Origin of the sequence: Alistipes megaguti, from assembly GCF_944320325.1 — a bacterium.
Lineage (GTDB): Bacteria > Bacteroidota > Bacteroidia > Bacteroidales > Rikenellaceae > Alistipes > Alistipes megaguti.
Genome location: NZ_CALUHA010000004.1, coordinates 57,672 through 103,591, shown reverse-complemented (window position 1 = coordinate 103,591; position 45,920 = coordinate 57,672). Strand labels below are relative to the sequence as shown.

Here is a 45,920-nt window from a genome sequence, read left to right as displayed (position 1 = left end):
TGGATCGAGTTCGCCACGGACATCAACAACGTGATGTACGCCTACATCGACCGCAAGAAGAAGCTGCCCGTCACGACGCTGCTGCGCGCCATCGGCTATGAGGCCGACCAGCAGATCCTCGAGATCTTCGACCTGGCCGACGAAGTGAAGGTCACGAAGGCCAACCTGAAGAAGGCCGTAGGCCGCAAGCTGGCTGCACGCGTGCTCTCGACCTGGGTCGAGGACTTCGTCGACGAGGATACCGGCGAGGTGGTCTCGATCGAGCGTAACAACGTGATCGTCGACCGCGAGACGGTGCTCCAGGAGGAGGACATCGACAAGATCATCGAAAGCGGCGCCAAGACCATTCTGCTGCACAAGGAGAACCAGTCGGGCATCGACTTCTCGATCATCTACAACACCCTTCAGAAAGACCCCTGCAACTCCGAAAAGGAGGCTGTGGTTTACATATACAGGCAGTTGCGCGCCTCGGAGCCGCCCGATGAGGCCACGGCCCGCGACGTGATCGAGAAGCTCTTCTTCTCGGACAAGCGCTACGACCTGGGCGACGTGGGCCGCTACCGCATCAACAAGAAGCTGGGTCTGGACATCGACCCGGCGATCCGTACGTTGACGCGCGAGGACATCATCGCCATCATCAAATACCTGATCCAGCTGATCAACTCGAAGGCCGACGTCGACGATATCGACCACCTGTCGAACCGTCGCGTGCGTACGGTCGGCGAGCAGCTCTCGAACCAGTTCTCGGTGGGCTTCGTGCGCATGGCACGGACGATCCGCGAACGGATGAACGTGCGCGACAACGAGGTCTTCACGCCGGTGGACCTGATCAACGCCAAGACCCTCTCGTCGGTGATCAACTCCTTCTTCGGCACCTCGCAGCTCTCGCAGTTCATGGACCAGATCAACCCGCTGGCCGAAATCACCCACAAGCGCCGTCTTTCGGCCCTCGGCCCCGGCGGTCTGTCGCGTGACCGCGCCGGTTTCGAGGTTCGCGACGTGCACTACACCCACTACGGACGTCTCTGCCCGATCGAGTCGCCGGAAGGCCCGAACATCGGTCTGATCTCGTCGCTGTGCGTCTATGCGCGCATCTCGCCCATGGGCTTCATCGAGACGCCCTACCGCACGGTCGAGAACGGAAAGGTCGATCTGGACAACTCCCACATCCGCTACTATTCGGCCGAGGAGGAGGAGGGCAAGATCGTGGCCCAGTCGAACGTGCCGCTCGGTGACGACGGTTCGTTCCTGCAGCCCGACCGCGTGAAGGCACGTGAGGGTGCCGACTTCCCGGTAGTGACGGCCAACGAGATCAACCTCATGGACGTGGCCCCGAACCAGATCGCCTCGATCGCCGCCAGCCTGATCCCTTTCCTGGAGCACGACGACGCCAACCGTGCCCTGATGGGATCGAACATGATGCGCCAGGCCGTGCCCCTGGTGACGTGCGAAGCCCCGATCGTCGGCACGGGTATCGAGAAGGACATGATCTCCGACAGCCGCATCCAGATCGTGGCCGAGGGCGACGGCGAGGTGACCTTCGCCGATGCGACGAAGATCCAGATCCGCTACGAGCGCACCGAGGACGAGATCCTCAGCTCGTTCGCTCCCGAGATCACGACCTACGAGCTGCCGCGCTACCGCCGCACGAACCAGAACACGTCGGTGACGCTCAAGCCGACCGTGCTGACGGGCGACCGGGTGACCAAGGGGCAGATCCTCACCGAGGGCTACTCGACGCAGAACGGCGAGCTGGCGCTGGGCCGCAACTTGAAGGTGGCCTACATGCCCTGGAAGGGGTACAACTTCGAGGACGCCATCGTCATCTCGGAGCGCATCCAGCGTGAGGACATCTTCACGTCGGTGCACGTCGACGAATACATCATGGAGGTCCGTGACACGAAGCGCGGCGTCGAGGAGCTCACGTCGGACATTCCGAACGTCTCGGAGGACGCCACGAAGGACCTCGATGCCAACGGTATCATCCGCGTGGGCGCCAACGTCCACCCGGGCGACATCCTCATCGGCAAGATCACCCCGAAGGGCGAGAGCGATCCGTCGCCCGAGGAGAAGCTCCTGCGTGCGATCTTCGGTGACAAGGCCGGCGACGTGAAGGACGCTTCGCTCAAGGCGCAGCCGTCGCTGCACGGCGTGGTCATCGGCACGAAGCTCTACAGCCGCGCCAACAAGGAGGGCAAGAAGGGCAAGAACGCCGAGAAGGCGCAGCTCGACAAGCTCGACGAGAAGTTCGCGGCCGAGATCGCCGATCTGACCAAGCTGCTCGTCAGCAAGCTGTGGACGCTGCTCCAGGGCAAGACGACGACGGGCATCACGGACTACTTCGGCGTGGAGCTCTATCCCGCCGGCACGAAGTTCTCGCAGAAGATGCTCGAGGAGATCGCCCGCAAGTCGGCGGACGAGAAGACCGGCGTGGCGATGGGTTACCTGAACCTCGGGTCGTGCAACTGGACGGGCGACGCCCACACGGACGGCCTGATCGAGACCACGATCAACAACTACACCATCGAGTGGAAGAAGGCCGACGCGGCCATCAAGCGCGAGAAGTACAACATCACCAACGGCGACGAGCTCCCGCAGACGGGCGTCATCCAGATGGCCAAGGTCTACATCGCCAAGAAGCGCAAGCTGAAGGTGGGTGACAAGATGGCCGGACGCCACGGAAACAAGGGTATCGTGGCGCGCGTGGTGCGCGACGAGGACATGCCGTTCCTCGAGGACGGTACGATCGTCGACATCTGCCTGAACCCGCTGGGCGTGCCTTCGCGAATGAACCTCGGCCAGATCTACGAGGCCGTGCTCGGCTGGGCCGGCCGCGAGCTGGGCGTGAAGTTCGCCACGCCGATCTTCGACGGCGCCTCGCTCGAACAGATCAACGACTACACGGCGCAGGCGGGGCTTCCGCACAGCGGCCGCACCTACCTCTACGACGGCGGTACGGGCGAGCGCTTCGACCAGCCGGCCACCGTGGGCGTGACCTACATGCTCAAGCTGGGCCACATGATCGACGACAAGATGCACGCGCGTTCGATCGGTCCCTACTCGCTCATCACGCAGCAGCCGCTCGGCGGTAAGGCGCAGTTCGGCGGTCAGCGTTTCGGTGAGATGGAGGTCTGGGCGCTCGAGGGCTTCGGCGCCGCCAACATCCTGCAGGAGATTCTGACGATCAAGTCCGACGACGTGATGGGACGCGCCAAGGCCTACGAGGCGATCGTCAAGGGCGAGAACCTTCCCAAGCCGGGCATCCCCGAGGCCATGAACGTGCTGCTGCACGAGTTGCGCGGTCTGGCACTGTCGGTAAAACTCGAGTAAGGTGTTTTTAGGATAAGATAAACCAAGAGAAATATGTCAATTTCCAAAGACAATAAGACGAACAACAGCTACAGCCGCATCTCGATCGGCCTGGCCTCCCCCGAGGAGATTCTGGCCCAGTCGAGCGGCGAGGTGCTGAAGCCCGAGACCATCAACTACCGGACCTACAAGCCCGAGCGCGACGGTCTGTTCTGCGAGCGGATCTTCGGCCCGGTGAAGGATTACGAGTGCCACTGCGGCAAATACAAGCGGATCCGTTACAAGGGCATCGTCTGCGACCGCTGCGGTGTGGAGGTGACCGAGAAGAAGGTGCGCCGCGAGCGCATGGGACACATCTCGCTGGTGGTTCCCGTGGTGCACATCTGGTATTTCCGTTCGCTCCCCTCGAAGATCGGCTACCTGCTGGGTATTCCGTCGAAGAAGCTCGAGGCAATCATCTACTACGAGCGCTACGTGGTCATCAACCCGGGTGCCGCCTCGGAGCAGGGCATCGAGCGGCTGGCCACGCTCTCCGAGAAGGAGTATCTCGACGTGCTGGACGCCCTGCCCAAGGGCAACCAGTCGCTCGACGACAGCGATCCGAACAAGTTCGTCGCACAGATGGGCGCCGAGGCGATCCTCACGCTGCTCAAGCAGGTGGACCTCGACTCGATGTCCTACGCACTGCGCCACAAGGCCTCGACCGAGACGTCGCAACAGCGCAAGTCCGAGGCGCTCAAGTGCCTGAACGTCATCGAGTCGTTCCGCGCCTCGAAGGGCAAGAACAAGCCCGAGTGGATGGTCCTGAGCGTCATTCCGGTGATCCCGCCCGAGCTGCGTCCCCTCGTGCCGCTGGACGGCGGCCGTTTCGCCACGTCGGACCTGAACGACCTCTACCGCCGCGTCATCATCCGCAACAACCGCCTCAAGCGCCTGATCGAGATCAAGGCTCCTGAGGTGATCCTGCGCAACGAGAAGCGCATGCTGCAGGAGGCCGTCGATTCGCTCTTCGACAACTCGCGCAAGTCGAATGCCGTGAAGAACGAGTCGAACCGTCCGCTCAAGTCGCTCTCCGACTCGCTCAAGGGCAAGCAGGGCCGCTTCCGTCAGAACCTGCTCGGTAAGCGTGTCGACTACTCGGCCCGTTCGGTCATCGTCGTCGGCCCCGAGCTGAAGATGCACGAGATGGGTATTCCGAAGGACATGGCCGCCGAGCTCTACAAGCCGTTCGTGATCCGCAAGCTCATCGAGCGCGGCATCGTCAAGACGGTGAAGTCGGCCAAGAAGATCATCGACCGCAAGGACCCCGTGATCTGGGGCATTCTGGAGAACGTCATCAAGGGACACCCCGTGCTGATGAACCGCGCCCCGACACTGCACCGTCTGGGTATCCAGGCCTTCCAGCCGAAGCTCATCGAAGGCAAGGCCATGCAGCTGCACCCGCTGGCATGTACGGCCTTCAACGCCGACTTCGACGGTGACCAGATGGCCGTGCACCTGCCGCTGGGCAATGCCGCCATCCTGGAGGCACAGCTGCTGATGCTCGGTTCGCACAACGTGCTCAACCCCGCGAACGGCGCCCCGATCACCGTGCCGTCGCAGGACATGGTCCTCGGTCTGTACTACATCACCAAGCCCCGCAAGGGTGTCAAGGGTGAGGGACAGGTCTTCTACGGTCCCGAGGAGGCGATCATCGCCTACAACGAGAAGCGTGCCGACCTGCACGCCGTGGTGAAGTGTCTGGTCGACGACCTGGACGAGCAGGGCAACCCCGTGCGCGTGCTCAAGGAGACGACCATCGGCCGCATCCTCTTCAACCAGGTGGTTCCCAAGGAGGTGGGCTACATCAACGAGGTGCTGACGAAGCGCTCGCTGCGTGACATCATCGCCGTGGTGATGAAGAAGGCCGGTGCCGACAAGGTGGCCAACTTCCTCGACGACATCAAGAACATGGGTTACAAGATGGCCTTCCAGGGTGGTCTGTCGTTCAACCTCGATGCCGTGATCATCCCCGAGGAGAAGGAGAAGCTCGTCCAGGAGGGTTACGAGCGCGCCGACGCCATCATGGAGGACTACAACATGGGTCTGATCACCAACAACGAGCGTTACAACCAGATCATCGACGTCTGGACGAACATCAACACCAAGCTGACGAAGGCGGTGATCGATACGCTGATCAAGGATGACGACGGTTTCAACCCGGTCTACATGATGCTCGACTCGGGAGCCCGTGGTTCGAAGGAGCAGATCCGTCAGCTGAGCGGTATGCGAGGCCTGATGGCCAAGCCGCAGAAGTCGGGTGTCGAGGGTGGTCAGCAGGTCATCGAGAACCCGATTCTCTCGAACTTCAAGGAGGGTCTTTCGGTGCTGGAGTACTTCATCTCGACGCATGGTGCCCGTAAGGGTCTGGCCGATACGGCCCTGAAGACGGCCGACGCCGGTTATCTGACGCGTCGTCTGGTCGATGTGGCCCAGGACGTGATCATCAACGAGGAGGATTGCGGCACGTTGCGCGGTCTGACGGCTACGGCCATCAAGCGCAACGACGACGTCGTGCAGACGCTCTACGACCGCATTCTGGGACGTGTGGCTCTGAACGACGTGATCCACCCGCTGACGGGCGAGGTGCTGTGCAAGGCCGGTGAGGAGATCACCGAACCGATTGCCGAGGCCATCGAGAAGTCGCCGCTGGAGTCGGTGGAGATCCGTTCGGTGCTGACCTGCGAGTCGCGCCACGGCGTCTGCGCCAAGTGCTACGGCCGCAATCTGGCTACGGCCCGTATGGTCCAGAAGGGCGAGGTGGTCGGCGTGATTGCCGCCCAGTCGATCGGCGAGCCGGGTACCCAGCTGACGCTGCGTACGTTCCACGTCGGTGGTGTGGCCGGCGGTACGGCCGTCGAGACCAACGTCATCTCGAAATACGAGGGTCGTCTGGAGATCGACGAGCTGCGTACGGTTAAGGGCAAGAACGCCGCCGGAGAGACGATCAACATCGTCATCTCGCGTCAGTCGGAGTTCCGCATCGTCGACCCGAAGACCGAAATCGTCCTCTATACGCACAACCTGCCCTACGGTGCCACGCTCTACATGGAGGATGGTGCCGAGGTCAAGAAGGGCGATCTGATCTGCGAGTGGGATCCCTACAACGCCGTGATCATCTCGGAGTACGAGGGTCGCGCCGTCTACGAGAACATCATCGAGGGTGTCACCTACCGCGACGAGCGTGACGAGCAGACGGGCCTTTCGGAGAAGGTGGTCATCGAGTCCAAGGACAAGACCAAGAACCCGGTTATCAAGATCCAGAACAAGGAGGGCGAGGAGGTCAAGCAGTACAACCTGCCCGTATCGGCCCACATCGTCATCAAGGACAACGCCAAGATCAAGGCGGGCGATATTCTGATCAAGATCCCGCGTGCCGTGGGCAAGTCGGGAGGCGATATCACCGGAGGTCTGCCGCGTGTTACGGAGCTCTTCGAGGCCCGCAACCCGTCGAATCCGGCCATCGTTTCGGAGATCGACGGTGAGGTTACGTTCGGCAAGATCAAGCGCGGTAACCGTGAGATCATCATCACCTCGAAACAGGGTGATGTGAAACGTTATCTGGTACCGCTGTCGCGTCAGATCATCGTTCAGGAGAACGACTACGTCAAGGCGGGCAGCCCGCTGTCGGACGGCGCCATCACGCCGAGCGACATCCTCAACATCCTCGGCCCGACGAAGGTACAGGAGTACATCGTCAACGAGGTGCAGGAGGTCTACCGCATGCAGGGTGTGAAGATCAATGACAAGCACTTCGAGGTGATCGTCCGCCAGATGATGTCGAAGGTCAAGATCGAGGATCCGGGCGATACGCGCTTCTTCGAGGACCAGGTGGTCGACAAGTGGGAGTTCATGGACGTGAACGACGAGCTCTACGACAAGGTGGTTGTGACGGATGCCGGCGACTCCACGACGCTGCAGCCGGGTCAGATCGTCTCGCTGCGCAAGCTGCGTGACGAGAACTCGAGCCTCAAGCGCCGCGATCTGCGTCCGGTTCAGGTGCGCGACATCGTACCGGCCACGTCGACTCAGGTGCTGCAGGGTATCACCCGCGCGGCCCTGCAGACCTCGAGCTTCATCTCCGCGGCATCGTTCCAGGAGACCACGAAGGTCCTCAACGAGGCTGCCATCCAGGCCAAGGTCGATCCCCTGGAGAATCTGAAGGAGAACGTCATCTGCGGTCACCTGATCCCCGGCGGTACGGGTCTCCGCGAGTACGACGACCTGGTTGTCGGCGCCAAGGCCGACCTGGAGACGCTCAAGCAGCAGTCGCAGGCTCAGTAGCAAACCGGTTCCGAGCCGGGATCTCTCGGGCGGGGGGGGGAAAAAAAAAAGAACCTGCCGCTTGGGGAGTTCGGTTTGGACGAATCGAGAAAAAAGCCTCTTCCCGATATCGGGAGGAGGCTTTTTTTATGTGGTGTTGTGTGGAAGACGGGTGGAGTGGGAGGACGTTGAACGGAGGATGGATGTGCGGATGGGTGGAGATGCGATCTGCCGGGTGAGGCATTGATATCGGAGCCGCTGGAGGTTACCGCGTGTCGGAAGGCTGTCGCGGATCCGCCGCGGGCTGTTGGCGCTGCGGGACGATCCGGCGGCCCAATTGGAGTTCCGCCGGGTAAAAGCGGTTGCCGCACGGCAGGTTTTGCCGGGGCAGGGAGTGACTCATGCGGGCGGCGGGGCTGTCGGTGGAGGGCAGTGGCGGGTCGGGTCCGGAGGGCAGGGTCGGCAGACGGCTATTTCCGGTCGTAGTTGCGGGCCAGACCGCCCTCGGAGGTCTCGCGGTAGAGGCTTGGCAGGTCGTGGCCCGTTTCGGCCATTACCTTCACGACCTTGTCGTAGGAGACCAGATGGGCCCCGTCCGAGAGTGTGGCGTAGATATTGGCATCCAATGCCCGGGCTGCGGCGATGGCGTTGCGCTCGATACAGGGGACCTGCACCAGTCCGCAGACCGGATCGCACGTCAGTCCCAGATGGTGTTCGAGTCCCATCTCGGCGGCATACTCGATCTGCGAGGGGGTTCCGCCGAAGAGCTGGCAGGCCGCGGCGGCAGCCATGGCGCAGGCCACACCGACTTCACCCTGACAACCGACCTCGGCCCCGGAGATCGACGAATTGGTCTTGGCGACGTTGCCGAACAGACCGGCGGTGGCCAGGGCCCGCAGGATGCGGATGCGCAGGAAGTCGCGCGAAGTGGCCAGGTGGTAGAGTACGGCCGGCACCACGCCGCTCGAACCGCACGTCGGAGCCGTCACCACCACACCGCCCGAGGCGTTCTCCTCGGAGGTGGCCAGTGCATAGGCGTAGATCTTGGCCCGCGAGGAGAGTGAATCGGCATAGCTCTTCGACTTGACGAAGTAGGTGGCGGCCTTGCGGGCCACCTTCAGTCCGCCGGGCAGCACGCCGTCGTTGTTCAGACCGCGGCGGATCGTTTCGCACATCGAGGTCCAGATCGTGTCGAGGTAGTCCCAGATTTCGGGGCCCTCGCAGTCGTCGACATACTCCCAGTAGGTTTTTCCCTCGCGGTAGCACCACTCCTTGATCTCCGAGATGGTGGTCAGCGGGTAGACGCTCTTCGGGACCTCGAGCCGGGAGGTTTCGTTGGCCAGCGCTCCGCCGCCGATGCTGTAGATGGTCCACGAATCGACGACCTTCCCCTGACGGAGCCCTTCGAAGAGCATTCCGTTGGGGTGGAACGGCAGGACGATGTCGGGCCGCCAGACGATTTCGGTCGGGGCCACGGGATTCAGCACCGAGCAGATGGCGACATCCGTAAGGTGGCCCTTGCCCGTGGCGGCCAGCGATCCGTAGAGGGTGACACGATAGGCGTCGACCTCGCGGCAGCGGTCCACGAAACGTTCGGCAGCCCGTTTAGGGCCCATCGTGTGGCTGCTCGAGGGGCCGTTCCCGATCTTATAGAGTTCTTTGAGCGATTCCATTTTTTTGGCTTCTGGATGGGGCAAAGATACGCAAAAATCCAAAAAAAGAGCGAATCTTTTCGATCCGCTCCCGACGTGTAGCTCCACCGCGACTCGAACGCGAATTTAGGGTTTAGGAAACCCTCGTTCTATCCCTTGAACTATGGAGCCTTCAGCCATGTGGCGCATACCCGGTGAGAGCATGCGCCACAAAGGTAGCAATTTTTTCCGTTTTCAGAAACTGAATCTCACTCCCACGGAGAATACATGGGCGTGAAGCTTGTAATTGCCCGAGAAGACCTCTTCGAGCGAACCGCTCGTGTAGTCGTAGACGGGGTAGGAGCCCGTCCGTTCGGGGTCGGCCGAGGAGACGTAGCAGTAGGCCAGATCGACCGACATGAAGCGCGTCGGCCGCAGGCTCAGACCCGCCGTATAGGCCACCTTGGTCATCGAGGGGGTTTCGGGATTGAGGTAGTCGCTGCTCACGGGACTCTCGTCGACGTACATACCCATGCGGGCCGTGAGGAAATCCGTCGCCCGATACTGACCGCCGAAGCGGAACGCCAGCGTATTTGAGTAGTTCTTTACGGAGTAGATGTCCTTGATCCCGAGCTCCTTCTCGTTGAACGAGACGTTCAGATCCTTGTAGGCCGACCAGCCGACCCACTGCAGATCGACGGCCAGTTCCCAGCGCTTGGTCGGGCGGAACGATACGCCCCACGTCACGGTCGTCGGCAGCGGCAGTTCGGTGCGGAACGTCCCCTTGTCGAGGGCCGGAATCAGCTCCGTGCCGGGGTTCAGCTGACCGAGCTGCTGGATCAGGGCGGCGGCCGTCGGATCGATGTTCATGGTGGCGTGTCCGCTGTTGACCTTCATGTTCATGCGCGAGCGGTAGCTCATGGCCACGGACCACTGGTCGGTGATGTCCCACAGAATACCGGCGTTCACGCCCACGGCCACGTTGGCCGAGCCTTCGAGGCGGGCCGCCACGATCGACTGATCCATCGTGCTCTCGAGGTATCCCTTGCCGCTCTGCAACTTCTGGAGAACCTCCTGAGCCTGTTGAATCTGTTCGGCGGGTGTCAACGGGTTGTTGATGATCTGATTCATGTAGTTGATCTGTGGGTCGAGCATCCCGGAGATGATTCCCTGCCGGGTGTTTTTCGAAAGGAGCGAGCGCGAGAGATCGAAGTTACCCCACGTAATCATCAGACCCACGCCGATCGACAGCCGGTCGCAGATCTTGTAGGAGACGGTGGGTTGTACGGTGTAGGCCGCGAGGTTGATCTCCTGGATGAGGTGCGAACCGGACCAGTTTCCGTTCCACTTCATCGACGAACCGTCCGGAGTGTAGAATCCCAGTCCGACAGCCAGCCGGTCGGTGGGTTTGTAGTTGAAGTAGACGTGCAGCGGAGTCGAGAGTTTGTTGTCCGACGTTTCGGCCGGACCGATCTGATAGTTATTGTCCTTTGTCGGGAGCGAACGGTAGGTGACGTCGGAGAGGATGCCCGTGAATCCGGCCGAGATGTTGAAACGGCTCTTCTGGAAGGCCGTGGCGGCGGGGTTGAAGTAGATGGATTCCGAGTTCAGTTTCATGGCCGTACCCACGTGTCCCATACCGGTCTGTCGGGCCGACATGTTGTTGACCTGGTAACCTTCGGCGCGGGCGCCCGCAACGATGGCCATGCAGGCCAGAGCAAGGAGAATTTTCTTCATGACGTTTTGGTTTGGTTCATACTCGGCGTGTCGTCGCGACACGCAAAATCGGGGGCAAATGTAGGAAATCTATCCGCGCGGGCCAAACTTTGTGGTCGGAAATTCGGATAAATTGGACTATATGGTAGAAGTTTGGACGAATTGGCCGGTCGGATTGGTTGCTGGGGAGGCGGGGCGGGTGTACGGGTGTCGGAGCGGTCGTGGGGGAGACGGTTGCTATTTTCCCCCCCCCCAAAAAAAAAGGAATCGACCTCCCGAAAGAGGTCGATTCCTTTCATTCCATTCGGACTCCGTTTGCCGTTTAAGGCCGGATCCTTCACTCCGTTCAGTCGGGGAGTCCTCTGCCGGACGCTCTATTGCTGCTCCTGCTGCCGGCTGTTGTAGGCATCGAGGGCTTTGCTCAGGATGAAGAGCGCGCGCTCGAGATCCTCCTTTTTCAATACGTAGGCGATGCGGACCTCGTTGCGGCCGCATCCGGGATCGGAATAGAATCCCGAGGCCGGGGCCATCATCACCGTCTCGCCCTCGTAATCGAAGTGCTCGAGACACCAGGCGCAGAACTTGTCGCTGTCGTCCACCGGAAGGCGGGCTACCGTATAGAAGGCCCCCATCGGGATGGGCGAATAGACGCCCGGAATACGGTTCAGACCGTCGATCAGACACTTCCGCCGTTCGATATACTCCTCGTAGACCTCGGTGCTGTACGACCGCGGGGCGTCGATCGAGGCCTCGGCAATGATCTGTCCGATGAGCGGTGGCGAGAGGCGCGCCTGGCAGAACTTCATCACCGCATTACGCAGTTCGCGGTTTTTGGTGATCAGCGCGCCGATGCGGATGCCGCACTCCGAGTAGCGTTTCGACACCGAGTCAATCAGCACGACGTTCTGTTCGATCCCCTCGAGGTGGCAGGCCGAGATGTAAGGCGACCCCGTATAGATGAATTCGCGGTAGACCTCGTCCGAGAAGAGGAACAGGTCATACTTTTTGACGATGTCACGGATGCGGTTCATCTCACGGCGTGTATAGAGGTACCCCGTGGGGTTGTTCGGGTTGCAGATCAGGATGCCACGCGTGCGTGAGTTGATCAGCTTCTCGAACTCCTCGATCGGCGGCAGCGCAAATCCGGTCTCGATCGACGAGACGACGGGGCGGATCACCGCACCGGCCGAAATGGCGAAGGCCATGTAGTTGGCGTAGGCCGGTTCGGGGACGATGATCTCGTCGCCCGGATTGAGGCACGACATGAAGGCGAACAGAACGGCTTCGGAGCCTCCCGTTGTGACGATGATTTCGTCGGGCGAGAGTTTGATCTGGTACTGGTCGTAATAGGTGACCAGTTTTTCGCGCAGCGAACGGTAGCCGTCGCTGGGGCTGTATTCGAGGACTCGGCGGTCGATGTGCTTCAGGGCATCGAGACCGATCTGCGGGGTGGGCAGGTCGGGTTGTCCGATGTTCAGGTGATAGATCTTGATACCCCGGGCGCGGGCGGCGTCGGCCAGCGGCACGAGTTTGCGTATCGGGGAGGCCGGCATCTCGACGGCCCGATGTGAAATTTGCGGCATGTCTCTTAAAAGGTGTCACTTGAGGGGGCGGGTCATTCGATCTCCACGGCCGGCCGGAAGCGGATAACCTTGCGTGCCGGGATTTTGACGGCGGCACCCGTGCGGGGGTTGCGGCCCACACGTTCGGCCTTCTGCTGGATGCTGAAACTTCCCAGACCGGTCAGCGTCAGCCGTTCTCCCTCGCGGAGCGCTTGCACCGTGACACGGATCATGGCGTCGATTGCCTTTCGGGCCTCGACCTTCGTGAGGTTTGCGTCGAGGGCAACAGCCTCGACAAGCTGGGCTTTGTTCATGGCCTGAGACGTGAAGAGATTAATCTAACCTGTTGACAAAGATAGGTATTTTTTGCAGAAAGTGAAAAACTTCGTTGGAATTTTGAGCAATGACCGGATTGTGGCGGAGAAATTCGCCGCTTAGATTTGGCAGAATGGAAAATCGGTGCTACTTTTGTCGCTGGAAAGTTGGCGGAGTGGTCGATCGCGGCGGTCTTGAAAACCGTTGAACCGCAAGGTTCCGGGGGTTCGAATCCCTCACTTTCCGCTGAGATAATACCGAAAATAAAAGCAAGTCCCTGTAAATAATGAATTTACGGGGATTTTTATTTTGGTTGAAAATGCAGAAAAGGCAACGAGAAGCGGGTTACCTGTGGCCTGTTCGGTGTACTTATGGAAAGGACAACATTCAGCCTGTTGTTTTACATTCGGCGGGACAAGACCAACAAAAAAGGTGAAGCTCCCGTATTTATGCGTCTGATAATCAACGGAGAACGCGCTGACGCCTCGATCAAACGCTTCATCGAGCCGCACGCCTGGAACTCGGCAAAAGGAAAAGCCAATGAAAAAAGCCGCGGCGGAAAGGATTTGAACCTGTCATTCTGAACCGCTATCTGGGCAAGGAGCAGTCGGACCGTCACACGCTGATGGAGGTCTTCCGCGCCCACAACGAAAAGTGCAGGGCGCTGTCAGGCATCAGCCTCGCCCCGGGAACGGTGATTCGCTACGAAACTTCGCTGCGGCTGACCGAGGAGTTCCTGCAAAAGAACTATCAGAAAGAGGATTGCTATCTGGATGAGGTCACGAATCAGTTTATCGAAGACTTCGAGTTTTTTCTCAAGACCGTCCGGCGGCGCTGTCCGCTACAACGAAGAGAAGGTCAACCGCGGGCAGGCCGAGGTGCTCTTCTGGAATCGGATGCTCGATCCGTTCGATACCGCAGGCCGCATGAGCCACGAGCGGTGCATGGCCAGCTTTGACCCTTTTTGCTGGCCAATTCCCATGAACAACAGTTCCATGCCGAAACGATGAGTATGAACGTCTCGCCGAATACCTTTAAACAAGCATAATTTTCCTCAAGAGAGTCACATTGGCCGAGACAGTTCATCCATCCGTTGGACGCGGTTCTGGAATGGGCAGATGCGCAGGCCTATGAGGAACAACAGCGACAGATTCGTTGGTGCAGACGTCGTACGCGCAATTAGACACCTATTTCACAGAATGAATTTCGACTGTTTTATGGTTGACTGAGCAGCGGATCGGTGCAATATTCTCCAATTCGTCGAGCAGCTCCCGCAGCGGAAGATTGGGGGTCTGAAGGCTGAAGGTAAAGTCGTAGACCTCCGGATCGGTCACATCGAACTGCACGTCGTACCACCGTTCCAGCTCCCGAACGACCTCCCGCATCGGCGTGTCGCGGAAGCAGATCGTATTCCGGCTCCAGAGGATCGTCTGGTCGGCATTGCTCAGCGACTCGATCGAGCTGGTTCCCATCTGCTTGTTGTAGACCAGCCGCTGGGAGGGCTCCAGCCGGTAGGACGAGGCTCCCCGGGCGAACTCCACGCTGCCCCGGATCAGCACTACCGAGATGGTCGGGTCCGACCGATAGGCCTTGACGTCGAACTCCGTTCCCAGCACCCGGACGGAGGCATTGTCCGAGGTCTCGACGACAAACGGACGCTGGGGGTTGTGTGCCACCTCAAAGTAGGCTTCGCCGTCCAGTTGCACGCGGCGTTCCGAGAGCCCGAACCGTTCGGGATAGGAGATCGTCGAGCCGGCATTGAGGAAAATCCGTGTTCCGTCCTGGAAGATCACCTCCTTGCGCTCGCCGACGGCTGCGGCGACCGTCTGCTGTTCGTCGGCCGAGAAGAGCGCCCCGCCCAGTCGGCTGTTCAGATTGGCCCACAGCCCCAGAATCAGGGCGCACGGAATCAGAATGGCCGCCACGCGAAGGAGCAGTCGGCGCCGCCGGGCACGGGTGAGGATGTGTTCGATGCGTTGCAGCAGCTCCTCGCCGGGGATATCGGACAGCGGAGCCATGGCGCCGGACTCCAGCTGTCGGGCGTCGTTGTCGAACTCCGCCGCGAGCCAACTCTGCCCCTCGTCGGTGGCAAACCAGGCGGCCACTTCGGCCGCCTCGTCGGGCGTCGCCTTTTCGTTCAGGACGCGGCGCAGCGTTATCTCATCGGGTCGTTTCATCGGAACAGAATTAACAGGGTAATCATCAGTTTGGCGGCTCCGGCCAGGAGCTCCTTCAATCGTTTCAGACATTCGCGGTAGTGGGTGTTCACCGTGTGGATCGAGAGGTTCAGACGGGCGGCAATCTCCTGATTGGAGTATCCCTCGCGTCGCAGCGTGGCCACGGCCCGCTGTTGGGGTGGCAGTGTTGCGATGGCCCGTTCGAGCAGTTCGTTGTGGTAGTTGCGTTCGGCCCAGGTGTAGAGCTCATCGTCGTACGGGAGCTGTTTCTGCACGATGCGGTAGTTGTGCTGCAGGGCGCTGACGTTGTTGCGGATCTGGTTCAATACCTGGTGCTTCAGCATACCGTACAGATACCCCTGCAGATTGCGGGTGATGAAGAGTGCCTCGCGTGCGGTCCACAACTTGACGAAGAGCTGCTGCAGGGCATCGTCGGCGTCGGCGCGGTTTTTCAGATAGCGCAATGCCAGCGTATAGAGCCGTGCGTGATAACGCCGGTAGATGGCTTCGAATGCCGCGCGATCCCCCGTCCGGAGACGGCCGAGCAGCTCCAGATCCTCCTGCGTATCTTCCATCCATGAAGCCATGTTCATCCTTGAATGCCATACAAAGATAGGGATTCGTTTCATAACGAAGACACCTGACGAGTGGCAAAATAGGTAGTCCGGCGATTTTTTTTGCAAAAAAAATTCCCGGCACTCACACTTTTCGGTCGGGTTGTGTGTCCTACGAATGAACCGACCAAACTACGACCACTATGATTTGACCATTCCCTCCTTTTTGAAGAGGCGGCACATCGGATCTTCAAGCCGATGTCACCCGTCCGTCATTGCCGCCGTGCATCTTTGCGGCGAAGAATGATATGATGTAAACAATTCTTCCTATTTTTAATCACCAATCAATCAGAGATGAAACCTTTTAGACTCCTATTGGCGGCAGTTCTTCTGGTGGCGTCCGTGACCGCGGTCTCGGCGCAGCAGGTGACTGTCAGGCTCCGGCAGGTAAAGCTGGTGCAGGTGCTGGACGAGATTTCGCGGCAGACCGGCTATGCGTTCTACCACTCGCGTCCGACGGTTGATCCCGACCGGATCGTGTCGCTTGACGTGACGGACACGAAGCTCGAAACGGCGCTGGACCGCCTCTTTGCCGGCACCCGGATCGGCTATGAGATCCGCAATCAGAAAATCTATCTGGTCGCCAAAAACGACCCGCAAAACGAAGCCACCCGGCAGCAGCCCCGGCCGGTCAAGGGCCAGGTGAAGGATGCAGCCGGCGAGCCGGTTATCGGTGCTACAGTTGTGGTGAAGGGTACGACCAAAGGTGCCAGTACGGGTATCGACGGCGGCTTTACGCTGGACGTGACGCCGGACGACGTGCTGGTCGTATCGTACATCGGCTACGACACGCAGGAGATTCCCGTCGGCAGCCGTACGTCGTTCGATATCCAGCTCCGGGAGGAGGCCACGACGCTGGACGACGTAGTGGTGATCGGTTACGGTGCCGTGAAGAAGCGCGACGTCTCGACGGCCATCTCGTCGATCAAGGCCGAGGATATCGCCAACCGTCCGATCACCGACTTCCGGCAGTCGATGGCCGGCAAGATGCCCGGTGTGCAGGTGATGCAGACGGGCGGCGATCCCGAAGGCAACGTGATGGTGCGCGTGCGCGGTATCAGCTCGGCCACGGCCGGCAACGACCCGTTGTATATCGTCGACGGCGTGCCGATGGAGAACGGCCTCTCGAACCTCAATACGAACGACATCGAGTCGATGGAGGTGCTGAAGGACGCCTCGTCGGCCGCGATTTACGGTTCGCGCGGTTCGAACGGCGTGATCCTCATCACGACCAAGAAGGGGAAATCGGAGACCATCCAGGTGACCTACGACGGCTACTACGGCATCGAGCAGGTTTCGAAAAAGATCGACCTGATGAATGCCTACCAGTATGCCCAGGTCTCGAAGGAGGCGCACGATGCGGCCTATCTCGATCAGTATCCTGGCGGTACGGCTCCGAACGGAGATCGCCCCGAATCGTATATGAATTACCCCGTGGAACTGGTTCCCTATCTGAACGGAGAACCGGGCCTGACCGATACCGACTGGCAGGATGCCATCTTCCGCACGGCCTCGACCACGAGCCACAACATTGCCATTTCGGGCAAAGGCAAGCACGTCAATTATTTCATTTCGGGGAACTATTACTACAAGGAGGGCGTCATCATCAACTCCGACTTCGAGCGCTACTCCTTCCGCATGAACCTCGACGGCAAGTACAAGAATTTCAAGTACGGCGTGAATTTCTCGCCCTCCTATTCGAAGTCGAACAAGGTAAATGCCTCGGGGGATTACAACAGCGGAGGCATCGTGCAGTCGGCTCTGACATCGTGCCCGATCTGGCCCATCTATAATGAGGATGGTACGTTTAACTTCCAGGGTAACGGTTATTGGCGTATTGGTACAGACTACCAGCACAACGAGATCCTGAACCCCGTGGCGCTGGCTACGCTGCAGTCGGAGGTGATCGACCGCATGTCGATGACCGGCCGTGCCTTCCTCGGGTATGACATCTGCAAGGGGCTTTCGTTCCAGACCTCGTTCGGCGGTTCGTTCTACGGAGCGATCGACAACAAGTACCGCTCGTCGGAACTTCCCCTGCGCGGAAAGGCCTATTACGATGCTCCGTCCAATCCGGAGGGCTACTCCTCGGCGGGCTTCTACTTCAACTGGCTCATCGAGAACCAGTTGACCTACGACCGCACGTTCGGAGACCACTCGTTGAACGTTATCCTCGTGCAGTCGGCCCAGAAGGAGACCTACAAGACGCTGAATGTCACGGCGACAGACTATCCCAACGATCAGAACCAGACGATCGGCGGCGGAACGGTGAGCGATGGCGATTCGAAGACCGAACAGTGGTCGCTGGCTTCGTATCTGGCCCGCGTGCAGTATAACTACAAGGGCAAGTACATGCTTTCGGCGGCCATCCGTGCCGACGGTTCGTCGCGTTTTGGCAAGAACAATCGCTGGGGTTACTTTCCCTCGGCGTCGGCCGCCTGGCGTATCTCGGGAGAGCCCTTCTTTCAGAATGCCGAGGCACTGTCGTGGATCAGCGATCTGAAGATCCGCGCCAGCTACGGCCAGACCGGTAACTTCCAGATCGGCAACTACCGCCATCTGGCTACCATGAGCGGCGACGACTATATCCTCGGTACGGGCAGCGGCTCGCTCGTAAGCGGTTACAAACCCTCGGACGTGGAGAATCCCGATCTGACGTGGGAGAAGACCTCGATGTTCAACGTCGGTGCCGATCTGAGCCTCCTGGGCGGCTATTTCAACCTGACGGCCGAATACTACTATGCCAATACGACCGACATGCTGCTCGAGGTGCCGATTCCGCACCTGACGGGTTACAGCACGACGCTGATGAACATCGGCAAGGTGAACAACCGCGGATGGGAACTCTCGGCCACCTCGCAGCACTCCTATGCCAACGGAATCAGTTATTCGCTCAATGTCAACTGGGCGAAGAATACCAACGAGGTGAAGGCGCTCGGAGCCAACGACACGCCGATCATCCAGTCGGGCAGCGTCGACCACGCCTACTACATCACGAAAGTGGGCGAGCCGATCGGTTCGTACTACCTGCTCGTTCAGGACGGCATCTTCCGCAACGAGGAGGATTTGAAGGCTTATCCGCACGTTTCGACCGCGCAGCCGGGGGACTTCCGCTTCGTGGATGTCGACGGTGACGGGGAGATCGACCTCGAGAAGGACCGCACGATCGTCGGCAACTACATGCCGGACTTCACCTACGGATTCGGCGGGTCGTTCGGTTACCGGGGGCTCGACTTTTCGGTGGCGTTCCAGGGCGTTCACGGCAACGAGATCCTGAACCTGAACCGTCGCTACCTGGACAATATGGAGGGTAACACGAACGGCACGACCGTCGCCTTCAACCGCTGGAAGAGCCCCACGGAGATCGGTGACGGCAATACGAACCGTGCCAACCGCAAGCAGACGGGCAACAATACCCGCACGTCGACCTGGCACGTCGAGGACGGCAGCTACCTGCGTCTGCAGAACATCGCCCTGGGCTACACGCTTCCGGCGAAGTGGACCAGGAAGTTCTATGTCGAGAAGCTGCGCATCTACGTCTCGGCGCAGAACCTCGTGACGTGGACCGATTATTCGGGCTACAACCCCGAGGTAAGCAACCGCACCAGTGCTCTGACACCCGGCGAGGACTATGGTACCTATCCTTTGGCCAAGACCTACATGGTCGGACTGAATGTCACATTCTAAAACGAACGAACGATGAAAAAGATACAGATTCTGTTTTCTGCGGCGGCTCTGCTTGGTCTGGGGGCGTGCGGAGAGGCCTTTTTCGACCTCACGCCCAACTATGAGGTGGCCGTCGACAATGTCTTCAAGACGGCGAATGATTTCGATATTGCGGTCAAGGGCTGTTATGCCAAGCTGCAGGGGCAGGTAAGCTACTATACCGAACTCTGTGAGTACCGCAGCGACAACCTCTATCTGGACGCTCCGACGGCCGGCACACAGGACCGTTACGATTTGGATCAGTTCAGCGAGACTCCCTCGAACGGTATTCTGGAGGATGCCTGGGCCAACTTCAACAACGGCGTTTACCGTTGCAACATGGTGCTGGACCGCATCGACGGAGCCGATTTTGACGAGACACTCAAGGCGCAGTACAAGGCCGAGGCGCTCTTCATCCGTGCCTACACCTACTTCAACATGTACCGTCTTTGGGGCGGCGTTCCCACTACCCGTACGGTTGTTTCGGTCAGTGAGGCACTGAAGATCGGCCGCAGCTCGGAGGAGCAGATGTATGAGTTCATTGCCGGTGATCTGAAACAGATTGTCGACAACGAGATGCTCCCGGCATCGTACGGAGCCGACGACACGGGACGCGCCACGATCGGTGCCGCCCGGACGCTGCTGGCCAAGGTCTATCTGACGTTCGGACACCCACAGGAAGCAGCCGACGTGCTGGAGGATGTCATCGGACGCTACACGCTGCTCGATGACGTGGCCGATGTCTTCTCCGTTGCGAACAAGATGAACGACGAGGTGATCTTCGCCGTACGGTTCAACAAGGAGGTGGTCGGCGAGGGGCACGGAGCCTGGTTCTCGATCTCGAACCTGACGGACAACTCGGGTCAGAGTCCCGTGCTGAAGGCGCTCTACGACGAGCAGGATGCCCGCAAGCCGCTGCTCGAATATGTGCAGGTCGAGGGGGTGAAACTCTGTCTGATGCGCAAGTTCTACGATACGCCCGACGCCACGACCACGCAGTATGGCAACGACCAGATTCTGCTGCGCTATGCCGACGCCCTGCTGATGTACGCCGAAGCGCTCAACGAGGTGGGATATGACGGCAGCCCCGATTCGCCGGCGCTCAAGGCGCTCAACGACGTCCACACCCGGGCCGGGCTCGATCCGCTGAATATCACCGATCTGCCCGATCAGGATGCGTTCCGTCGCGCCGTCTGTCTCGAGCGGCAAAAAGAGTTCCCCTACGAAGGGCAGCGGTGGTTCGATCTGGTGCGCATGGGGTATGCCGCCGAGGCCGTGGCCAAGGAGGGACATGCCATTCAGAGTTATCAGCTGCTTTATCCGATTCCGAATACCGAGCTGGAGCGGATCAACAACACGCAGCTGCTGTGGCAGAATCCCGGTTATTAATCTCAAATCCGCAAAACAACCATGAAAAAATATCTTTTCGGATTGCTGGCAGCCGTTGCCGTGCTGGGTACGGGCTGCAGCGATGACAATTTGCCGGAGGCCTCCTTCTCGCTTTTCCAGGTCGAGACGGTAAAGGCAACGGCCGGCGACGGTGAGGCGACGATTGAATGGACCCCGCAGGAGGGGAAGCCCGCCCCCGTGGAGTATTACGTCAGTTGGACGGCCGACGACTCGGAGGTGGCGGGTGGTGCCGAGAGCGTTTCGCCCGACACCCGTCGGTTGACCGTCAAGGGGCTGGTAAACGATTGCGCCTATACTTTTTCGGTGCAGTCGCGTTACGCCGGCGGGCTGGCCATGAAGGTGTCGGCCGTCTGCACCCCCAAGTCGACCCGCATGCCGGCCTCGAATTTCAAGGCCATGGCCGGAGACAAGCGGGCCTTTCTTTCGTGGACGGCTCCCGATACGCAGCTGGAATATTCGTATCGGATCGATGTGTCGGCCGGTGGCGAGCCGGTGAAAAGCGTGGAGGCTGCTTCGTCGGAGACCTCGAAACTGATCGAAGGGCTGACCAACGGCACGGCCTATACCTTCACGCTGACGTGCGTCTACGCCCACGGCGATTCGGAATCGGTCGAGGCCTCGGCTACGCCGGGTGAAATCGACCCGATTACGGTTACTTCGACGACGCTGCGGCGCTTCGAGCTCTGCACCTTTGAATACAATCCGGCCTACTTTGTGCAGGGTGAGATTGTTTCGGTGCATTGGGAGTTCGGCGACGGAAACACCTCGGATGAGACCATTGCTTCGTATTGCTATCCCGAGCCGGGCAACTATACGGTTCGTCTGACCGTCACCTACAAAGGCGGAGCGACCGAGCAGGCCGAGATTCGCATCACGGTTGAGGGCTATGCCTGGAGTTCGGTCAGCGGAACGGGTTATCAGAAGTCCTCGAACATTGTCTTCGCTCCTGACGGACAAACCCTCTACACGCTTTCGCAGACCGACAAGAAGCTCTTTGCCGTCAATGCCATCACGGGGCAGATTCGTTGGGAATATGCGACGTCGGCCGCAACTTACGGCTCGGGACCTGCTGTTGGTGCGGATGGTACGGTCTATTTCGGAACGGAGGACAGCGACGGTTCGTTCTATGCCGTTTCGGCGTCTGGGGCATTGAAGTGGAAGAAGACGCTCGGCGCCGCTGTCAAAGCCAGTCCGGCCGTTACCTCGGACGGTGTGGTCTATGCCTTGGCCAACGGAGGCTTGCTCTTTGCGCTGGATGCCGCATCAGGGGCTGAGAAATGGTCGGCCGTGCAGAGTGGTGATGCCGGCGGTGTGGCTGTTGACCGGGACGGTACGGTCTATTTCGGCACATCGAAGGGCATTTGGGCCTATTCGGAGAGTGGTTCGCTCAAATGGACCTGTGATACGGCTCATGCCGTGACTGAACGAGGCGGTTCGCTGGCCATCGGAGGTCAGATTCTTTACGCAACGCTCAAGTCCAAGGGAGGTTGTGCCGCCATTGACACGGCAACGGGCCGGACGCTGTGGAAATTCGCTTCGCAGGCTGGTGACAGCTACCACCCGGTGGTTGATGGTGACGGTACGGTCTACTTCTGCGAGAAGAGCGGATATCTGTATGCCGTTGACAGGAACGGCTCCGAGAAATGGATCGACCAGACCGACAAGAATTACATCTATTCGGGATTTGCCCTTGGAGCCGATGGCAGGGCCTATATTTCACAGTATGCGTCGCCGTTCAACCTGCTCTCCTTCGATGCTTCGGGTGCCCGAAACGTGGTGATGACGATCGGTGCCCAGACGATGAGCCCCGTCAGCATTGGCCCCGATAACAGACTCTACTATGGCCTTAATGGCTCGGTGGCTGCATATGAGATCGGTTGCAGCCTTGCTACGGAGGGCTGGCCGATGCGTGGATGCAATACCCAGGGTACCAATTCGTTGAAGTGATGAGACGCTTGATCCTTTTCATCTCCCTTCAGCTTTCGGCGGCAGTTCCGGCCTCGGCTCAACGTTCCGAGGTCGGGACCTCCACCGCCTTGTGGGGCTCCATCCCCACGGTTGAGGAGTTGCGCCAGGCCCTGACCGACGGTATCCAGTGGGTTGAAGTTGCCGTTAACCAATGTTACCGGGGTGTCCCCAATGAGGAAAAGTTCCCGCGGATGCGGCAGATGAAGGAACGCCTCGACAGTGCCGGCATGCGGGTCTGGTCGGTGCATTTGCCCTTTTCGCGGACGCTCGACATCTCGGTTCCCGACGATTCGCTGCGTGCGAAAAATGTGGCGGTTCAGGCGAAGATGATCCGTTGGAGTTGCGAACTCTATGCGCCGCAGCGACTGGTGCTGCACCCCAGCTCGGAGCCGATTGCCGACAGCCTGCGTGAACAGCGGCTCGAAAATGCCATTGCGTCGATTCGCACGTTGAAGAGGGTTGCCGACGAGTGCGGCGTGGAACTCTGCATCGAGAACCTGCCCCGCACCTGTCTGGGCAATACGCCCGAGGAGCTGGTGCGTATCGTTGACGCGGTGCCGGATGTCGGGATCTGCTTCGACACGAACCACTACACGCAGGGGACGATTCCGCACTTCATCGAGGTGGCCGGCCGTCGGATCCGGACCGTGCATATCTCCGACTACGACTTTGTGAACGAGTGCCACTGGCTCCCTTACGAGGGCCAAATCGACTGGGCTGCTTTCCGTCGGGATCTCCACGAAAAGGCGGGCTACGACGGTGTGCTGATGTACGAGGTGAAGAAGTTTCGTCGTGACGGCAGCCGCACGACGCCCCAAGCCGTTGCGGAGAGTTTCCACCGCATGAATAATGATTTCCAACAAATGAATATAAACCGATAAATCCATGAAACATACTTTCAAGATGCTTTGTGCTGCAGCTCTGTTGACCGGATTTGCAGCCTGCTCGAACGATGATCCCGACTGGACGGTTCCGCAGCAGGAGCCCAGCCGGGCCCCTGAAACGATGGAGACGCTGTGGCGGACTTCGCCGCTCGATGCTGATCTCACGACCCGCCGCGAACTCTTCGCGACGATCCAGGGCTACGCCGATGCCTGTTCGGGAGCCACCTTCTCGAGCTTTCTCAATGGCGCGGATTGGCTCGCTTCGTCGCTCGTCAAGTACGAAGATATTCTGGCGTGCTACAATGCAGCTTTCGACCGGGTGCTGAACGGTCTGCGCGAAGAGAAGCCGGCTGCAGGAGAGGTCCATATCTGGATGCTCTATAACATGGGCTATGTCATCCAGACGCCGTCGGGTTGCTTCGGTGTAGATATTTATCACCGCCGGGCTGCCGAGCTGGCTCCGTACCTCGATTTTTATGCCTCGACACACGTTCATCAGGACCACAAGAGCCTGCCGCTGATCGAGGCGATGCTTGAAGCCGGGAAACCTGTCGTGACAAACTACCTCGAAGAACCGGGATACGCATATACCTCGACAACGGCGGCCGACTATACGATTGGCAGCTTTGTGCTCCACACCTTCATTACGAATCACAACAACGGCTCGACGAATGTCCCCGTGACGGTCTTTCAGATCGACTGCGGCGAGGATACCGGCCATTTCGTGCTGCTGCACTCCGGCGACTCGAATTTCACGGCCGATCAGTTTGATGTGACTCTGCCCGTTGACGTTTACATCCCGCGCTATGCCCCCAACGAGTTGACCGAGAACAACGTCATCGGCAAACTTTTCACGCCGAAGTACGTTCTGCTGTCGCATATCCTGGAGCTTTCGCATACGGATCCCGACTCCTCGCGCTGGACCCTTGAACAGGGACTTGCACGAGCCGCGCAGCTTGACTGCGAAGAGACTCATATGCCGTTCTGGGGTGAGAAAATGGTTTGGAAAAACGGTAAACTCAACTGATATGAAGCGGGTGTTTGCCTGCCTGCTGGCACTTGTCGTGCTGGCAGGCTGCTCCGGAGAGGCCCCTCAGAGCGCCGCTCCGGAGAACCGGGCCGAAGGGCTCCGGGTACGTCTTCTTGCGGGCGATACGACCGCGGTTTTCGTCGTGGCGCACCGTGGCGACTGGCGCTATGCTCCGGAAAACTCCATCGCAGCCATCGAACACTCGATAGCCGTGGGTGTCGATGTGGTGGAGCTGGATCTTCAACTGACGCGCGACAGCGTGCTGATTGTCATGCACGACGCCACGCTGAACCGCACGACGACCGGAAAGGGGCGCGTTGCCGACTGGACGCTGGATTCGATCCGCACACTGAAACTCAAGAACGGCTGCGGCATCCGGACCAAACACACGGTTCCGACACTCGAAGAGGCGTTGCTGGCCGCCAAGGGACGTGTGCTGGTGAATCTCGACAAGGCCGACCGCTATTTCGACCTGGTGGTGCCGGTGCTGGAGCGGACCGGAACGACGCGGCAGATCGTCATGAAGGGCTCGAAACCGGCCGATGAGGTGCTTGCCCTGTATGGACAATACCTCGACGAGGTGATCTACATGCCGATTGTGAACCTTGACAGCGAGAATGCCGCGGAACTGATGCAGGATTATATCTCCGATCTGAAGCCCGCAGCCTATGAACTGCTCTATGCGCAGGCCGAGGATACGGCCATGCCGCTGCGGATGCGCGACACGCTGCGCGGACAAGCTCTGATTTGGTACAACACGTTGTGGGACACTGTTTGCGGCGGTCATGACGACGATCTGTCGCTCGAGGATCCCGATGCCGCGTTCGGCTATCTGATCGACACGCTCGGGGCCCGGATCATCCAGACCGACCGCGCCGAACACCTGCTCAGCTACCTCCGCCAGCGCGGGTTGCACGAATAATCCCGAGAAGGCCATGAATCTGCTGCGATTTTTTGCACCCTCGCCGACGTCGGAACCCTTGACCGACCCCGAGGCGATCCGCAGCCGCTATACGCGGTTGCGGTGGTCGGTCTTCCTCTCCGCCACGCTCGGGTACGGACTCTACTACGTCTGCCGTCTGAGTCTGAATGTCATCAAGAAGCCGATCGTCGATGCCGGGGTCCTCTCCGAGACGGAACTGGGCATCATCGGCTCGGGGTTGTTCATCACCTATGCCGTCGGCAAACTGACGAACGGCTTTCTGGCCGACCGCAGCAACATCCGCCGCTTCCTGGCGGCCGGACTGCTCATCACGGCGCTGATCAACCTCGTGCTGGGTTTCACGACCACCTTCGCGGTCTTTCTCGTACTGTGGGCCGTGAACGGCTGGGCGCAGTCGATGGGTGCGGCGCCGTGTGTCGTGGCCTTGTCCCGTTGGTTCGGAAACAAGGAACGAGGAACCTTCTACGGGCTGTGGTCCTCGAGCCACAACATCGGCGAGGCGATCACCTTCATCGTGACGGCCGTGATCGTCGCCTCGCTGGGCTGGCAGTGGGGATTCCGCGGCGCCGGTGTATTGGGACTTCTGGGATTCCTGATCGTCGTCCTCTTCATGCGCGACACGCCCCAAAGCAACGGTCTGCCGCCCGTGGCGGTCTACAAGGGGGACCAACCCCGGGAGGAGGCCGCAGCGGACGACGACAAATCGGTCGGCGAGTATCAGAAGGAGGTACTGCGCAACCCGGCGATCTGGATGCTGGCGCTGGCCAGTGCCTTCATGTATATCTCGCGCTATGCGGTGAACAGTTGGGGTATCTTCTTCCTTGAGGCCGACAAGGGCTACACGAATCTCGAAGCCAGTTCGGTGATCTCGATCAGCTCGGTCTGCGGAATCGTCGGAACCGTCGCTTCGGGGTGGGTTTCGGACCGTTTCTTCGGCGGGCGGCGCAATCTCCCGGCGTTGATCTTCGGGTTGATGAATATCCTCGGGCTGTCGCTCTTCCTGTTGGGGCCGCGCGACTGCTTCTGGCTCGACGCCGCGAGCATGGTGATCTTCGGCCTGGCCATCGGAGCGTTGATCTGCTTCCTGGGCGGACTGATGGCCGTCGACATCGCCTCGAAGAAGGCCTCCGGTGCGGCGCTCGGAGTCGTCGGAATCGCCAGTTACGTGGGTGCCGCCGTGCAGGACTTGTTGAGCGGCATCCTGATTCAACAGGGCAAGAGCGGGGGAGTGGCCGATGTAGCGGCATACGACTTCTCGGTCGTGACGTGGTTCTGGATCGGGGCCGCCATCCTCTCGGTGGTCTGCACGCTGGCCGTCTGGAAGGCCCGAGCCAAATAAGTCCGTCCGATTGGATTGCGAAATTACAAACGGGCGGGAAGCGGTTTCCCGCCCGTTCGCATAAAACGGAAAGCGTATGAAAATTCTTTGCTCACTTGCTGCTCTTTTTCGTGTGGCTGTCATGCGGCCTGCTTTGGCTCAGAAAAATTCCGGCCGGGGCCTCTGCCCGCCATCGCCGCTCGCGATGGGGGTTCTCACAAATCGGTGGTTGCGGGGTCGTCGGATTATTTTCCGCTGCCGGGCCAGATGCAAAGAATCCGTGACCGTTACAGGAAGCATCCTTACGCGCGGATGCACGACGTGTCACTCTATGACTCCTTGTAGACAGTCGGCGAACAGCCGACGGCCTTTTTGAAGTAGACTCCGAAGAAGGACTGGTTGGCGAAATTCAGCATATCGGATACTTGCTGGATCGTATATTGTCCGCTTTTCAATAGGGCTTTGGCCTCGAGAATCACATAATCGCGGATCCAATCTCCGGCATGGCGCCCGCTGACGGCATGAACCACCTGCGAGAGATATTTCGGGGTCAGACACAGCCGGTCGGCATAGAACTGCACGCTGCGCTGCGTGGCGTAGTGCTGCCGCAGCTCCTCGAGGAAACGGTCGAAGATCAGCTTTTTGCGCGAACTCTGTCGGGCTTCCTGTGCTTCGACCAGAGGTGCCATCAGCTGGCAGATCTCGCCGGAGAGCACCTGCAGATACCCTTTCAGAATCTCGTGCTTGAAACGGAAGTCGGGCTGCCGGAGTTTGTCGCGCAGAACACGGCAGATGGCCAGGATCTCGGCCGTTTGGGCGTCGGTGAGTTCGAGCGGTATCTGCCGTGCCAGAAACTTGCGCACGATAAGCGCTCCTTCGGCGTTTCCCTCCGGGATGACGTAATCGTTCGAGAGGGCCAGGAAGGCAATCCGGCAGTCGTCCGAAACCTCGAGGCATTGGCCGATGGCCCCCGGCGTGATGATCAGCAACGAGTTGCGGTGCAGTTCGTATTCGTTGAGGTTCAGCCTCACACGCATATTTCCACCCAGGCAGAGGAGCATCATGGCGAACTGAATCTTGAAAGGGTATGGTGACGTGAGAAAGGGGCGCATCGTCGGATCGTTGTTCAGATCGCGCTTCGGAGCCGAGTCGTCGAGGTCGCCGGCCAGAAAGACCTGGTCTTCGAAGATACAGTCGTGTTCGTCGAAGGGGATTATCGTCAGATTGAGCGCATTGAAGTTCCGGAATTCAGCCATGGTCATTTGCTTTTACGTCGGTAAATATACGGATTCAAACAATAAATTGCGGTCATTTCTCCTTTAAAAGTACGTTTTGCTATCCTTTCGAACAACAGGTCCACAATATGAGACAAAGCCCATCGCGGAAAAATCGGGAACTTTGTCGTCATGAAACTTCAAAAAAGGCAAGAACGATGAAGAAAGCAGACAGATGGTGGATCGCTCTGGCAGCGATTCTGTTGAGCGGCTGTTCGGGCGGACGACAGGAGACTCCCTTCGTGCGGAGTGTGTATGTGACGCATCCCGTGGCATTGGGCGGCGAAATGACGCGTACCTATTCGGGCATCGTACGTGCGGCCCACGAGGTGAGTCTGGGATTCAAGACCGCCGGGCAGATTGCGCGGATTCACGTTGTCGAGGGCGACTACGTGCACCGTGGGCAGCTGCTGGCCGAACTGGATGATGCCGACTACCGGCTGGCGGTTGAGGCGCTGCAGATCCAGTATGACCAGATGCGCGATGAGGTGGAGCGTACGCGTCAGCTCTTCGAGCAGCGGAGCGTCTCGGTCAACGATTTCGAGAAGGCCAGCGCCGGACTGCGGCAGTTGGGCATCCAGCTGCAGGCCAACCGCAACAAACTTGACTATACGAAACTCTACGCCCCGACCGACGGCTACGTTCAGACGGTGAACTTCTCGCCGGCAGAGATGGTCGATGCCGGAACAGCCCTTTTTACACTGCTCGACGTCTCACGCATGGAGGTTGAGGTCGACATTCCGGCCGTCGAATACCTCCGGCGTGACCGCTTCACCGGTTTTGCCTGCCGGGCGGCGGGGGTTGCCGACGAGATTCCGCTGCGACTTTCGGGGCTTCCGCCCAAGGCCGACGGCAATCAGCTCTACCATCTGATCCTCGCCTTTGCCGCGCAGCCCGACCGGCAGCTGACGGCCGGCATGAACGTCGAGGTGCGGATCACCGAGAGCGATACGACCCGCCGGCAGGGCTTTGCGCTTCCGTTCGGAACCGTCTTTCTGGAGGGCGGGACCCCCAGTGTGTGGGTTCTCGGGGCCGATTCGACCGTACGGCGCCGGGCCGTTGTGCTCGACAATACGGATGCTGAAGGGCGTGCCGTCGTCCGTGAGGGGCTTGATGGCCGTGAGACGATCGTGCGGGCCGGAGTTTCGGCCCTGAAGGAGGGCGAGAAGGTCCGTGTCGTGGCCGCGCCGAGTCGAACCAACGTAGGAGGGCTGTTGTGATGAAGATGAAGTTGACGGAGTTTTTCATGCGGCGGCCGGTGTTGTTCTGGTCGCTCATGGGGGCGATCCTCATTGCGGGGGTACTGTCGTTCCTCTACATGCCCAAACTGGAGGATCCGGCCGTGGCGGTCAAGCAGGCGATGGTCGTCATTCCCTATCCCGGAGCCAGTGCCCACGAGGTGGAGCTGAAGGCGGCCCAGCTGATGGAGGATGAGCTGCGGGCGCTGCCCAATGTCAAGAAGGTGACGAGCGAGTGCCGCAACGGTTCGGCCACGCTGACCGTCGAGTTCCAGATGACGGTGCTGAACCGCGATCTGGAGCAGCACTTCGATCTCCTGCGCCGCAAGGTGAGCGATGCGGCCCGGCGTCTGCCGCAGGGGTGCTACGATCCGGTGGTGATCGACGACATGATGGATGTCTACGGCATCTTCTACGCCCTGACGGCCGACGGGTACGACTATCCGGAGATGTACCGCTACGCCAAATTTCTGCGGCGCGAGCTGCTCGACGTGAAGGGGGTCAAGCGGATCAACATCGCGGGCAACCGCGACGAGGTAATCAACATCATCCTCTCGAAGGAGCAGATCGCCCGCAACGGTGTGATCCCGACACAGATCATGTCGGCGCTGCAGCAGGCCGGCAAGACGGTCAATGCCGGGCAGTACCGGAGCGGTGACGAACGCATCGCGCTCTATGTCGATTCGGCGGTCGACAACGTGGAGGAGATCCGCAACCTGGAGATCCGCACGATGGACGGCCGCCAGCTGCGTATCGGCGACGTGGCCCGCGTCGAACGGGGGTATGCCGAACCGCAGCGCAACGGATTTTTTGTGGACGGGCGTCCGGCGCTGGCTCTGTGCATCGCCATGGAGTCGTCGGCTATCGTGCCGGATGTGGGCCGGGCGGTCGATGCGCGGCTCGCGGAGGCGATGCAGCAGCTTCCGGCCGGATTTCATACCGAGAAGATCTTCTTCCAGCCGGACAAGGTCTCGCAGGCCATCTCGTCGTTCATGTGGAACCTGCTCGAATCGGTTGTGATCGTCATCCTGGTGCTGATCTTCACCATGGGCTTCCGCAGCGGACTGATCATCGGCTTCGGACTGGTGCTGACGGTGGCCGTCTCATTCCCGATCCTGCTGACGTGCGGCACGACGCTGCAGCGCATCTCGCTCGGGGCCTTCATTGTGGCCATGGGCATGCTGGTCGACAACGCCGTGGTGATCATGGACGGCATCCTGATCGACAGGAAACGGGGCCTCAGCCCGAAGATATACCTCTATCGCATCGGTCGCAATACGGCCCTGCCGCTGCTCGGCGCGACCGTCATCGCCGCCTCGACCTTCCTGGGCATCTACCTCTCGCCCGATTCGGCGGGTGAGTATGCCGGCGACCTCTTTCTGGTGCTGTGCGTGAGCCTGCTGGCCAGTTGGGTGCTGGCACTGGTACAGGTGCCCATCTGTGCCAAGTCGTGGCTCCCGGCCCGGGAGAAACTGCAGCCCGGAGCGCAGAAGCCGGTCGTGATGAACTCGCCGGTCCACCGCTTCGTGCGCCGCTCGATCGCCTTCCTGATCGGCTACAAGCGGGCGACGATCGTCGTGGCCTTCGCCGTGCTGGCCCTCTCCCTCTTCGGCATGACGCGTGTCAGGAACCTCTTCTTCTCCGACTTCGACTACAAGCAGTTCGTCGTCGAGTGCTTCTTCCCCTCGGCCACGGATGCCGGCCGGGTGCGCGACCGTCTGCTCGAAATGAGCGACAGCGTGCTGCTCCATGCGGGTGTCGAGCGGGTAGCCGTCAGCCAGGGCAGCGCCCCGGCTCACTACTGCCTGGTGCGCCCGATGACCTCGGGCGGCGACTGCTACGGCGAGCTGATCGTCGACTGCCCCGATTACAAAACCGTTCTTGAGGTGATTCCCTCGATCCGTCGACAGTTGCGCGAGGAGTTTCCCGAGGCCTACGTCCGCATCCGCAAGTACAACTTCTCGATCTCGACGTCGCACACCGTCGAAGTGGAGTTTGCCGGTCCCGATCCGGTCGTGCTGCGCGATCTGAGCGCACAGGCCGAGGCCGTCATGCGCCGCTGTCCCTACGTCGATGCCTATTCGGTGGAGAACAACTGGAAGCCGAAAGGCAAGGCGCTGGTGGCCGAGTTCAACCAGCAGGATGCCCTGCGGGCCGGGATCGGCCGCGGGGATGTGGCCAACGCCCTGCTGGCCGCCACGGACGGCATGCCGGTCGGCGTGCTGAACGACCAGGAGCGGATGGTGACGTTGAACCTCCAGGTGCGCAACAACGACGGCAGCCGCATCCGCAATCTCAACGAGATCCCCGTCTGGAGCATGATGAACCTGCGGCTGACGGGCGAGGACCTGCAGGGAGCGCTGGCCGGCGGTCAGGGGATGAGCGTGCTGCAGGACCGTATGTTCCGCGCCATGCCGCTCGGAAATGCCGTGCATGACATCCGCCTCGACTGGGACGAGGATGTGGTGTTGCGGATGAACGGCCGGCGGGTGATCGAGGCCGAGTGCGATCCCAATCCCGACAGCCGGGATGCGACGCCGGCCAAGGTCGTCGCCTCGATCCGTCCCGAAATCGAGGCCATCGCGCTGCCCGACGGCTATACGATGCGCTGGGTCGGCGAGGGCGAACTGCAGGGCGAAGCGATCGGCAACCTGATGAAGTACCTGCCGTTGACGATCTTTCTGATTCTGGCTATCCTGTTGCTGCTGTTCAACAGCTGGCGCAAGGTGCTGCTCATTCTGCTGTGCTTCCCGTTCGTTTTCTGCGGCATCACTCCGTCGCTGCTCCTGACGGGCCAGCCGCTGACCTTCATGGCCATCATCGGCATGATGGGGCTGATCGGCATGATGGTCAAGAATGCCATCGTGCTCGTCGACGAGATCAACCGCCTGCAGACCGAAGAGCACAGGCCGCCCTATACGGCCGTTATCGAGGCGACCGTCTCGCGCGTGCGTCCCGTGCTGATGGCCTCGCTCACTACGATCGTCGGGATGATCCCGCTGGTCGGCGATCCGATGTACGGGTCGATGGCCCTGACGATCATGGGCGGTCTGACCGTTGGTACGATCATCACGCTCATTCTGCTGCCGCTCTTCTACGCGGCCCTGTTCCGGATTCGCAAACCTCAAAACGCATAAATCATGAAGATCAAAAAGCTATATATGGCCATCGGCGTTCTCCTGCTGTCGGCGGCGGCCGTTCGGGCCCAGCAGGTGCTTCCGCTCACGCTGGACGAGTGCCGCGCGCGGGCCCTTGCCCACAGCGAGGAACTGCAGCAGGCCGGCAACCGCCTCGAGCAGGCGCGTCTCGACCGGCAGATTGCCTCGGCGGCTTCGCTTCCGAAGATCGAGGGGTCGGCCACGGGGGCCTATGTTGCCCCCGATATCGACATGATGGGGATGGAGTTGCGCATGCGCGGCACCTACATGGCCGGCCTGACCCTCACACAGCCGATCTACGCCGGCGGCAAGATTGCGGCGGCGCGCCGCATGGCCCGCATCGGCGAGGAGGCGGCCGGCGAGCAGCTGCGCATGACCCGCATGGAGGTGCTGGTCGAGGCCGACAACGCCTATTGGACGCTGGTGGCCGTCGAGGGGAAGGTGCACATGCTTGAGAGTTATGCAGCACAGATGGATACGCTCTACTCGCAGACGGCGGCGGCCGTCAAGGCGGGTATGGCCATCGAGAACGACCGGCTGCGCGTAGAGTCCAAACGCAGTGAGATCCGTTATCAGTTGCAGAAGGCCTGCAACGGGGCCGATCTGTGTCGCATGTCGTTGTGCCGGGTGATCGGTGTGGGGAGCGACGTGCGGCCCGTACCGACCGACACCCTCTTCCGGGCGTCGGCGCCGGGCGAACTGTCGGCAACCCTCGAAACGCGCCCCGAGTTGCGGATGCTTGAGCAGCAGGTGGCCATCGGCGAGCAGCAGATCCGCGACGCCCGTTCGGCGATGCTCCCCACGGCGGGACTTTCGCTGGGGTATACCTATTATGGCAACATCAAACTCAACAGCATGGTCGATGCCGGAGGCGGAAACTACGTTCCCTATACGCAGGAGTTCCGCGATGGCCTGGGTCTGGCGATGCTGGCCGTGAAGGTTCCGATCTTCCACTGGGGCGAGGGGCGCAAAAAGGTGCGCAAGGCCCGTTTCGAACTGCAGAATGCGCAGCTCGAACTGCAGAAAAACACGCGTTTGATGACCCTCGAGGCCGAGCAGGCGATCCGCAACGTCGAGGACGGTTATCGGATGATTCAGACTGCTGAACTGGCGCTGCGCCAGGCCGAGGAGAATCTGCGCGTGATGCGCAACCGCTATGCGGCGCAGATGGCTCCGCTGACCGACCTGCTCGACGCCCAGTCGCAGTGGCAGCAGGCCGCCAGCAACCGGATCGAGGCCGAGACGCAGTACCAGATCTACCGGACGGAGTATCTGCGTGCAACCGGACGGCTGGAGTGATCTCCGCCGTGTTCGGGTAATCCCGTGCGGCAGATGTTTTCCGAATGGCCACTTCGTTCATGAATACATGTCGATGTGACCCTTGTTTTGTGCGAGATCGAAAAACGGGCCCGGCACGCCGCGAAATTCCCCGTTTCGTGGCGAATGAAAAAAAATTGTTATATTTGCCCGAATTTTTAATCCAAAATACAATGGCATACAACTTATTGAAAGGAAAGAAGGGTCTTATCTTCGGAGCCCTGAACGAGCAATCCATTGCCTGGAAAGTGGCGGAACGTGCCGTGGAAGAGGGTGCCGAGATTGTCCTCACCAATACTGCCGTTTCGATCCGCATGGGAACCATCAGCCAGTTGGCTGAAAAATGCAATACGATTGTCGTGCCGGCCGATGCCACGAGCGTCCCCGATCTCGAAAACCTCATCGACAAGACCATGGAGCATTTCGGCGGCAAGTTCGACTTCATGCTCCACTCGATCGGCATGTCGCCCAACGTCCGCAAGGGGCGTACGTACGACGATCTGGACTACGACTATCTCTCCAAGACGCTCGATATCTCGGCCATCTCGTTCCACAAGGTCATTCAGGTCGCCCGCAAGAAGGACGCCATCAACGAGTGGGGTTCGATTGTGGCGCTGACCTACATCGCCGCCCAGCGTACGTTGTACGGCTACAACGATATGGCCGATGCCAAGGCGCTGCTCGAGTCCATTGCCCGCAGCTTCGGATACATCTACGGCCGTGAGAAGCACGTGCGCATCAACACCGTCTCGCAATCGCCGACGCAGACCACCGCAGGCAGCGGCGTGCTGGGGCTGAACGATCTGATGTCATTTGCCGAGAGCATGTCGCCGCTGGGCAACGCCACGGCCGAGGATTGTGCCGACTACGTGCTGACGCTCTTCTCCGATCTGACGCGCAAGGTGACGATGCAGAACCTCTACCACGACGGCGGTTTCTCGTCGATGGGCATGTCACGCCGCGCCATGAAGACCTACGAGAAGGGTATGCGTTTCGACGACGTGCACGAGCACCAGTATCCCTTCGGCGGCGGTCCTGCCGAGGAGACGAAGTAATCGGAGCCGGGGCCGGAGAAAGGGGCCGGAAGACGGAGACTGGAAGCCGGGACCGGAGAAAGGGGCCGGAGGAAGGGGCCGCAGACGACGGAATTTCCTTGTCGGGCCTTTGCCGACCAGCCGGCCGACCCGTATGGCCAGCCGGACCGAATAACCGATCCGAATGGAAAAAGAGCGGAAGCTGCAGCTTCCGCTCTTTTTCCATGCCCGGGTGTCGGGTTTGCCAGTGCCGGGATCAATACTGATGCCCGCCCTCGTGCAGTTCGTCGCGGGTCAGCGGGCGCCGGTTCAGGGCGCGCCATACGTACCAGATGTAGGCCACGACGAAGGGGATGAAGAGCGATACCCACGCCATGACGCGCAGCGTGAAGAGGCTCGACGAGGAGTTGGCGATGGTGAGCGACGACTGCAGATCGCTCAGCGACGGATAGTAGGCCGTCTGATTCCAGCCGGCCGTCAGCAGCAGGGTCAGCACCGTGAGCACCGTTCCCACACCGCCGAACCAGATGGCGCTGCGGCGGCCGCTCCACCCCAGGCGGATGCTCCACAGCACGGCCACCACGCCGACGAGCAGTACGGCGGCCACGCAGGGCATTTCGAGCAGGTTGTGGAGATACTTGTGGGGCTCCATCGAGATGCGGCCCGCGGCATCGGCCGTGGCACCGTCCGAGACGAGCAGCGCGACGAGCCAGACGACGAACAGCACAACGAAGACCGGCCCCGTGCGGCGCATGAGGCTGCGGGCCCGCTGACGGAGCGTCTCGTCGTCAACGTCGTTGATCAGGTACTGACACGCCAGAGTCAGCGTCAGCAGCGTGACGCTCACACCGAGCAGCACGTTGCGCCAGTCGGCGACGGCCTCCAGTCCGTGCCAGGGCGAACTCCACTGCGAGATGACCGCAGCGCCGCCCTGTTCGGTCAGATTGAGCCGGTCGACCGTAAACTCCGCACCGGTGAAGAGCGTCCCGACGGCCGTTCCGATCAGCAGCGGGCCGAGGATGCCGTTGATCATCAGGAAGACGTCGAAGGTGCGCTCGCCGAAGACGTTCGAGGGTTTGCGGCGGTATTCGTAGGCAACGGCCTGCAGCACGAAGCAGAGCAGGATGGCCATCCAGACGTAGACCGCGCCGCCGAACGACGTCGAGTAGAAGAGCGGGAACGAGGCGAAGAAGGCGCCGCCGAACGTAACCAGCGTGGTGAAGGTCAGTTCCCACTTGCGGCCCAGCGAGTTGACGATCAGGTTGCGCTCCTCCTCCGAGCGCCCGAGGCGGTAGAGGAGGGCCTGGCCGCCCTGGACGAACATCAGGAAGACGAGCAGGGCGCCCAGGAGCGCGATCAGAAACCACCAGTAGTGTTGAAGCAGAGACAGCGTATCCATGGTTTAGTTGTTTTTCGGTCCGATCTTGATTTGGCGGAAGAGGATGCTCAGCTCGGCGATGAGCAGGGCGGTGAAGAGTACCAGGAAGAGGAGGAAGGTCGTGGTGACCGAACCGCTGGGGATCTTCGAGGCGGCGATGCTTACGGGCATCAGCTCCTGAATGGCCCAGGGCTGGCGGCCCACCTCGGCAACGATCCATCCGGCCTGCGAGGCGAGGTAGGCGAGCGGAATTGTCCAGACGGCCACCCACAGCAGCCAGCGCTTCGAGGCGAGACGGTCGCGGCGGTTCAGCCACCAGACGACGGCCAGCAGCAGGATGAAGAAGCATCCGGCGCCGACCATCACGCGGAACGAGTAGAAGAGCAGCGGCACGTTGGGGACGAGCTGTTCGGGGCGGTCGATGTATCCGTAGCCGAAGTAGGCGAACTTTTCGCGCAGGAAGGTCTCGCCCTCGGGGGTCGAACGGTCGAATAGGCGGCTCACGGCGGCCATCGTGGCCGTATCGCCGGCGTTGCGGGCCTCGCGGTAGCGGGCCAGCGTGTCGATGACCTCCCGTCCGCGCGCCATCTTCTCAGCGGCCGGCAGGATGCCCCGTTCGGCATCACCCTCGAGCAGGTCGTTGATGCCCGGGACGTAGGCCTCCGTATCGCGGAAGCTCATGACGGAGAGCAGTTTCGGAATGTCGATCTTGAAGTGGAAGGCGTCGTCGTTCGAGTGGCGTTCGGCTTCGGGGCGCAGCACGCCGATGACCGTGAGCGGTGCCCCCTCCTCGCCGTCGTAGAGGGCCTCCATGGCAGCCAGTTTCATGGGCTGGGTCCGGGCGGCGATGGCACCCGATCGGTCGCCCGTGTAGGCGGTCAGCAGGGCGAAGACCAGTCCGAAGACCGAGGCCAGGGCGATGCTCTTCGAGGCCATGCGCTTCTCGCGGCCGCGCAGCAGGTACCAGGCGCTCACGCCGACGACAAACAGCGCCGCCAGGGTGAACGACGAGGTGACCGTGTGGAAGAATTTGTTGACGGCCACGGGCGAGAGGGCCACCTCGGCGAACGAGGTCATCTCGTTGCGCACGGTGTCGAGGTTGAAGTCGCAGCCCACGGGGTGCTGCATCCAGGCGTTGGCCACCAGGATCCACCAGGCCGAGAGGTTGGCGCCGATGGCCGTGAGCCAGGTGGCCGTCAGGTGGAAGCGTTTGGAGACCTTCTCCCAGCCGAAGAACATCACGGCCACGAACGTCGCCTCGAGGAAGAAAGCGAAGATTCCCTCGATGGCCAGCGGTGCGCCGAAGATGTCGCCCACGAAGTGGGAGTAGTTGGACCAGTTGGTTCCGAATTCGAACTCGAGGATGAGTCCCGTGGCCACGCCGATGGCGAAGTTCACGCCGAACAGACGCATCCAGAATTTGGTGGTGCGGCGCCAGAATTCGTCTCCAGTGCGCACGTAGAGGGTCTCCATCAGGGCGACGAGGACCCCCAGACCGAGAGTCAGCGGGACGAACAGCCAGTGGTAGATGGCCGTCATGGCGAATTGGGCCCGTGACCAGTCGACGGTCGATAGGTAATCGCTAAACATAGGTTATCAATGGTTGTTGAGGTTTGTTGCGTGTGCAGCGGGGGAGGATTGTGCCGCCGGGGTTGACCGGGCGGCTTTTGGACCCGGATCCGTTGCGGCTGCGGCGGGGGCGTATGGCGCCGGGTCTGAAACAGCGGCGGCCGGGGCCGGATCGACAGTTGCCGGGGCCGGATCTGTTGTGATCGCCGGGGCCGTGGTGACAGTAGTCGGGGCTGTCGGGGTGAGCTCCTCGAGCAGGTGCGAAGACCGCTCCTCCGAACTCCGGCCCGCCAGCGGATCGGGCATGAAGAAGAGCTTCAGCACGGCGAAGAGCACGAACAGTTTGATGAGAATGATGGCCCAGAGTGTGCGTCCGAGCGTCATCTCCCGGAATCCCTCCACATAGAATCGAATCACGTTTCGCAGCATATCGGGTGTTGTCGTACGGTGTCGCCGGATTTGGTCCCGACGGTGCCGTTCGTTGGATAAAGGTAATGAAAAAATGAATTCCCAAACACCTCTCCGTTCAAAACTTTTCCTCCGGTTTCGTCGCGGAGGCCACAAAGTGGCTGTTTTTCGATGAAAATTCGTACTTTTGCCCGCGAAAAAATTTGTTGAATCCCATGAAGGAAAATATCGACAAACTCCCCTCGCCGTGGGTGTCGGCCATTCCGCTGGTGGTGCTTACCCTGTTGCTCTACGCGGTGATCCGCGCCTTCGGGGGCGGGGCCATCGACGGCGGCAGCCAGATTGCGCTGCTCTCGGCCACGTCGGTCTGCGTGATGCTCTCGATCGGGCTGTACCGCTGCCGCTGGTCGGTGCTCGAGGAGGCGATCATCGAAAACATCCGCGCCTCGGCTTCGGCCATCCTGATCCTGCTGCTGATCGGCGCCATCGCCGGCACGTGGATGATCTCGGGGGTGGTCCCCACGCTGATCTACTATGGTCTGAAGATCCTCCATCCGACGTTTTTCCTCGTTGCCTCGTGCGCCATCTGCGCCATCGTGTCGCTGATGACCGGCAGTTCGTGGACGACGATCGCCACCATCGGTGTGGCGCTGATGGGCATCGGCCGGGCGATGGGCTTCCCCGAAGGGTGGGTGGCCGGCACCATCATCTCGGGCGCCTATTTCGGCGACAAGCTCTCGCTGTTGTCCGATACCACGGTGCTGGCCTCGTCGACCGTCGGCGTCAACATCTTCACCCACATCCGCTACATGCTCTACACGACCGTGCCGTCGATGCTCATCGCGCTGGCGACCTTCACCGTCGCCGGACTGACGCTCGCCCACGGCACCTCGACCCATGCCGAATTCTATGCCGAAACGCTGGCCGCGACGTTCCGCATCTCGCCGTGGCTGCTGCTCGTACCCCTGGCCACGGGTATTCTGATTGTGCGCAAGCTGCCGGCCATCGTGACGCTCTTCTGTGCGGTGGTCTTCGCCTGTGTGGCGATGCTGGCGGCGCAGCCCCATCTGGTGATGCAGGTCGGCGGCGGGGCGGAGCTCGACGCTATGACGGCCTTCCGCGGCGTGCTCACGACCTGCTACGGACACACGGCCATCCCGACCGGCGTGGCGCAGCTCGACGAACTGGTCGCCACGCGCGGCATGGCCGGCATGCTCAATACCGTGTGGCTGATCATCTGTGCGATGTGCTTCGGCGGGGTGATGACCGGCAGCGGCATGCTGCGCTCGCTGACGGAGATCTTCCTGCGCTGGGTGCGGCGGACCTTCTCGGCCGTGGCCTCGACCGTCGGCGCCGGGATCTTCTTCAACCTCTGCACGGCCGACCAGTATATCTCGATCATCCTCTCGGGGCGCCTGTTCCGTGATCTCTATGCCGAACGGGGGTTCGAAGCGCGGCTGCTGAGCCGTTCGGTGGAGGATTCGGCCACGGTCTGCTCGGTGCTGATCCCCTGGAACTCGTGCGGCATGACGCAGGCCACGGTGCTCGGCGTCTCGACCTTCGTCTACATGCCCTATTGCATTTTCAATATCGTTTCGCCGCTGATGTCGCTGCTGGTGGCGGCCATCGGCTGGAAGATCAAAAAACAGCAATGAATACCCAATTAGTCATCTTCGACCTCGACGGCACGCTGCTCGATACGATCGGCGACCTGGCCGTTGCCTGCAACGCCATGCTGGCCCTGCGGGGGCTTCCGCAACACTCCTACGAGGAGTATTGCCACTTTGTCGGCAACGGCATCCTGCGCCTTGTGGAGCGGGCGCTGCCCGAGGAGCTGCGTACGCCCGACAACGTGGCGGCGGCGCGTGCCGACTTCGTGAAGTACTATGTCGACCACATCGACTGCCATACGAAACCCTATGCCGGCATTCCGGAGCTGCTGGCCGAACTCGCGCAGCACGGCGTGCAGCTGGCCGTGGCCTCGAACAAGTTCCAGGAGGGAACCTCGAAACTCATCGCGCGCTTCTTTCCCGAAGTGGCCTTTACGGCAGTCTTCGGACAGCGTCCCGACGTGCCGCTGAAGCCCGATCCGGCCGTCGTCGAGGAGATCCTCGCCCGCAGCGGCGTGGCGAAGGAACACGTGCTCTATGTCGGCGATTCGGGGGTCGACATGCAGACGGCCCGTGCGGCCGGCCTGCAGTCGGTGGGGGTGACGTGGGGCTTCCGCGACCGTGCCGAGCTGGAGGCGACCGGCGCCTGCCGGATCATCGACCGTCCCGACGAACTGCTGGCGCTGCTGTAAGGGCGGCACGGCGAATGGGTGACGGCCGGCTGCGGCTGAGGTCGTTGCGGCTGCGGCATGCGGCCGTGGTGGCTGTGATATGCGGCGGATGGTTGCCTGGCGGTTGGAGGCGGTGAAAGGCGGCAGCCGGCTGCGGAGCGCTACTGACAGTAGAGACGCACGTCGTTGGCCGTGATGCGCTCGCCGGAGAGGATCAACAGCCGCTCGACGACGTTGCGCAGTTCGCGGATGTTGCCCGTCCAGGGCATTCCGCGCAGCAGCGCGACCGCCTCCGCGTCGATCTCTTTGGGCGGTTTGCCGTACTCTTCGGCCAGCGTGCGGATGAAGTGGTCGACCAGCGCGGGTATGTCGTCGGGGTGCTCGCGGAGGGCCGGGACCCGCACGACGATCACCGCCAGACGGTGGTAGAGGTCCTCGCGGAAGTTGCCACGGCGGATCTCCTCGCGCAGATCCTTGTTCGTGGCGGCGATCACCCGCACGTCGACCTCGATCTCCTTGTCGCCGCCCACGCGGCTGATGCGGCTCTCCTGCAGTGCCCGCAGCACCTTGGCCTGTGCGGCGAGCGACATGTCACCGATCTCGTCCATGAAGAGCGTGCCGCCGTCGGCCTGTTCGAATTTGCCCTTGCGCTGTTTGATGGCTGAGGTGAAGGCTCCGCGTTCGTGGCCGAAGAGCTCGCTCTCGATCAGCTCCGAGGGGATGGCCGCGCAGTTCACCTCGACGAACGGCGCCGCGGAGCGCGAACTCTTCGCATGCAGCCAGCGGGCTACGAGCTCCTTTCCCGTACCGTTCTCGCCGGTGATCAACACCCGCGCCTCGCACGGCGCCACCTTCTCGATCAGCTTGCGGACGTGTTCGATCTCGGGCGAGAGTCCGATGATCGCCTCGGCCTGTGCGGGATGGGCCCGGCGGCTGCGGCGCGGTGCGGCAGCCGCCGCGAAAGGGGTGGGATCCGGGTGGTCGACGGCCTGGTGGACGGACTGCAGCAGACGGTTCATGTCGACGGGTTTGGTCAGAAAGTCCTGCGCACCGTTGCGTACGGCCTTCACGGCCGTGTCGATCGAGGGGTCGGACGAGAGGGCAATGACCGGAACGCCCGCATCGGGAATCCGGAAGGCGGCGTCCGAGATGATCACGTCGAAGGGGATCTTCCCGCACAGGGCCGTCGCCTCGGCCTCGTCCTCGGCCGCCTCGGCCGAAAAACCTTCGTATTCCAACCGCTCACGCAAGACGTTTCGCACGCTTTTTGAACGGTCCAGAATTAAAACTTTTGCCATAGTTTGTTTTTGCTGAAATTTTACTACTTTTGCCGAAGACAAACTCCGGTCATGCCTCTGTTTTGCACGGCTTCAGAGGCAAAGGTAGGGCTTTCTGCGGCGTAAAACCAATTTCGCAAGCCGTACCCGGAGCCCGGCGTTTCGGATGAAAACCTCTTGATTCGGTTCATTGCCGCAGGCCGCGCGGACTCTCCGGCGGACGTTTCGGAACACGATGTCGAACCGCATGCAACAATATGAAAAAGAACTATAACTACACACGACGCAAGTTGTACCTGCCCGAGTACGGGCGCCATATCCAGGAGATGATCGACTCGCTCATGGAGATCGAGGACCGGCACGAACGCAACCGTCAGGCCCGGGCCGTCATTGCCGTGATGGGCAATCTGAACCCCCTGCTGCGCGATACGGCCGACTTTACCCACAAACTCTGGGATCACCTCTTCATCATGTCTGATTTTCAGCTGGATGTCGATTCGCCCTATCCGCGGCCCACGCGTCAGGAGCTGACCGTCTCGCCCCGCCACATGGCCTACACGCAGAGCCGCATCGCCTACAAGCACTACGGCAAGTATGTCGAGCGGATGATCGGGTCGCTCGCGACGGTGAAGGATCCGCGCGCGGTGGCCTCGACGGTCGACAACCTGGCCCGCTACATGCGCGCCAAGAGTTACGAATACAACCAGGAGCATCCCAACAACGAGGTGATCGTTCGCGACATCAAGCGCATGTCCGGAGGGAACATCGAGATCGACGAAGTGGCCCTGAACAATCTCCGAAGCGACTACAAACAGCCCTTTTCGGCACGTCCCCAGAAGGGTCCCCAGCAGCACCGCCCGCCCCACGCGCAGCAGCAGCGGTCCAAAAACCGCAACCAGCAGCAACACCGCAATTTCGCAAAAAATAACGGGGCTCACCGCAATTCTTCGAAATAAACGGCGCGGAATTCCGAAAAAAGTGCTATCTTTACTTTCATCAAAACGCGTAAAAGTTCATCCATGAATCGTCAAACGCTTTTAGGAACGCTCCTGACGGCGGCACTGCTGTGCGGCTGTCAGTCGTCGAAAGTGAAAATCTCGGGCCGTTTCGTCGGAAACGAAGCCAGAGAGGTCTATCTGGAACAGATGACTCCGCTCGCATCCTCGGTCGTCGATTCGACGACGCTGGCCGCGGACGGCAGCTATGAATTCCGTCTCAAGGAGGTCGCACGGACCCCCGTTCTCTACAACCTGATCTATAACGGCGAACGCATACCGCTGCTGGTGGCAGGCGGTGATCGGCTGACGGTCTCGTCGGTGGGCAGCGTCGTGCGCAACTATACGGTCGAAGGATCCGTCGAATCGGATCTGCTGCGTCAGTTCTACCAGGCCTTCGTCGAGGGGGCGCAGCAGCTGGACGTCCTCGCCGCACGCTTTGCCGAACCCTCCCTGACGGAGGAGCAGCGCAAGGAACTTACGGCCGAATATACGGCCGAATACTACCGCATCCGCCGCGAACAGCTGCGCTTCATCATCGAGAACAAATCCTCGCTGGCGGCCGTCTATGCCCTCTACCAGCGGCTGCCGGGTGATGCCTACCTCTTCAACGGCGACAGCGACGTGGTCTACTACCGCACGGTGGCCGACGCCCTCGAGGAGAGCTATCCCGAATCGCCCTACCTGCAGTCGCTGCTGGCCGAGATTGCCCGCATGGATGCCCGCATGAGCCTCTCGTCGCGCATCAGCGAGTCGCCCTATCCCGATCTGGAGCTGATGGACATCTACGGCAAGAAGATCCGCCTTTCGTCGCTGGCCGGCAAGGTGATCCTGCTGGATTTCTGGTCGGCCGAACTCGGGTCGAGCAATCAGCTCAATGCCGAACTGAAGGAGATCTACCGCAAATATGCCGATGCCCCGGTGGGCTTCGAGGTCTATCAGGTGGCCATTGACACGTCGAAACCCCTGTGGATCACGGCCGTTCAGGAGCAGCAACTGCCTTGGGTTTCGGTGAGCGATCTGCGGGGCCGCGGCTCGGCATCGCTGGGTCTCTACAACGTGCAGAAACTCCCGACCAACTTCCTGATCGACAAGGACGGCGTGATCGTCGCCCGCGACATCTACGGCAAGGAGCTGGAGAAGAAACTGGATGAACTGACCGGATTATGATCTATTTCGCTTCCGATGTCCATCTGGGGGCGGGTGACCGACGGGAGGCCCTGCTGCTCGAACGTCGTTTTGTCGGGTGGCTCGACCGCGCGGCCCGGGATGCGGAGGCAATCTTTCTGGTGGGCGACATCTTCGACTTCTGGTTCGAATACCGGCGGGTGGTGCCCAAGGGTTTCGTGCGCACGCTCGGCAAACTGGCCGAACTGACCGACCGCGGCATCCGCGTGGTCTTCTTCACGGGCAACCACGACATGTGGGTGGGCGACTATCTGCGGTGCGAATGTGGCGTGGAGATCTTCACCTCGCCGCAGCTGCTCACGCTTCACGGCCGGCGGATCTTCGTGGCCCACGGCGACAACATGAACATCGACGATCAGCCGATGCTGAAGCTGCTGAACAGGACGTTCCGTTCGCGGACGCTCAAATACCTCTTTTCGTGGGGTCTTCACCCCGACCTGGCGCTGAAGTTCGGCCACTGGTGGAGCCGCAAGTCGCGCCGGAAGCACAACGCGGCCGACGAACGGGCCCGGCTGACGGGCCGCGGCCAGGGCTTCGACGCCCGGCTCACCGAACCGCTGATCGACTATGCCCGCCAATACGCCGCCACACACCGTGTTGATGACTTCGTCTTCGGTCACATGCACTTCGCGCGGGAGTTCCGCGAGGGGAGTCTCCATGTGGTGAACCTCGGGGGTTGGGAGAAGAACCCCTCCTATGCGGTGCTGGACGACGGGGGGCAGCTCACCCTGAAAATGCTTGAATCATGAAACAATACCTCGATCTGCTGCAGCGGATCCTCACGGAAGGGGTCGTGCGCGGCGACCGCACCGGAACCGGCACCAAGGGGGTCTTCGGCCACCAGATGCGCTTCGACCTGGAGGCGGGCTTCCCGCTGCTGACCACCAAACGGGTCTTCCTGAAAGGGGTGATCCACGAGCTGCTGTGGTTTCTGCAGGGGGATACCAACATCGCCTACCTGGTGCGCAACGGCGTCCATATCTGGGACAATGACGCTTACCGCTACTATAACGAACTCTGTGTGAAGAACGGCGTGCTGCCGCTCGGACGCGAGGCCTTTCTCGAGGCGGCGGGCGAGGAGTCGCCCATCGACGGTTACCGTTTCGGCGACCTGAACCACGTCTACGGTTACCAGTGGCGTTCGTGGCCGCGGCCCGACGGCGGGGTGGTGGACCAGATCGCCCGGGCCGAGGAGCTGATCCGCACGAATCCCGAATCGCGGCGCATCGTCGTCTCGGCGTGGAACGTGGCCGAGATCGAGCAGATGGCCCTGCCGCCGTGCCACGTGTTGTTCCAGTTCTATGTGGCCGAAGGGCGGCTTTCGTGCCAGCTCTACCAGCGGAGTGCCGACACGTTCCTCGGCGTGCCGTTCAACATCGCCTCCTACGCGCTGCTGACGATGATGATGGCCCAGACGTGCGGACTGCGCCCCGGGGAGTTCGTCCATACGCTGGGCGACACGCACCTCTATCTGAACCACCTGGAGCAGGCGGCCGAACAGCTCCGCCGCGAGCCGCGGCCGCTGCCGACGATGCGGTTGAATCCCGCCGTCGGGTCGATTTTCGATTTCCGTTACGAGGACTTTTCGCTCGAGGGGTACGATCCCTGGCCGGCGATCAAGGCCCCGATGTCGTTCTGATCAATCCGTACTGTCATGCGAAAAGTCCCAGTTGTTTTCAGTATCGACCGGAATGTGGTTGTCCCCTTTACGGTCTGCGTGACGTCGTTGCTCGAGCACGCACGGCCCGATACCTTCTACGAACTCTTCGTGCTGTGCGACGGTGAGGAGCTCGGCGAGGAGTTGCGCAACGAGGCGCGTCGGGCCGAACTGACCTCGGAGAACTGTTCGCTTGCGTTTGTCGATGTCGGCGGGGCGTTTGCCGAGGCCTACGAGATACGCGGCATTACCGTGGCGACCT

General features: G+C 60.8%; 32 protein-coding genes, 2 tRNA genes and 1 pseudogene (1 of these 35 only partly in view). 23 read left to right on the top strand and 12 right to left on the bottom strand.

From position 1 onward, the window contains the following. Positions 1 to 3,330, top strand: a 3,330-nt coding sequence (rpoB, locus tag PUQ42_RS02155) for a DNA-directed RNA polymerase subunit beta (RefSeq protein WP_273370542.1), incomplete at its 5' end; no start/stop codon positions are given. 33 nt (positions 3,331 to 3,363) lie between these two features. Beyond that, on the top strand, positions 3,364 to 7,632 hold the full coding sequence (gene rpoC, locus PUQ42_RS02150) for a DNA-directed RNA polymerase subunit beta' (RefSeq protein WP_273370538.1): 4,269 nt from the start codon (positions 3,364 to 3,366) through the stop codon (positions 7,630 to 7,632). Positions 7,633 to 8,081: 449 nt separating this feature from the next. Here rpoC and PUQ42_RS02145 read toward each other — a convergent pair whose 3' ends face one another. From PUQ42_RS02145 to PUQ42_RS02125, 5 genes are all read right to left on the bottom strand, one after another. Beyond that, the gene (locus PUQ42_RS02145; protein ID WP_087309959.1) at positions 8,082 to 9,284 is read right to left on the bottom strand and encodes an L-serine ammonia-lyase, iron-sulfur-dependent, subunit alpha; all 1,203 of its coding nucleotides are present in this window, start codon (positions 9,282 to 9,284) and stop codon (positions 8,082 to 8,084) included. A gap of 78 nt (positions 9,285 to 9,362) precedes the next feature. Beyond that, a tRNA-Arg gene (locus PUQ42_RS02140) sits at positions 9,363 to 9,434 on the bottom strand. Between the two features lie 63 nt (positions 9,435 to 9,497). Further along, positions 9,498 to 10,979: an OmpP1/FadL family transporter gene (locus PUQ42_RS02135; RefSeq protein WP_273370535.1), complete on the bottom strand. Its 1,482-nt coding sequence runs from the start codon at positions 10,977 to 10,979 to the stop codon at positions 9,498 to 9,500. Positions 10,980 to 11,332: 353 nt separating this feature from the next. Further along, on the bottom strand, positions 11,333 to 12,541 hold the full coding sequence (locus tag PUQ42_RS02130; protein ID WP_087309963.1) for a pyridoxal phosphate-dependent aminotransferase: 1,209 nt from the start codon (positions 12,539 to 12,541) through the stop codon (positions 11,333 to 11,335). Positions 12,542 to 12,573: 32 nt separating this feature from the next. After that, positions 12,574 to 12,858, bottom strand: coding sequence for an HU family DNA-binding protein (locus tag PUQ42_RS02125; protein ID WP_273370545.1), 285 nt, complete (start codon positions 12,856 to 12,858; stop codon positions 12,574 to 12,576). A 138-nt stretch (positions 12,859 to 12,996) separates the two neighbouring features. Between PUQ42_RS02125 and PUQ42_RS02120 the strand changes: the two genes are divergently transcribed. From PUQ42_RS02120 to PUQ42_RS02110, 3 genes are all read left to right on the top strand, one after another. Continuing rightward, a tRNA-Ser gene (locus PUQ42_RS02120) sits at positions 12,997 to 13,081 on the top strand. Positions 13,082 to 13,206: 125 nt separating this feature from the next. Then, positions 13,207 to 13,419 (top strand): Arm DNA-binding domain-containing protein, encoded by a 213-nt coding sequence (locus PUQ42_RS02115; RefSeq protein WP_273370533.1) that lies wholly within the window; start codon positions 13,207 to 13,209, stop codon positions 13,417 to 13,419. A gap of 41 nt (positions 13,420 to 13,460) precedes the next feature. Beyond that, on the top strand, positions 13,461 to 13,793 hold the full coding sequence (locus tag PUQ42_RS02110; protein WP_273370529.1) for a phage integrase SAM-like domain-containing protein: 333 nt from the start codon (positions 13,461 to 13,463) through the stop codon (positions 13,791 to 13,793). Positions 13,794 to 14,022: 229 nt separating this feature from the next. Here the strand turns inward: PUQ42_RS02110 and PUQ42_RS02105 are convergent, their stop codons facing one another. After that, positions 14,023 to 15,012 (bottom strand): FecR family protein, encoded by a 990-nt coding sequence (locus tag PUQ42_RS02105; protein ID WP_273370526.1) that lies wholly within the window; start codon positions 15,010 to 15,012, stop codon positions 14,023 to 14,025. Continuing rightward, entirely contained in the window at positions 15,009 to 15,587 is a 579-nt protein-coding gene (locus tag PUQ42_RS02100; RefSeq protein ID WP_273370524.1) for an RNA polymerase sigma factor, read from the bottom strand. Before PUQ42_RS02100 ends, PUQ42_RS02105 begins: the two co-directional genes overlap by 4 nt. 333 nt (positions 15,588 to 15,920) lie before the next feature. Between PUQ42_RS02100 and PUQ42_RS02095 the strand changes: the two genes are divergently transcribed. From PUQ42_RS02095 to PUQ42_RS02065, 7 genes are read left to right on the top strand one after another with little or no spacing between them, the layout of a single operon-like run. Beyond that, the gene (locus PUQ42_RS02095) at positions 15,921 to 19,313 is read left to right on the top strand and encodes a TonB-dependent receptor (RefSeq protein WP_273370522.1); all 3,393 of its coding nucleotides are present in this window, start codon (positions 15,921 to 15,923) and stop codon (positions 19,311 to 19,313) included. Positions 19,314 to 19,325: 12 nt separating this feature from the next. After that, the gene (locus tag PUQ42_RS02090; protein WP_087309975.1) at positions 19,326 to 20,720 is read left to right on the top strand and encodes a RagB/SusD family nutrient uptake outer membrane protein; all 1,395 of its coding nucleotides are present in this window, start codon (positions 19,326 to 19,328) and stop codon (positions 20,718 to 20,720) included. Positions 20,721 to 20,741: 21 nt separating this feature from the next. Continuing rightward, a complete protein-coding gene (locus PUQ42_RS02085) occupies positions 20,742 to 22,688 on the top strand; it encodes an outer membrane protein assembly factor BamB family protein (protein ID WP_273370518.1) in 1,947 nt (648 codons plus the stop codon). Next, complete coding sequence (locus PUQ42_RS02080; protein ID WP_273370516.1) at positions 22,688 to 23,590, top strand: sugar phosphate isomerase/epimerase family protein; 903 nt, start codon at positions 22,688 to 22,690, stop codon at positions 23,588 to 23,590. Before PUQ42_RS02085 ends, PUQ42_RS02080 begins: the two co-directional genes overlap by 1 nt. Positions 23,591 to 23,594: 4 nt before the next feature. Further along, positions 23,595 to 24,620: an MBL fold metallo-hydrolase gene (locus PUQ42_RS02075; RefSeq protein ID WP_273370514.1), complete on the top strand. Its 1,026-nt coding sequence runs from the start codon at positions 23,595 to 23,597 to the stop codon at positions 24,618 to 24,620. 1 nt (position 24,621) lies between these two features. Next, positions 24,622 to 25,545 carry a glycerophosphodiester phosphodiesterase family protein gene (locus PUQ42_RS02070; protein WP_273370511.1) on the top strand — a complete coding sequence of 308 codons (924 nt, stop codon included), beginning with the start codon at positions 24,622 to 24,624 and terminating at the stop codon, positions 25,543 to 25,545. 13 nt (positions 25,546 to 25,558) lie between these two features. Then, a complete protein-coding gene (locus PUQ42_RS02065; protein WP_273370510.1) occupies positions 25,559 to 26,905 on the top strand; it encodes an MFS transporter in 1,347 nt (448 codons plus the stop codon). A 308-nt stretch (positions 26,906 to 27,213) separates the two neighbouring features. Here PUQ42_RS02065 and PUQ42_RS02060 read toward each other — a convergent pair whose 3' ends face one another. Continuing rightward, positions 27,214 to 28,140: a helix-turn-helix domain-containing protein gene (locus PUQ42_RS02060; RefSeq protein ID WP_273370507.1), complete on the bottom strand. Its 927-nt coding sequence runs from the start codon at positions 28,138 to 28,140 to the stop codon at positions 27,214 to 27,216. Between the two features lie 176 nt (positions 28,141 to 28,316). On the opposite strand from PUQ42_RS02060, the gene PUQ42_RS02055 reads away from it, so the two are divergent. The 4 genes from PUQ42_RS02055 (at position 28,317) to PUQ42_RS02040 (ending at position 34,926) form a co-directional block, all read left to right on the top strand. Next, the gene (locus PUQ42_RS02055; protein ID WP_273370504.1) at positions 28,317 to 29,378 is read left to right on the top strand and encodes an efflux RND transporter periplasmic adaptor subunit; all 1,062 of its coding nucleotides are present in this window, start codon (positions 28,317 to 28,319) and stop codon (positions 29,376 to 29,378) included. Continuing rightward, on the top strand, positions 29,378 to 32,533 hold the full coding sequence (locus PUQ42_RS02050) for an efflux RND transporter permease subunit (protein ID WP_273370502.1): 3,156 nt from the start codon (positions 29,378 to 29,380) through the stop codon (positions 32,531 to 32,533). The genes PUQ42_RS02055 and PUQ42_RS02050 overlap by 1 nt, the downstream gene beginning before the upstream one ends. A 3-nt stretch (positions 32,534 to 32,536) precedes the next feature. Beyond that, entirely contained in the window at positions 32,537 to 33,853 is a 1,317-nt protein-coding gene (locus PUQ42_RS02045; RefSeq protein ID WP_087405418.1) for a TolC family protein, read from the top strand. Positions 33,854 to 34,044: 191 nt separating this feature from the next. Continuing rightward, the gene (locus tag PUQ42_RS02040) at positions 34,045 to 34,926 is read left to right on the top strand and encodes an enoyl-ACP reductase FabI (protein WP_087309990.1); all 882 of its coding nucleotides are present in this window, start codon (positions 34,045 to 34,047) and stop codon (positions 34,924 to 34,926) included. A 235-nt stretch (positions 34,927 to 35,161) separates the two neighbouring features. Here the strand turns inward: PUQ42_RS02040 and cydB are convergent, their stop codons facing one another. The 3 genes and pseudogenes from cydB to PUQ42_RS02025 form a co-directional block, all read right to left on the bottom strand. Continuing rightward, entirely contained in the window at positions 35,162 to 36,304 is a 1,143-nt protein-coding gene (gene cydB / locus PUQ42_RS02035; protein ID WP_273370498.1) for a cytochrome d ubiquinol oxidase subunit II, read from the bottom strand. A 3-nt stretch (positions 36,305 to 36,307) separates the two neighbouring features. Continuing rightward, positions 36,308 to 37,873 carry a cytochrome ubiquinol oxidase subunit I gene (locus PUQ42_RS02030; protein WP_087405416.1) on the bottom strand — a complete coding sequence of 522 codons (1,566 nt, stop codon included), beginning with the start codon at positions 37,871 to 37,873 and terminating at the stop codon, positions 36,308 to 36,310. Positions 37,874 to 38,083: 210 nt separating this feature from the next. Further along, positions 38,084 to 38,281, bottom strand: a pseudogene (locus tag PUQ42_RS02025) (DUF4492 domain-containing protein); the annotation flags it as partial. A gap of 194 nt (positions 38,282 to 38,475) precedes the next feature. Between PUQ42_RS02025 and PUQ42_RS02020 the strand changes: the two are divergent. Next, positions 38,476 to 39,915, top strand: coding sequence for a Na+/H+ antiporter NhaC family protein (locus PUQ42_RS02020; protein WP_273370494.1), 1,440 nt, complete (start codon positions 38,476 to 38,478; stop codon positions 39,913 to 39,915). Then, positions 39,912 to 40,562 carry an HAD family hydrolase gene (locus PUQ42_RS02015; RefSeq protein WP_087405413.1) on the top strand — a complete coding sequence of 217 codons (651 nt, stop codon included), beginning with the start codon at positions 39,912 to 39,914 and terminating at the stop codon, positions 40,560 to 40,562. The genes PUQ42_RS02020 and PUQ42_RS02015 overlap by 4 nt, the downstream gene beginning before the upstream one ends. A gap of 140 nt (positions 40,563 to 40,702) precedes the next feature. Here PUQ42_RS02015 and PUQ42_RS02010 read toward each other — a convergent pair whose 3' ends face one another. Beyond that, on the bottom strand, positions 40,703 to 41,839 hold the full coding sequence (locus PUQ42_RS02010; RefSeq protein WP_273370490.1) for a sigma-54-dependent transcriptional regulator: 1,137 nt from the start codon (positions 41,837 to 41,839) through the stop codon (positions 40,703 to 40,705). Positions 41,840 to 42,075: 236 nt separating this feature from the next. On the opposite strand from PUQ42_RS02010, the gene PUQ42_RS02005 reads away from it, so the two are divergent. The 5 genes from PUQ42_RS02005 to PUQ42_RS01985 form a co-directional block, all read left to right on the top strand. Further along, complete coding sequence (locus PUQ42_RS02005; protein WP_273370488.1) at positions 42,076 to 42,774, top strand: DUF4290 domain-containing protein; 699 nt, start codon at positions 42,076 to 42,078, stop codon at positions 42,772 to 42,774. Between the two features lie 63 nt (positions 42,775 to 42,837). Next, a complete protein-coding gene (locus tag PUQ42_RS02000; RefSeq protein ID WP_273370486.1) occupies positions 42,838 to 43,983 on the top strand; it encodes a TlpA disulfide reductase family protein in 1,146 nt (381 codons plus the stop codon). Continuing rightward, positions 43,980 to 44,750 carry a UDP-2,3-diacylglucosamine diphosphatase gene (locus PUQ42_RS01995; protein WP_087310008.1) on the top strand — a complete coding sequence of 257 codons (771 nt, stop codon included), beginning with the start codon at positions 43,980 to 43,982 and terminating at the stop codon, positions 44,748 to 44,750. Before PUQ42_RS02000 ends, PUQ42_RS01995 begins: the two co-directional genes overlap by 4 nt. Continuing rightward, positions 44,747 to 45,640 (top strand): thymidylate synthase, encoded by an 894-nt coding sequence (gene thyA / locus PUQ42_RS01990; protein ID WP_273370484.1) that lies wholly within the window; start codon positions 44,747 to 44,749, stop codon positions 45,638 to 45,640. Before PUQ42_RS01995 ends, thyA begins: the two co-directional genes overlap by 4 nt. Positions 45,641 to 45,655: 15 nt before the next feature. After that, a protein-coding gene (locus PUQ42_RS01985; RefSeq protein ID WP_273370483.1) for a glycosyltransferase family 8 protein crosses the window boundary here: on the top strand, positions 45,656 to 45,920 show its 5' portion. Its footprint extends 713 nt past the window's final position; only the first 265 of its 978 coding nucleotides appear in the window; it begins with the start codon at positions 45,656 to 45,658; the stop codon falls past the right edge of the window.

Excerpts from the sequence above, each read along its gene's own strand:
- rpoC (WP_273370538.1), top strand. The coding sequence starts at position 3,364 with ATGTCAATTTCCAAAGACAATAAGACGAACAACAGCTACAGCCGCATC.
- PUQ42_RS02145 (WP_087309959.1), bottom strand. The coding sequence starts at position 9,284 with ATGGAATCGCTCAAAGAACTCTATAAGATCGGGAACGGCCCCTCGAGC.
- PUQ42_RS02135 (WP_273370535.1), bottom strand. The coding sequence starts at position 10,979 with ATGAAGAAAATTCTCCTTGCTCTGGCCTGCATGGCCATCGTTGCGGGC.
- PUQ42_RS02130 (WP_087309963.1), bottom strand. The coding sequence starts at position 12,541 with ATGCCGCAAATTTCACATCGGGCCGTCGAGATGCCGGCCTCCCCGATA.
- PUQ42_RS02115 (WP_273370533.1), top strand. The coding sequence starts at position 13,207 with ATGGAAAGGACAACATTCAGCCTGTTGTTTTACATTCGGCGGGACAAG.
- PUQ42_RS02110 (WP_273370529.1), top strand. The coding sequence starts at position 13,461 with ATGGAGGTCTTCCGCGCCCACAACGAAAAGTGCAGGGCGCTGTCAGGC.
- PUQ42_RS02105 (WP_273370526.1), bottom strand. The coding sequence starts at position 15,012 with ATGAAACGACCCGATGAGATAACGCTGCGCCGCGTCCTGAACGAAAAG.
- PUQ42_RS02100 (WP_273370524.1), bottom strand. The coding sequence starts at position 15,587 with ATGGAAGATACGCAGGAGGATCTGGAGCTGCTCGGCCGTCTCCGGACG.
- PUQ42_RS02095 (WP_273370522.1), top strand. The coding sequence starts at position 15,921 with ATGAAACCTTTTAGACTCCTATTGGCGGCAGTTCTTCTGGTGGCGTCC.
- PUQ42_RS02090 (WP_087309975.1), top strand. The coding sequence starts at position 19,326 with ATGAAAAAGATACAGATTCTGTTTTCTGCGGCGGCTCTGCTTGGTCTG.
- PUQ42_RS02085 (WP_273370518.1), top strand. The coding sequence starts at position 20,742 with ATGAAAAAATATCTTTTCGGATTGCTGGCAGCCGTTGCCGTGCTGGGT.
- PUQ42_RS02080 (WP_273370516.1), top strand. The coding sequence starts at position 22,688 with ATGAGACGCTTGATCCTTTTCATCTCCCTTCAGCTTTCGGCGGCAGTT.
- PUQ42_RS02075 (WP_273370514.1), top strand. The coding sequence starts at position 23,595 with ATGAAACATACTTTCAAGATGCTTTGTGCTGCAGCTCTGTTGACCGGA.
- PUQ42_RS02070 (WP_273370511.1), top strand. The coding sequence starts at position 24,622 with ATGAAGCGGGTGTTTGCCTGCCTGCTGGCACTTGTCGTGCTGGCAGGC.
- PUQ42_RS02065 (WP_273370510.1), top strand. The coding sequence starts at position 25,559 with ATGAATCTGCTGCGATTTTTTGCACCCTCGCCGACGTCGGAACCCTTG.
- PUQ42_RS02060 (WP_273370507.1), bottom strand. The coding sequence starts at position 28,140 with ATGGCTGAATTCCGGAACTTCAATGCGCTCAATCTGACGATAATCCCC.
- PUQ42_RS02055 (WP_273370504.1), top strand. The coding sequence starts at position 28,317 with ATGAAGAAAGCAGACAGATGGTGGATCGCTCTGGCAGCGATTCTGTTG.
- PUQ42_RS02050 (WP_273370502.1), top strand. The coding sequence starts at position 29,378 with ATGAAGATGAAGTTGACGGAGTTTTTCATGCGGCGGCCGGTGTTGTTC.
- PUQ42_RS02045 (WP_087405418.1), top strand. The coding sequence starts at position 32,537 with ATGAAGATCAAAAAGCTATATATGGCCATCGGCGTTCTCCTGCTGTCG.
- PUQ42_RS02040 (WP_087309990.1), top strand. The coding sequence starts at position 34,045 with ATGGCATACAACTTATTGAAAGGAAAGAAGGGTCTTATCTTCGGAGCC.
- cydB (WP_273370498.1), bottom strand. The coding sequence starts at position 36,304 with ATGGATACGCTGTCTCTGCTTCAACACTACTGGTGGTTTCTGATCGCG.
- PUQ42_RS02030 (WP_087405416.1), bottom strand. The coding sequence starts at position 37,873 with ATGTTTAGCGATTACCTATCGACCGTCGACTGGTCACGGGCCCAATTC.
- PUQ42_RS02020 (WP_273370494.1), top strand. The coding sequence starts at position 38,476 with ATGAAGGAAAATATCGACAAACTCCCCTCGCCGTGGGTGTCGGCCATT.
- PUQ42_RS02015 (WP_087405413.1), top strand. The coding sequence starts at position 39,912 with ATGAATACCCAATTAGTCATCTTCGACCTCGACGGCACGCTGCTCGAT.
- PUQ42_RS02010 (WP_273370490.1), bottom strand. The coding sequence starts at position 41,839 with ATGGCAAAAGTTTTAATTCTGGACCGTTCAAAAAGCGTGCGAAACGTC.
- PUQ42_RS02005 (WP_273370488.1), top strand. The coding sequence starts at position 42,076 with ATGAAAAAGAACTATAACTACACACGACGCAAGTTGTACCTGCCCGAG.
- PUQ42_RS02000 (WP_273370486.1), top strand. The coding sequence starts at position 42,838 with ATGAATCGTCAAACGCTTTTAGGAACGCTCCTGACGGCGGCACTGCTG.
- PUQ42_RS01995 (WP_087310008.1), top strand. The coding sequence starts at position 43,980 with ATGATCTATTTCGCTTCCGATGTCCATCTGGGGGCGGGTGACCGACGG.
- thyA (WP_273370484.1), top strand. The coding sequence starts at position 44,747 with ATGAAACAATACCTCGATCTGCTGCAGCGGATCCTCACGGAAGGGGTC.